Raw genomic sequence first — 57,671 nt, 5'->3', positions numbered from 1 at the left:
AAAGTTTCCTGTGTTACTAATCCATAATATCTGTCCTTTATAGTTTTCAATTCCCCCTGCAGCACGAATCTGTGCATACACCACTTCTTTACAAGGATTAAAAACATCGATGAACTCTACATTCTCTTGTGCAACCCTAATAGCCTTACCCTTACGAGTTTTCTTTCCTGTCCAATCTGGATGAACCGCAATCTTTGCAGTATATCCGGTTTCATCTTCCTCTAATAAACGGCAATTCTCAAAGGGGACATGCTGTATCTCTACTATATCAGCAAACATATTATAGTTTACATGTATTGCTATCCCATCATAATCTGCAACATCCCTACATACAAAAGCATGGATATCATCTGCTGTATCACCACGACGATTAACTACATATTTAGAAAAAGTGACCTCACGAAAACCATTCCCTTCTATAAAATTGGCATAACGTTCCGTACATTCACTACCCGTTGAACTCGCAGCGATGATATTCCTTAAATGTTGAGGATATAGATTATCATCACCATAGCTTTGGATGCCAAGATTACGTAAATATCCCGTATCAACACGCCTATTACTTTTCTTCTTTAAATCATTTACATTCATCGTTTCGTGAGGTCATTTATTATTCTGCCGTTTCTTGTTTTAATTCAAAAAGGGATTGAGCCTTTTTTATATGGGCATCCAATAATTTAGAAGTCACCTTCTTTCCATCTATTTGATAGGTTTTAAATGTATCTTTTACAATTTTGACAGTCGCACCTTCCACTTGGAAAGCTTTCACCAATTCTGAAACTAAAATCTCATCCAAAACCGTAACAGGATTCTTGCGTTTTTCAACCCTTTCCTCCCAATCAGAAGGCGTTAAAGCAAAAAACACTATCCCTTTAGGATTTCCCGCAAGAAATCTTTCTGCCGCTTCATCAGTTAGATTATCATTGGTATACATTTCACCACTCCCAAAGCCAGCCTGGAGTAAAACACCATTTTTCAATGCATAATTTGATTTTTCTTTCATCTTTCTGTATTTTTTTAAATATGAATACATCTCAATCACAGCATCACGATAGCAATCACCACATGAAGTTCTAATAAAAGTTCGTCCGAAGACTTCATGATACATTACTTCAATGTCTGATTTATCAGAAGAAGAGAGGGGGAGTTTATCCCCCAACTCTTTCAATTTATCAACCACTTCTAAAACTGTCATACCTCTACTCTGCCGGTTCGGCCGTTAAAGTATTAATAGCAGCTTTAGTAGCTTCATAACTTGTTTTATACAAGAATAAAGCTGACTTTGGAGCTTTCTGTTCTTCAAGTGTTACGGTCCATCCGCCTTCTGTATCTTCACTATACTTATTGTTTTCAATAGTAGTAGCTGTAAGACCTTGATAATATCCAAAAACCTGAAAAGCGGCATCGCCCGGATTTGCTTCTTTTTGTAACCCCTTATATTTATTTTCCAACACTACAACGTAAGAACCGTTAGCCAAGCCGTCAATAATATCTGCACAAACATCCGGATCATTAGCTAGAATCACAAGTACAAGAGTGTTTGTGAATGAATTACGATATGTACCAGTAGCCAAAGCTGTGGTAGTTCCTGTAAATGGAGCCTTTCCTGGTACAATAACTTTATATGCTTTCTTCCCCGTCTTCATGGCTAGTGTCTCAATCACATTCTTACGGGTAGAATTGAATAGTGTTGCAGCAAAGTCTACATCTGCACGATTCATTATCACACCTTCCTGCTCCAAACCTTGTACAACCGGGTCATCACAAGACGGAGAAATATCTTTCTTCAAAATATCATCGCATACTCCCATAAATACCTCCTTTCCTAATATGCAACTTGTACCAGATTATCCTCGCCAATCATAGAACCAAGTTTACCTGTAGAATAGATATAATTCTTACGGGATTTTCTTTCAAACCAGATATCAAGGTCTGACATAGGGTTATCACCTTCACAGCCGTACATCAGATTGTCCGGAGAACACAGAACAGCACGATGGGGAAGATTCAATTTGGTTTTATCATTCTGATATGCTTGGATAAATCGATCCCAAATTGAACATTTTACAACTGTAACACCGTCATACTCCCCTACTTCAAGTCCGTCAAAAATAACTTCCCAAGGCATAATAACCTTATATTTTTCTCTCACGTCACGAGATAAAGAATCACACAATGATTTCGTAGCAAAAATTGCATGTCCAGACTTTTGGAAAATACGACTATCCGCATCTTCAAGCATTGCATCAAATATAGAAGTTGCAGCACCCAATTCTTTCATCTTGGATTTTTGCAAAGCATAAGATGCTTCAGCATTGGATGATATGACAGTATGCTGGCTAGCATTAGCTGTACATATAGCAAACAGACGTTTAAAGAAACCGTCACATGTTTTAAACAATTCAACATTCAAACCATCTGTAATTTGCCCTGAACCTTCAACATTGGCAGCATCCTTATCTCCAAACCAAGTAAAGCGCCACAACATTTTCATCATTGCTTCCGTTAGCTTCGGAAGGACGATTCCATCCATATACTCAGTAGAAGTAAGGTCCGCAATATTAGTACCGGTTTTTAGGCAATATTTAGCAATAGTGTTTTCCAAATCCTCATAACACATTTCCAATGGAACTTGCCAATCACCAATTTCCCAAACCTTTTGGGCTGCAGCAATAGCCACCTTTTGATATGTAGGATCACATCCAGAGCCTGCGATACCCACATCCTCCATTTCACCAATAAAACCAACTTTCTTGCCATTGGTCACTTTAGGCATGAACGTCATAAAACGCTCCATATCCTCATTCTGAAAGACTGTCAATTCAATCAAGTCTTTCAAATCTTTCACCGCCTGATTGTCCGGTGTCAATTTTGAAAAATCCAAAATAGGCATACTCAAATCTCCTTTCTTTACTTTTTAGCTCGCTTTTCTCTTTCTTCTCTCAACTTCCTCTGAATAGGTGTTTCCTCTGCACTGGCCTGAGGATCAACAGTTGTCTTAAAAGTCTGGGCACGTAAAGAAACCCTGTAGGTTGAGCAATGCTTCGCCAACCAATTTTCCCCACCTGCCATCTTTACAGCATTCAGAATCTTATTGTCCTCAACTGTACGGGCGTTAACTTTCAAAGCCGTATTTTCCGCTTCAAGTTCTTCAATGCGGGCCTTCAAAGCCTCAATCTCCTCATCACCATTTTCTTCCTCCTGATCTTTAATCTCCGTAATTACTCCATCGGTTACGATGATAGTCTTCCCATCAGGCATAACATGTTCACCGTCAGGAGACGCGGCATCCCCGACTTGCGGTTCTCCCTCTTCACGTTCCACCGTCAGTATATTACCTTCGGCGTCTGTCAACTCCATAGATATTACTGGAATATCCTCAATCTTTTGATAGCCACATTTGGCAAGCAACTTATCAATGATAGATTGCTTCACTGTCACTTGTTTTTCTTTGTTCATTTTTTTACTATTAAGTTTATAATCGATTCCTTTTGCTGTAGTTGGGACAAGAACAGCAGATATAAATCCTAATTGTTTTGCAACCTCTCCACCAAACCATGTTTCTTTATTCATTTGAGTTTCCAATACGTTTGGCTCTGTCCCTGTCCTTTCAACATAGACAGCTAACATCTTAGCTTTTTCCGTTTCCAAACTTGATTTAAGGGTTTCTATCGTTTCAAGGTCTAAGACATCGTCATACTTTGCCAAATATGGTTTGTGAATGAGAAACTTTGCATGGGGATAAGCCTTTCTGCGTTCCAGCGGTGCAGACAGTAGAATAATTGTCGCCATAGAAGCACATCTTCCAACAACAGTACAAGAAATTTCCTTACCCGATGCACGTAATGCATCATAAATTGCATACCCCTCAACAGTATCACCACCACATGAATGTATTTCAATGTCGATTGTAGGGTCAGCCGGGTCAAGCCATGAAAGAAAATATTGAATATCTGGAAACGAAAGCCCTTCATCGCCGGTCAAATACCAACTCTCCAGTTTATCTCTATCAGCTACAATGTCCTTATTAATGTATAATTTTGCCATACTACATAATTGTTTGTAACAAAGGTAGAAAACAGAATACGGCTTGAAGAATATAAGAAGTTTATTCCACTGACACGCTATGTCAGTAACTTTTAGCAATAACAAGAAAAGTTCTGATAAAATTAAAAGACATGCATTTATAGATTAAAATATGAAAATTCCCCCATTCTTACCTTGCATTTCCAAAATCAAGGCAAAAATAGGGGAATACCTCTGTTTCAGCTTACAAATATCAATAAGACTAATTCACCTTTCTATTTTCAAATAGTCTTTTGTTTCTATATTACTTTATTTCCCAAAATCGATACCCAGAAGCTTCATTATAAAAGGAGCTATATCCGTTTGTTTCATAACTGGTAATTCCTTTTTCTCAATCCCGCATCCAAATGCTACTAATGTCGTAGGGTCAATGCCTGATAGATAGCCATGCTTACCTCCAAACTTCTCTATAACATCCGCTCCGGTACGAGCAGTAGCAACAGCTACTCCTTTTACGGGCTCCAACGCAAACGCCACTTCTGGGTCACACCCAACCTTGCCTAATTCTTCTTTTTCTACTATACGGAATAATGCTTGGGTCGTATCTGGTAATGAAGTCAGTTTTTTGCGAATTTTATTCAAAGTAGTTTGATCATTCTTGTCTTTTAGATAAAGAAACATCATAGCTCCTGCTCCATGAAAGCAAGCTTTCCACTCTCCTCCAGGTTTTTCACTCAACAAACCTTCTTGCACTAACCATACGTTCGGAACAATACTTTTACTATAGTTCACAAAGCCGTGATCGCCGCATACAATTACGGTAGTATTGTATAATAATTTATTCCGTTCCAGATTTTCCAGAATCAACCCTACAGCATGGTCGGCACTTCCTACTGTTGCACTCACTCTGTCAGACCTCAATCCTGTAGCATGTTGGGCATAGTCAGTAGTAATCAGATGTATTGTCATTAGATTGGGTTTATAAGTATTCATAATATAATTGGCCATTGCGGCAGTACGAGCATCTCTATCCATAGAACCGGCACTAAAATTTTTATGGTTCAATTTTCCAGTGGCTTCCCGTTCCAATTCATCTAAAAAGCCTTTCGGAGTACAGTAGGGCTTGATGTATTCCAATTGATTAGCAACGGGCTTTACCGACCAATATTCAGGTACATTATAATGAATAGATTTTGCTCCTACAGATACAGGCCAAAAGAGAGAGGCTACGATCAACCCGTTTTGGTTTGCAGAATCCCAGATTGTAGTTGCTTTGATAGAGTCTGCATACCAATAGCTTACGTTTCCTGGTTTGTTCTCTGTAAAAGGAGAGTTATAGTAGATACGATGTTGAACAGGTTCTACTCCTGTCACAATAGTTATGTGTGAAGGGTATGTAGCTGTCGGAGTAATTCCTTTGATACGTTCCACAAACAATCCATCCCGCTTCATTCTTTTTAAGTTGGGTGAAGGCATTGTACTATCTGTTACCATTTCGGTTCTCATTCCATCAATGGTAATAAGAATGACGTGTTTAGAACGATCGGCAGCAGTCGCGGTGCCTATTAAACAACTACATAAAAACATTAAAATATTTCTTTTCAATTTCATCGTTTGATTAGTTAAAGAAAGGAGCCACATATTCTGAAGATTTATTTTGTACGATAACGCGATTCATATTGTATTTAATAACTACTGTTTTAGTATCCTTATTCATTTCGAAGGCATCCATCTCCTGATTTAAAGGAATAAAGGGAGGTATTTGAGCGGTTGTATAATTGGCAGCTGATGGAGTGTTTGCTGCTTCTGTTTCACATATCGGCAGCCGGATTCCTAAATCAGCTACCCGCCGTCCTTCTGCTATGAATATCTCCTGACGCATGAGATAGAGTATTTCCAGTAAATTATCCACTGTGGTTGGATTATCTATCATCGCTTCTGTGACAGAAGTTCCTGAAATGTAAGGAATAGAAATTAAATTGGGCATTTGACGATCAAGTACTAACCCACTTCTTAGTTCATCTTCAGCCGAAGCAGCTACTTTGTATTCGGAACTGTTGGGATATTCTTTGTATCCTCCGTTATAACGTCCTTCTAATTGGTCGTTAATATCGGTTTCTACCGGACGTTTTTTTACAAGTGCCAACAATTCCTTCAAAATACTTTTTGCTCCATTAAGATCATTATCAGCTAAAGCTGCTTCGGCCAGAATCAGATAAGCTTCTTCCGCTTTAGCTATACAGATAGGACGTGCTTCAGTTGCGCTGTTCTTCTGAAAATATTTCGGATCAAGAAAATCAAGTCGAGGTAACGGCTGAAAGTTTGTTCCGTAGATATATCCTTGTATAGAACTTTCTACACCGTTATCTCCATCATATTCAATCTGCTCTACAAAGTCCTTGGACAAGGCTAACGCATTATTTGAATATTGCACAGCATTTGTTTTGTCTCCTAACCTATAATAAGAGCGGGCTATCACTATATTTATGAATGCTTTTTTACCAGCATCATTAGTATAGTTCAAAGCCTCTGTAAAGGTGGAAATCGCTAGATTCAAATTTTCCTGCCAACTTTTTACCTCTCCTCCGTTTTCAACAGGAAGCGCAAGAAAATACTCTCCTGCCAGTAAATAAGAAAAACCTTTTATATAATAAAGGTTGAAACGCTGAGCATCTGTAGTAGTCGCATCGGCTGCAGCCACCACTTCTAACCCCTGAATAGCGGTTTCACGTAATGTACCAATATGGCGTTGCAAGTTTGTGACATCTACATCTGTGTATAAGATTGTAGGGAAATCAAAAACTTTGCTGCTTTGACTGTAATTATTGAAGTAATTATCAGATAGTATTTCTATGAGTTCCACATACGTACCTATAATGGTGGCAAATGAACGGTTGGCTCCATTTACCCAAGTACTCATTGCATTTGGGGTCTGCAAGAACGTCTTTTCGTCCACGTTAGGATTGATAATGTCATTGGGCTGCAACAGCTCGCATGATGCGCATGATAAGGCTAAAGCCCCTAACAGAATACAGTTTTTTATCTTCATTTTTATTATTTCATTAAGAGTTGGACATTTTTAGAAAGAGATACGAATAGAACCTACATATTGCCGAGGAGTGGAGTATGAAGAATAATTTAGTCCACCTACGGCTACTGCACCTTGAGAACGAGCTCCTGCCAAAGCTGCTTCAGGATCTACAGAAGAAGCCGTAAAAGCAAACGGGTTATAGACATTAAAACCAAAATTGATGTTCTTCAAATACTTTTCAGGCTTATAGTCATAGGAAATCCCAATATTCCTAATTTTCACAAAATCCGACTTTTCTACGAAAAAGTTTGTGAAATTTAACCAATTGGCACCTTGATCTAATCCTTCCAAAGCTTTTTCCGGTATTGCACTGTCTTTTAATCCTTTGGAGAAACGGAATTGACGGTCGAACGAATGTACGTATGCTCCGTATTGATAATCACCGTTAATCATCAAAGACAGATTTTTATAGCTTGCAGAAAGAGAAAAGTTTCCATATACAGTAGGGAGTGTGGACCCTAAATTCTGTAAAGGAAGAATTTCTTTTAATGAGTTATCCGAATTCAGTACAGCTTTGTAACCGCGGATGAAACCTACCGGCTGTCCTTCAGCTACTACAGTTTGCACTGTTCTTGACGAGAAGCCACCAATAGCAAATGGTACTGCATTACCGATACTCAGAACCTTGTTATGGTTGGTGTTGTATGATGCATTCAAGCGAACATTCCAGTCTTTAGTATCTACCAGTTGTAATCCTACACTCAATTCAATACCTTTGTTCTCAATTTCCCCTACATTAGACAGATAGTTGGCCGACTGTCCTGATGAGGGAAGAGACGGAATACTGAAAAGGGCATCTTTAGTTAAAGCATAATAATAAGTAAAACCAAGATTTAAAATACGATTAAAAAGAACCGCATTAAAACCCGCTTCATAAGAATGTTTCTTTTCTGGAGCCAAATCCGGGTTTCCATATTTACCGAAAGAAGCGGCTTGTTGTCCTTGAAATGAATTGAAAGCTACTGTGCGTTGATATTCAAAGGCTGGCGGATAGCTACCTGCCACACCATAGTTTGCCAAAATACGTACATTGTTAATAAAATTACTTTCTTTAAAACTTTGCATGAAAGGTTCTTCGGAAAGTACATAGGAAATTCCCACTTTCGGATAATACTGCCAACCTACATTGTCACCAAAAGCTGTGTTGTAATCCGAACGTAGTCCCAGATCTATGTAATAACGATCCAAAAAGCCGATATTCTCCTGAATAAAATAACCATAGTTATATAGATAACTCAGCCATTCATTGGAAGTCAATGTTCCTGCCCCTGCTACTATTTGCGCACCATCTCGCACATTGGTACCATTATAAACAGATTGGTGGTCGTATGTGCTAAAAAATTGGAAACCAGCTGTAGAAATCAGACTGAAGATGTCCTTATAACGATATTTGTGTTGTCCATTTATATCGATAGTCAAACCGAAATAATTACGGTCAAAATTAAAAATACTTCCCGCGTCTGACGTACCTTCCGGCTTTTGCTGGGTGTGTATCAGATATTCATTGGTAATGATGTTCTTATTATTATTCAGACGGTAGTCCACTCCTAGTATGCCTTTAAAGGTGAGATTGGTTAACGGGGCATAACTTAAAGACTGTGAAGTTTGGAAACGTTTCACAGATTCCCGGTTATTCTGTAATGCTTCAGCTGTGTTTACAAAAGATTTCATTTGGGCAAAAGCATAATCATCCAAGGCATCCAAATCGGCTCCATAGTTTACTTGCTTACCTTCAGTATTTGTATATTTAAAATTAGTTGCGGCTGCACCTTCCGTAAACCACAATCCTGTATATCCACCTTGGTTGCCGTTACGGCTACGAGCAAAGTCCTGTATCACCATACCAAATGAATTCTGATACTCAAGAACTTTGTTGAATTTCACTCTTGAGCCGAAACGTAGGTCATACTTACGGTCTTCGTTCCCATCCTTTATCAGAGTACCGGTACTATTGCTCATGTTCGCTCCAAAACTATAGCCATATTTTTCAGCTCCACCATCAAAGCCGATACGGTATTTTTGAGTAAATCCTATTTGATGCAATAATTCTTTTGTACGTTTAAAATGATAAAATTGTGAAGAAGCCACATCCGCCTCTAACTGGGTTTCAGCAAAAAAAGAAATCTTTTGCTCTGTTCCCTTTTTAGTAAAAATCTGGATGACCCCGTTGGCAGCATCTGAACCGTAAAGTGTAGTAGCTGCACCGCCTGTTACATATTCTATGTGGTCAATGTTTTCCATAGGAATATCACCTATAGAGCCAGTCACGGCACTATTACCGCTTAAAGAGTTATTTAAGGTGGCTCCCGTATTCATATTATCCACACGTACGCCATCTACATAAATTACCGGAGTAGAATTAGAATAGGCAGATGACAGCCCCCTTGATTTAACTAATGAAGTGGTACCAGCTTGACCACTGGCCATCGTAATTTGCACATTAGGTAGGGAGTTCTGCAATATCTGATCGATTCGCCCTTGCTTCATACGTTCCAGTTCTTTACTATTGACTGTCGTTACATTCGATGATAAACGCCGTTTCTGTACTTCTGCACCTTGCCCAGTTACTACAACCTCATCCAGTTTGAAATTGTCTTGGTCAAGCTCTACCTTAATGTTGTCAGCAGGGTTTACAGCTAGCAGTTGAGTTTCATATCCTATATAGGACACTTTCAATTTAGATCCTCGGACAGCCGTTATCTGAAATTCGCCATCCATATTAGTAACCGTTCCAATCGAAGGATTATCGCTTAGTACCAATGTTACCCCCGGCAATCTTTCCTGTGTTTTCTTGTCAAAAATAACACCTTTCATTTTAACCGTAGCCACTTTCTTTGAGACCTCCTCATCGGATGTCAAGACGTAGCCCTTTTCTACTTTTTTACGCTCTAACATTGTTTTCTGAGCAGCCATCATATAAGATGTGCTCAGTAAAACAGTTAAAACAATCAAAATACCTTTTCTCATTTTAGTACGTTAAGTAATTAATAAATTTGATTCAATAATATCTTTTACGTACTATTGACACAAAGCATGTTCAAAAGTGTATAACGGCTGCATTTCTTTTGTATGTCAATTTCATTTCAGCCATACTCACGTTATTTCTTTGTGGAATAAGGGAATATTGACAACCCTGCCTCTATTCAACATGATTTCTAAGATAATATTTCAGTAACTTCAAAGATTGTGTATAGTAACATTTGACTGTGTTTATCGGTATATTCAATTCATCCGCTATTTCTTGATTGTTTAATCCCCTATATATTTTCAACAGGCAAATCTCCCGTTTGAAACTTGGCAGTTGCTTTACAGCCCAACGTAAATAGCTGAACTTCCTTTCTTCTTCAAGTTTTTCTTGTAAGCCATCATCAATAATATTATTCTGTTCAGTTCTTTCCATATCCTCTCTTGCGATTATATCATTCGTATCCCGAATCATATTTAACAAATAATTTTTCGTCATAGTATAAAGATAATTTCTCAAGTGTACTTTAATATGGCAAGTGGAGTGTACTTCCCACAGGTGCAAGAAAACCTGCTGAACGACATCTTCTGCGAGATTTCTCTCTTGCAAATACCTGTACGACAGACTATAAAGCATCGAATAATACTTATTATAAAGCTGTGTAAAAGCATCTTGATTACCTTGTTTTAGTAGTGAGAACAAATATTCATCCTCATAAGTAACCTTTGTCATTATCATAACCTGGGTGTATTAAAATAGATTGCAAATCTATAGAGCAATTAAAATATACCTAATTACAAGAAAATTACATTTTAGTTACAAACCATATATACAAATTTGTTTTCAACATTTTTCCTAAAGTAAAACTCTATTTTTAGCAAGAAAAAATATCTGGCACCTATATCCTAATTAGGTTTGAACACAGAATTAAAAAAATAATTCACAATGAAACCTTAGATATTAACTGTACTTGAAAATTTATCAATGATTCGATAAATTGTCCTTTCTGCAATATTATACTCATCAGATAAATATTGCATGATATAGGTCTTTTTATGCCCTTCCCGTAACAAGCGCATATATTCCTGATATACTGGGATGTATTTCACATCCCCAACATCAAGAGAAACACCATCCATTACTTGGAGGATGTTCCTATTCAGAATTAATAACTCATACGCATTCATACACTACCAAGATTCTCGACATACTTTACTCTATCTGCAACAGAAGTAAATTCCTCTACGGACAATACCGGCGGCGGAGCCATCATCATACCCTTTGCAACAGCTTTGGAAAGCATATCTTCACCCAACGCCTGATTGGATGAAGTAGTGACGTTGATAGGAATGCCACCACCCATTTGGTTAAAAGCTGATAATAACGGAGCAAACATAGAAGTCGCGGCAGCCGTCATTACACTTTCACCATTAGATAACATCGCCGGTATAGAGTCACTTGTACCCGAGCCCGGACCTACTACTGAACCACCCTGTGCAAATTTAGCACTTTTTACCGTAGAAATAGCAGCCGCAATGTTAGAAAGTATAGTAGCTATACCACTTGCCATTGTACCAAGTCCAATGATACCCTTTCCTGCTTCCGCTGAAACCATTTTAGAAATAGCCTTACCTGTATTGATTGCAATTTCAGCAAGAGCCAAAGCCTTACTTGCAATGGCAAAGTTACGGTCTTGATTACCTATCTCATCTGTCAAGGCAATAAGTCCATTTGTAACAGTAGCCATAGCATCATATTTGGATTGTTCAATAGCTATCTCCTTATCTGCAACAGCTTTCTTTGCATCATTATAGTCATTTTGAGCTTGAAGTTTACGCAAATTAAAAGCTTCTATACTTTCCCCCTCAAGTTGCTGTATAGTATTCAACTCTGCAAGCTTCTGCTCCATCTTAATACGGAGAATTTCTTGTTCGTCACCGTATGTCTGGGCTATTTCTGTTTCAAAACGTATCCTTAATGCATCCTCTTGTTTCTTGATAATGGAGTTATTATGCTGCTTGGTCAAATCATCAACCTTCTTGTTGTACTTCTCTATGATAGTAAGTTTCATCTGCTCGGTTAGCTCTTTCTGCTGAAGCTCCGCATCACGTTGGGCTACAAGTTGCTGCATCTTTAATTGATACTCCTGCTCGCTTCCGGCTTTTACAGATTCAAGTTGTAGGGCAATAAGTTTCTGCCGATTTTCAATCTCCTTTTTCAGTTCTTCATCAGAGAGCTTTTGCAAAGCAACTGTTTTCTGCTGCTCAAGAGAAAGAATCTGTTTCCCGATTTCCTCCTTAGCACGAGGTGTCAAGTCCTTTTCGATTTTCAAACGGCTTTTCAAATCTTCAATCTGACGGCTATATTCATATTCTATTTCTTGCGTCTGCTTCTCCCGGCTATCCTTAATGAGTTTCAGCATTTCATTCTCAGCCTTACGTATCTCTTCTAACTCCTTCTTTTTGATTTTAAGAGCTTCGGCCACAGCCTTAGGGTCAGTAATCGGCGTCTTCTTTTTATCAGTATCCCCGGTATATGAAGACACTAAATTAATAGTCTCTTTCCTGGATTCCACAGCCGATAACTGTGCTATATAATCATTCCATGAAGAAGCGATATCCTTGTTTATGGCTGAATTAGAACGATCTTTGCCTATTCCCTGACGCCAGAATGAAACATCATCTAGCTCTTTATTATATTTCTCATTGATAGCAATAGTTTCCTGCAAGTATTCTTCTTCCTGTTTCAGAGATAAATTTAGCATCTGCAGCCTTTCTTCTTTGGCCTTTTTTAAAGCTTCTTCCCCAGAAATCCCCACTTTCACATATCGAATTCGTGCCGCCTCTATCTTGGCATATTCATCTCCGACATTAGCCTCTGCAACATTCTTTCCAAGCTCAACAGCCGCTTTAGTTTCCCGTTCTGATATGTCTTCTACCGATTCAAACAAAGTTCGTACATCTTTAATCAAAGAGGATAAAGCATCATTGACGAAAGTCTCAACCTTAGCCGTCATTTTCTCAAATGAACCACCTGTAGCGTCAAAAAGCAAAGCGACCTCTTTGGTTAGTTCCGTTTGAGAAGCGAGCAAGTCATCTTCCACTTTACCCAGTTCCCCGGTCTTACCTTTGACTTCATTTAGATTAACAGAAATATCTTTCAAGGTACGGATATATTGCAAGCCGGCATCTTCTCCCGGACCGCCAAAGATATCTGCAATGGCAGTTCCAACCACCGCACTGCTTTCCGGTAGTTCATTCAATTTGGCAGATACTTCCTGCATGATTTGAAAAGTAGTCTTTGCTCCTGTCTGCAAATCTTTCTGGACTTGTTTAGAGCTGATACCGATACCATCCAATGCACCAGCCGTTGATGTAGTCATTTCCCGAAGCCGGGTATTCGCCTCTTTGATAGTATCAATTCCCTTATCAGAGAAGACACCCTGCTTATTGGTTTCTGCAATAATAGCAACGAACTGATCCGCAGAGATACCAGCCTCTTTGAAGTATGCCGGATATTCTTTCAAAGCAGATAGGAACTCACCATTCGCATCTGCTCCGGCAATGAAACCATCTTTGATTACTTTCAACGCTTCATCAGAAGATATGCCAAACTGTTTTTCTACGGAATTAATAGCAGTCAACATATCCCGGAAGTCTTTACTGTAGTAATCAGCCAAAGCTTGTACTTCACTCCGATAGATTTTCAAATCATCGCCAGACTTATCCGTAAATTGCTTTGTCAATTTGGTAGCCTCTTTTACCCCCTTATTGTAGTCATACCACCATTTGAAAGCAAAACCGACTCCGGCAACACCTGCTATACTCATAAATACCGGATTTTTCAATAATGCCTTTAGCGTTGAACCTAAAGCAGATGCTTCTGTCTTCATATTGGAGAAAAAGCCTTTCACTCCATTTGAGTTCTGGGCGATATTCAACAAAGAATTTGCAAAGTCATTATTGATACCTACAAAATCTTTCAAAGCTTCCTCGTAATTACCGACATTACGATAGAAACGCTGTGTACCCTCTTCCGCTTCCTTCAATTCATCGGTAATGGCATTTATCTTATCTTGAATCTCTTTGCCCTTGGCACTGTTACGTTCCGCACGACTTAACCTATCATAAGAAGCAGTCAAATTAGAAAGTTCCGCACGTAATCTAACTAAGCTACCTTCAAGCTCCGTCTGTTCCTTACGCTCATTCTGTATTTGCTTACTCAGAATTCGAACAGCCTCGTTCACTTCACGAGTAGCAATCTTGGTTTCTGATAACTGTAAGTTATACTCTTTGCGACTCATACGTCCTGCTTTCAAATCCTCTTTTAAAGTTTGTTCTCTTTTTCGAAGTACATCCAGCTGAGTACGATATTCTGCGATTTTTCGGATAGCATCATCGTATCGTACCCGAATATCCAGCACTCTTTCTTCTACATTTTCCATAACTATACCTCCAACTGTAATAATTTACACTCACATATCCCCGTATCTTCTGCCTTTACAGATATAATAGCATAGTATCTACCGTATTGGCCCAGATATACCGGAACCGTTACATCCAACTCTTTTAGCTCAATATCGTTAATTTCAATTTTTTCCGTAATGACAACCGGATTATGTACCACCTTTTGGTATGATTGATAATTTTTAGACAACAAGGCATGCCATGACAACCCGTTGAATGTTGCCCTTGACTTACCATTGTTACTAATCTCCAACAATATACGAGGTTCAACTTTCCCTATCTTTCCAATCTCCTCGTTATCTTCATATTCATAAATTGGAATATATGCTTTACCGGTTCTCGTATCGGTTGCGGCAAAAGGAAGCGTAACGCTATCTTTACTTAGTTCAATAGTCTCATCATCAACATTGATGCATCCTTCATAATCTCCAGATACTGTTTTGTCTTCTTTCCACTTGTAGACATTCTTTTGAGCGAATCCATCAAGAGAAAACGAGATAGTTTTAGGTTTATTATCCTGATACGACGCAACCACCTTCGTAGTCCAATCTATAGCCCTAGACTTGTTAGTTATAACTTCATCCATTGAAACAAACCTAACCGTAACATCATCTTTGACTACAGCAAATGTACCAGACATAACAGATAAAGACTTAATGAAATCAATCTGCTTTATGTTTGGCAAATTGGATATAATAGGATAATATCCATCGCTTATTCCATCTTCAAAAACATTGGTTTCTTCAGTGAATGCCAATAACCCGACTACAAAGGTTGTACTCCCCCAACTGTTTGTAAAGAATCCAGTATCAGCAAAGGCGAAATAGATCACATCTCCCGCAGCCAATACAGATGTATAATCATCATATTCAAAAGATACAAACCAATTTTGACTCCCTTGCTTTTCTAAATCTATATAACCAACGGAGAAGACTTCCTCCGCAACCCCATTCACTACTTTGTAAGCTACAAATCTCGGATTAGAAACCTCTGTTCTCACAAAATTAAAAAACATTCTTCCCATGATCCGGATTTTGGTATTGTTCTTCAAAATCTTCATGCCTTCATACTTGGATGAACTAAGGTCTACCGTTTCCAGATAATCTGTTTTTTTATAAGTAGACGTACTACCTCTCAAAACATATCCATAATCATGATTGGGTCGCGTTCCGTTCACATACTCATAAGTGATTCCGAATTGATTATTATAATCCTCTCCCTTTCCTTTCTTGGTTAACATCGGGATAAGGAGTTTGTTAATCAGATTATCTGTGACATTGGTAGGAAATAAGAATTTGATACCGCTATCCTGGGATATACGTTCTAAAATCCAACCTGCCCGGACACATGGATGGATATAGTTCTTGTTATCATAATTCCGTACCCCCATATTCATATCGGACATGATAAAACTTGCACCATCTTGATAATTACTAATCTCTCTTTTCCAAATAGTATAATACTCAGGATAACTATCTTTCAAATCATTCAATGTTTTGTCACCCTCAATAATGTTAGATAACAAGCTAATATTCCCCCACGTCAAAGCTATTTCAAAAGAATCCGCCCCAGTCATTAATACAGCTTTCCCGTTAGAAATAATTTCAACCCCGTTACGGATATACCTTGTATCATGAAACGTTCTCGGATAGTCAGTCTGGCATGCCGGAAGGTCAGCATGTTGGATAATACGTTGATTCCTGACTGTCTTAGGCAACTTGATCGTATAACTGTTATTGCTTACGATCTTACTCAAATCGGTAAACAGGTTACTTTTATAGTTCAAAGTAATCTTAGTACTGTCATCCAAATCCACCAATTCACCGTCAATAAACAATAAATCATTTCTCATAAGCTTTGCACCCTTATCTCTGGTAAAATAATCGTTGCTACAAAATCTTGAAGAACAGCACGAGTTTTGTTAAAAGTTTCAACCGCAATGTTCACCCCTTGCCACCGTTCCTTTTTATCAACATCTTTTCCCATGTACATATCTACTACTGGAGACATGGTAAGTTGAAAAAGGAAATCGTATGTATCACTATCCACCAATGGAGCACATACAGGAAGTGTATTTTCTTCTGTCTTACGCTGTTTACGTCCGGTGCCGCCATGATAACCATTTACATAGCTATAATCACGCATATTATTACGAATGAATTCCCCGTTATTCACCACTTGCTTCTTTTCATCACCAGCCTTAAACAACCAATAGCAATAAAATCCATGCCGGCTAATCCAACGAAGATATACCCCGCTTGTACAGTCATCAATAAGCAACCGGACACTAGAGGAAGCTCCCGCCACTATATGAAAAGTGTAGTCAAATGTCATATCGAATACGCTTCCAACAGTTCCAGTTCCAGACAAATCAAATTTCACTTCTTTTTGAGCATCGATTCCCGTCAAGAATAGATTGTAAATATTACGTTTGGGTAACCTGACAGCAGGTAAGGACTTACCATCAGCAGTAACATTGACGCTGCTTTCCCCGGCTGAGTACATACCTATTGTAAATGGGAAGTTCTTGAACCATGTTAACACTCTGTCGCCATTATATCGCTCTCCGATTTTCATCGCTCCCCAAACGACATAAGTCTCAAATTGAAAGCTCTCTCCTAACTGCCCATTCTCGGAATACATGTTCAGATCAAATGAGAATAACCGCCCCAACTGTGTATCTTCCGCACCTGACAAAGAATAATCTATCCTTCCAAATTGAATTGTATCAAAGTACGATTGGGTATAAAAGGATAAGTCGAAGAAGCATGTACTTTGAAACAACGCCCTTTTTTCGGAGTGTTCAATCCCCGTTGCTACATCACGTACAACAGCTTCTATCCATGCCCATGGATGGCCCAAAACGTTTACAACCATCGGATTAAAGCAGAAAGCTATCTCATCCGGATATTCAATCGTTGTATTATCTATCTTATGAGTTCGCATTGCTATTCAGATTTATATGTTTCACATCCTTTGAGAAAATACCAAATACACGATTCATTATATTTTGTATTGCTATTTCAATATCTTTTGAATATATGTCTTCATGTTTCCCTGTACGATAAAGCCTGGTACCTTTTTCTGCTATTTTCCGGGCTACGAGATAAGCAAATGACTTAGGCTTTTCTACTTGAATACCTTTATCTATCATCCACTGCCGAATAATCTTATAAAAACCCTTAGGTACTTTCCCCGGTCCACGTCCTGTTTCCAATACACCGAAAGCCTTCCTACCAAACAGAATTCCATGATCATCATCCACTACGACATGCAAGCTCTTGATAGTCCTTCCACTTGCACGCTGCCCAGCCTGTATATGGTTCTCAACAATACGCTGCCGAAGACTTTCCAATTCTTCATTCAGGATACCCTTTATCTCTTTTCTCCTATCTTCCATAACTAACACATTGAGACTCCTTGAACCTCTTTAAGTTTCAATTCTATTACAATTCCGGTAACATTCACATCCAATTTATCGTAAAAGATAGAATAAGGAACTTCATCACTCACCCACTCAAATAATCCACTTTTATTAAGCTCACGAATAAAGTTCACTGCATGTTCTTTACAACGTTCTATGATAGTATCATTCTCCTTACCGTCAAAATCAAATTCAGTCTTATCGGCAAATGCTATCATGCAATTAGGGCAATCCCTCAACTGCGTTCTGGATATAATAAACTTACCGGATACAGGTAGTAGATTAATGATAGCCGGTAATGGCATTTTATCCAACCGGACATTAGCCGTCGCCCAGTTATCAAACAAATAGGTTATGTCTTTCAGCTTTTCTGCAACAGACGCTATTTTCCTCTCTACACTTGTGTTCATTTGTTATTATCTTGATAAATTTTACGTAATCTTCGTTCATATCTTATCTTCTCTGCATCCATATCAAGACATTTATACACTCTTACCCATGGAACACTTTCTACCTGCTCATGGTCAGTTATTCCCATACGGGTTGCATAATAGTCCACCAACCCAAACAAGCCAAATGATAACTGATCCACACCCGCACGTTTTTCCTCAGGAGTAGGCGCCACACTTGTTGTTTCAAACAGCTTGGTTATCCGTTCCACCTCTTTAGTAACCCATGAGGAAAAGCCCAAAACATCCTCTACCTCACATACTTCTATTTGTTCAACAGAGAATCCTAAAAGGACATGACATGGTATCATTATACAATCAACATCGCTTGATATAGATTGTAGTCCCATAAGTTGCCCAATAGTGGTATCATTCAGATTATCCGGCAAACGAACTCCCGAAATGAAATCCGGCTTTGGGAGTTTCTTTATCTGTTCCAATAAGTCAGTAACATTACTTGCCACCTCACTTAATATCAAAAATTCTTTTACTGTCATATCTGTCCTAATTTTGCTTTTGGTCGTTTGGGAATTGGTTTGATACGGAAGAACATTGCCATTATCAGCATATCAAGATAATCCGGAGAATGACCAAGTATCTCTTTCATTTTCTCTTTACTGATTATTCCTTTCTTTCGGGTATCAGCATCTATATGGTCTTGCTTTAAAACTCCTAATTCTTCGATTATACGCTCTCTTTGGGCTTCCGTACATATAATCCTTATCTGTCGGTTATTTATTAGTTCTGCGAGCTTAAAAGCGCACTCTGATTTCAGATTGTCAAACTCCGGATTAATAGGGCGGTTACCACCATGAAACTCTTTGATGCCATTCAGATAACTTTCAAGATAACTCCCCAGCCCATCACTATCAACTACCATCATGCTACGTGGAATCTTCCACTGTATCATCATGTTTTTAAGATCCGTTTCAATGGATTTACCCGTACTGTATTCCTGGTCTAACCTGATGTTACATACATTACCTATCCAATGCCCACAGACAAAACGGTCTCGGCCTTTCATGGCAAGGTCAGAAGAACCAGTCGATAAGCCTATCGGTTGTACATGCTCGTTTGTAAACAAGTCACAAATAGCATCATAATCACAAAGTACTGCCGGATCATTATCATATTCCCAATTGCCGAAATACAAACGCTCTTTCGTTACTTTATCATTAGTATTTTTCAAAGTGTTTATATAGTCTTCTGTTGCAAATGGATTGTCTTGTACCAACGCCTGTACAAAAGCATAACCATCTTTTAACTTATGCTCTTTCCATGGTTTATAAAATTTATCGTATAACCAGTTCTTTTTGGGATTACAAGTAATAAGAATTTTCCCTGGAACATTATAGACATCATTCAAGTGCCGTCCTATACGAGTCTGTAACACTTCAAAGGCCAATCTATTCACTTGACCCGCCTCTTCGATCCATCCACCCGTAAATTCCAAGGAGCCGAAACGTTCATACATCGGGTCTTTATAAGGGTAATATGTCAAATCCAAAAAGATAATCTCACTCCCATTATCGAACTTGATGCCGTCATTTGTCAAGTGATAATATGGATAGCCATGAGAGTTAGCCACTTTAACAAATGTCACCGCTATAGATGCTCGACTGTCTTTGAGATTATTTCGCCCCGCAAACCAACGAGTTCCGGGAAGATAATGGCAACATTGCATCAGCCATTCACAACCGAGCCATGACTTACCACCTCCACCGGCACCACCATAACATAAGAACTTCGTAACATCGTCACGAAGATAGTTATAGGCTAAACGCTGTTTTATGTTGACTCTCTCTCCCATCACTTCACACTCTCCGCTTCTTTGGTATATGGAAGAAATGAAAATGACTTAAACTCTTTCCCCGCATTCGTATGGTCCACTTCCTGCTTATCCGCAAGCCCAAGTTTACGAGCAATGATATTCGCATTAAAAGCACCGACACATGCACCTTCAAACTGTTGCGTTTCGATTGTTTCTTCCACGCGTGCGATGACCTCTAAAAAATCTTCGTCATTCTTATTTTTACATTCCGTACGAAAGGTGCTCCACCATTTGGATGAAGCGCCTACGTAAATACAAAACCCGGTAAGAGAGTACGGGCGGGAAGTCGGGGAAACTTCCTGTTGCACTTGCTGTTCATTAACAGTTTCCACTTTCTTCCCTTTCTTTCTTTTCACAGGAACCGTCTTTTGAATAGCTTTTTTGGAGAGCCAGGGATTTTCATCACACCACTGGAAATACTCACAGGCAGCTTCCCATAAAAGTTCCGGCGTGGAAAAGAGTTTATCTCTCCCATGCTTACTCCTTAACATCCAAAATTTATTTCCCGCAGGTGCTACCATATCACTTCTTCATCCTGATTATTTCTCCACAATAGGGACATGCCATTTCAATATATTCGGTCTTTTCTTGCTCTAAGTTCCCCTCAATACGCTCCGTTTTCTTTTTGAAAGCCTCATTCTCTTGACGTTCCATTTCCTGACTGAACTCCCGCTGTACTTCCTCTGCTTGCATATCTTCTGTTGCATAATCATTTGCCGGAGTAAAGTTTACATCAAATCCGAGCAGCTGCTCTATTGGCTCAAAAAAGAAATCTTGCATATCTGCAGGGACATTCATAGTCCTAAGTTCACGTATCAGTTTATCTTCATCCCATGATGCAAACTCCGATGTCTTATTATCAGCAATACGATACTGGCGTGCCTTTTCTTCATCCAAATCAGCGACTATACAAGGTACTTCCTTATATCCAAGATTTAATAGGGCAAAGTATCGTGTATGGCCGACAATGATTTCAAGATTCTTATCTACTACAAGCGGTTGGTTAAAGCCAAACTTCTTGATTGATTCCTCTACCGGTTTGATAGCCTTGCTATTGTTCCGGGCATTATTCCAATATGGAATGATTTTATCTATTGCAATATTCTGTATATCCATAATCATAACTCTGCTGAATCTGTGTGATGAATAATTTCTTTAATGGCTTTGCTGTATTCATAGTTCTTGAACATCTTAGCAAAGCCGGTGATGTGCTTAAGTTTTACAAGCTCTAATGGTTCCATACCAAGCTTCTTACAAATGACTGCATCCGACTCTCCATTTTTAATCATGTTATAAATGATATTCGTCATGCCGTCAACAGAATGTTTACCACGTGCCCGGTTATGCCGGACCGTAGATGCCATACGGTCATTGATATCCTTATCAATAACCACAATGGGGAGACGACCACTATTCCGTCGGGCAATATCCTTGTACATACGTGCAATGAGATTACGGTGAAACCCGTCTACAATGATGTACTTTTGCTCTTCCTCACTCCAAATCGTAACAATAGGTTGTGTATATCCGTCTTCCCGAATGGAAGTATAAAGTAACTGCATTTCCTGCTTTGCCACAGCATTAGGATTATAGTTGTTTGCCTTTACCATTTCCATTGGAACCCAAAGAACACGATCCACCGGGTTCACTTTCTCCGGGGACAAAGAAAATAGAAGTTGCCTCACTTCATTGAAGAAGTTTATTTTGTCTGGCGCTTCATCAAGCATCCGGGTGATTATTTCTTTTAGTTTTTCCATATTTATACTTTGATTTATGAACCAATAATCTGTTATTCAATTTTGTCTGTTCAAAGTCTTCGGTAATAATCCCACGAGCAAAAGCGCGGTAAATATCAAGACGGTCTACATCAGACCAATTTGTAACTTTAGTAATCACTGTCTTCAGGTTATTGGAGAAAATAATTTTATTCTTATCCTCGGCTACTATGTTATCAATGAGATACTGCAAATATTCCGGCCAATCCTTAAAACAGTTCGGATAATTACGTATCTCTTCAAAGGCATCCAACAGAAGATGATTTGTCGTACCAATATTGGGGATGCGGGTGTACATGGCATTATATGCCTTCGGGTCAATTTCCTGCAAGTAAGGGATATTCTGATTACTGTTCTCATGAATCAGAGAGGACACCCTGGCCGAACGTAGCGGCTCTTTTGAGAAAATGTAATTGTAGGCTTTATTATATCTTAACCGATTGGAGAAGATATAATACCAGATATCGCGGTAAGACCAATCATACAAAGGGTACATAACTACTCCATGACTGCAACGCTTTCCGTATGTCATACCAGGAAGAGTTTCTTTGCCTGTTAATCCTGCACGACGGGCCGGTGATTCCTCAATACGGACACCACCCAAAGAGACATAATCTTCTCCCAAATGATGAAATGCAATGGCATTGAACATGTCTTTAAATCTGTCAGCGCCATATACATTCTCTTTGAAAGCAATATCCTCTTTTTCACGCATCCACTCTTTCCCTGGCTCCCAAGGAATAAACCAATCACCACTGTTAGCATTCCATAATCTGAATGGTACTTGTACCCAAATAGGCTCTACTTCCGGCAAAGACATAACATAACGCATATACTCGACTGTATATGTATACTCACATTCCTGGTCAAGAAACATAACCGGTATCTTTTGAATACCAAGTTCACGTGCCACTTCTAAAGTGATATGCAGTAAAGCGGTACTATCTTTGCCACCGGAAAAGCAAACACCCAGACGACCACCTATAGAAAACAGTTGCCTTATGCGTTCCTTCGCCGCCTCATACACATTTTGTTCCGAATATAATATCATATGTTAGTCACGATATAATAGTTACCAAATTCTTTTACTTCACAGTGAGGAAAGCTTTCTTCCAGCTCATCCCTCGAATGTTCATAATATTCCAATTCGCAACCGCTACGTTCATAAGTTACCGGATGATATGTTTCTTTATAGAACATAAGGAACAAGATCTTCCCCTTGGGGACATCCGTTAACGCTTCGATTTCAATGTAACTGGCCGAACCAAACAAAGCGACAATAGTATTAAATACCACAAACTTCAGGTTTAACATCTCAAATGGGATACACAAGTTATGGTATCCGGGATGTTTTTTCCTGAAAATTTCAAGCATCTTATTACTCGGATCGATACCGAAATATTCATCCGAAGATACTTTCAGAATATCAAGGAACAGTCCGGTACCACATCCCACATCAAGAATAATTCCGGAAATATCCAAAAGCATCGAGGCTATCTTACTGTTCTCCTCAATACTGGCGTTGTCTTTAAACAGAGAATCGTAATTCTCTGCAATTGCGTCATACTGATTTACTGCGTACATACTTTATTATTTTGATTTACAAAATAAAGATACCGAATAATCCATGAACGGACTATCCGGTATCAAAGAAGTTACTGACACGATTTGGCAGTAAAAAACTGAGAATCCATTATTTTTTCATTGCATAGCCTTTTGGCATCATTTTTGTTTTATCATTTACATAAAGGCTTATTAATATGAATGGATTTAATTCTTATAAAAGTGATTTAGGTTTTGATATAGGTTCTGGACTTTCCGGGCAATCAACTTATATAAAAAAGAAAGACGAACAAAATAACCGTATTCTCATGGAGGAACAATATAAACTACTCCAAATGCAAAAAGCAGAAATTCTTGCTCAACAGAAATTCAGGAAAGAATATGACAAATCATCAAAGATTATGTTATACATGTCAATTGCAACACTTTTCATTACTTTTCTATCACTTATAACTTCATTCTTTAGGTAGTTAGAGAAAAAATCATAATCTCTTCAGGTTATTTTTATTTTATTACATTATAAAAAAGATCGCATTTACTATAAATGCGATCAAAAATCTGAAAACAGGTTTTATGAGTTTTATTTATCCCTATTTATTGTTAACTTCTATAACAGGCCTATTTATTCCACATACAGGACATGGGTATTGTTTTTTATCAAAATCTCTATAATAAATGCACCTACAAGGAGTTTGGCATCTTAAAACTTTAGAATTAATAAATTCATCAAGATTCATATTTTTACAAGCATACCTTGCCATTCTTACATCACTAAAAGCATATTCATTTACAGCTTTTTTATTTTTCCTTTTTACAATTCCTATTTTGGTTAATAGTCCCATAGTTGTCCATGGTAGTATTATATTCCTAATAGCAGGTACATCTGATGCAACTTTTTTACCGACTAGTTCTTCAATAGTAAAAGAAACCGAATGAATTTTAGACAAATGCATTTGATTACTTCTATTTGTAATCAGTTCATTAATCTTTTCATCTGTAAATTTATCTATCGCCATATCAACAATGAATGACGAAAAAACCTTATTGTGAGAACCATATTTAAATTGTTCTGACAATATTCTATTGCATATCCTAATACAATCTCGTGGAGAACCTTCAGAAAACAAAATCGTTCTTCCTAAACTTTTAGCTGGATAGAAAAGCTCCAACGCGTTATTAATATGTCCTTTGCTATATGTTTGCATTCGCTTATTTAGCATCTCTTGGAGCTTATTAAACTCCCAACTCAAATTATACGAAAATATCCTATCGGGACGAGCATCCTTTGTACAATATGATCTTAAAGCATCCCATAAAAAAAACTTAAATGCTACACCTGGCATTTCTAATAGTTCAAGATCTTTAATTAGACTAGATATAAATTTATAACTCGCTTTAGGATCATTGCCTGTTAAATGCTGTTCATCAACCTTATCTATCAAAATATAGATAGTATTTATATCTATTTTCTTAAATAATTGAATCAGATTAAAAAAATTATCCTTATGCGATAATTGCAATTTAGGCTCAACATCTACTTTTGATATATCTATTTCTAATCCTTTTTTCTTGGAAATTTCTTTTATCACACTAGAAATTGGTTCTTTAAAGTGTTTCCATAGACCCAATAATCTATCCTCGAAAGTTTTTAATGACGACATTGCTTGCTTAGGAAATGAAGCAGGAGTATCATATAAATATATCTTAGACAGTTTATATATATATTGTCTCACAGAGAATGAAAAAGCAGATTGGCATGCATAACTATCCATAGAGTCTAGTTCACTAAAAAATGCAAGCAACAATAATCTATTTAACGTTATTAAATGATATTCATAAGTAACTTCATCTATAGACTTAAATTGAGATAAATCATGATTGGTATATGTTATACAAATCATATTAGGATTCTTAGCAGCCCTCTTCTCAATCATTATCCTCTGTGCTGTTTTCCCTGCACCTCTTGGAGCATAAACAATATTTGAGCAAGGATTATCAGGATCCCCCCAAACATCCTCAAAATAATCAGGAGCTATAAAATAGTCCTCAATATAATTGACTTCATTATCAGCATTTGTATTTTGAAAAGGATTCATAAAAAATCCTATTTCCTCAAGATATTGTTGCATTATCATAAATTTAATCTTATTAATCTACAAATATATAAGACTACATTTAAATAAACAACTCATTTCTATTTAATTTCGGACATAACATTCTGATTAGTTATGTACTTTTTGTCTCATAAGTAAAGTATATCACATCATAGGGGTACTCAGCATACAACTGCTTTCTCTCAGTCTCGATGTCGTTTGTTTCAATGATTACTTTCTCACACCGACGATTATCGCCGGTGATGTATTCTATTTTTCGGATGATATGTTTCATGCTGATAATTTATTACGGATTAGACCAATATTCTTTTTAACAAGCCCAATGATACGCTCATGGTATTCTGTATTCTGGTTACATGCACCACGCGATTGAACTATTTCAAGAGTTTTTAAGGACAGTTCTATTGTCTCGATACGTTTTTCCCCGATGCGGGCCGAAAGGATAAGGCAATCATTACGCTTGTAATACCCATTTGTATATACGCAATGGTGCATTGCTTTCCCCTCTTGGTAGAACTGGGTTATACTTTCCAATGGACGGATAGTTATACTTCCGTCCGTTATCTCCAAACCGAAGAACTTCTCCATTCTCTTGTAGAACTGAATAATACTTTCCCTACGTTCTTTTTCAAGACGGATTGCCGCCATCCTTTCCCTATCTCTGCGAAGCTTTGCTTCAATGCTCCTTTTCTTATTCATCAGCAAATCATGCTCGACTTTCAGATTCTTAGGACATATATATTTGGCGTTACGTACGTCTTTCTTGAAATAGAGCAGCAGGTCGATGTAATCATTCCACATACTGGCATCCTTGATGATGTAGTGATTACGGTTACAGATATTAAAAGATGGCTTGTACCGAAGCTGATAATACCCTTCCTTAGCCATGTGTTTAAGCATTGCCATCTGCTTTGTTTTCAAGCAGAGTTCGGCATCATTGTTACCGGTTAAGAGCGATCGTATAAGCCTCGACGGATTGACATCAGGAAAATTCCGGCCTATACCACGTTTCTTCAACTCCGGTAGAACCTCTATCTTACGATATAACCATCCATGTATAGAATACACATCACCATAACTGTAATAACCACTACCGTATTCGTTCTTTATACTCAAAGGCCTACCATACAACCATCCATTGCCACCCATATTCATAGGTCTGGCGATAATGGTACGTTTGCCATTAACTGTAATCCATTCCTGAACAGTCTCAAAAAAACTGTAATAAGGATTTGATGTCAGATGCTCACGAAAACCACTTTTGCAAGAATACTTGCAGCACAGGATATGGCGTATCACTTGGAAGTTACCTACAACCTGTAGTATATCCATGTAGATTTCCTCTTCATTCTGGCATTTCCGACTTACCTTTACGTCCAGCTTGTGGTGACAATAAGGGCATTCGGTCTTATCACCCAAAAGGATAATGCTCAATTCGCTATTATCGGTGTTTATCCATATTTTCCCACATTCCGAACACCAAAGTTCATCCTTGCATTTATGTGCCGTATGAGCAAACAGATGTTCTTTGGCCCACTCTTTGGGAGAATCAGATATTTCACCCAATTTTGCACTCAGCTCGGCAACTTCCTTTTGTAATTTAGTACGCGGTCTCATGGCTTAGAACAATGACATCTGTTGAACTTCCATTGCCTCTTTCTTTCCTCGTAACGGCTTTTTCTTGAGCAAAACATATTGCTCTTCGGTAAGACGTTTAATCGCTTCCTCACGAGCTTTCTTTTTATCTTCCTCGGTCAGCTTAACCGATTGGGATGAAGCGGAAGCTACAGCTCTTGCGGCGGCAGGTAGTTTGTTGACTTTGATGTCGTCCTCATCGTAATAGTGTACGGCCAGACCAAATACTTCAGTGTCGGACATAGCGACGGCATTTCCGCGCTTTCTGGCTTCACCCATGATGTAAGAACAACACTCGTCCAGATTCTTGTTTTCTTTTGCGTAGGACTTAGCGAACAGTTCGTCAGTCCCGGCACGTTCATCAAGATAACTCTTGATAGCTTCTTTGAAAGTTTTGTTTTCCATAATTGCGTTACAAATAAGTTCTTAAACAATAGTCCGCTATCCAGTAGCAGACAAAATAAAAAGCGGCATACGCTGTCAGAATTGACAGAATAGTCGCTATCAGTTTTATGTCTTTCATCTTAATTTGAGTTTTGCCCGTAAGTCGTCGGGTGGTTGGTGATTCCGTTCCACAGGTACTTGCCGCTGCTCCTGCGCCTGGTTATTACGTTTCCGGATGATTATATCCAACTCATCTGACCGCTCTTTGAGGAACTTACGGAAAGCCTCGCCAATGGTTATCGTGTCGAAATAGCCGTAGAATTTACCGTATCTGCCCAACTTGAATCGGGCGACAAATAAAATGAATTCGGTCAACTTGATGTAGTGATACTGCCTTACAAACAGGTTTGAGAACTCGTTCAAAGCATTTTCATCGGCACTCTCTTTCGTGGCAGAGGCAAAATCAATAGTCAGTAGCTGCGTCTTTGCCCACAAAACCGAGGAGCCGTCACCGTACATCTGTTCAAGGTCTGACAACGTGGGAGACTTCTCGCTGTATGCTTTATCAAGGTCGGCAAGAAGTATCGGCTGGAGCGATGTCGAATATGCTGCAGAGGCTTGGCTAAAGGTCGGGTATCTCTGCTTGATGGCCGACAACGTCACATCCCTGCTCGATGGCCGCGTACTCCGCAATGAGGTTTCTTGCCTTTGCTGCCTTATCAGCATCCCGACCGTTTTGTCCTTGGGTTTCTGTTTTTCCATTGCCTTGCTGTTTTTTTTCGATTATCCAAAGATTGGCCCGGCTGTCCCAACGTTCAACCTTGGCACCTGTAGCCGTTTTCCAACCAAGCCCGGAGAAATGATTGTAGAAAATATCCGCTTGCAATTCCCAGTCAGGAAGTTTGCCCCGAAAATACTCTTTCACTTCTTCGACGGTCGGTGGTATAAACTCTACTTTGGTTTTAAGCAGCTTCTTTTTCGGTGGTGGCTCCGGTGGGAATAACTCGCCAGAGTTATTTTCCCCCATAGGTTTCTGTTTATGTTTATGTTTATATAAAGGGTTACCATTTACGTTACCGTTTATGTTACCATTTACGTTACCACTTTCGTTACCATTTTTGTTACCGTCAGAAACATAAAGTATCTGATAAAAAGCTCCGTTTGCCCGTTTATTCCCTTCTTTGAAAGAAATCAATCCTTTTTGCTGGAGTTTGTTGCGCAGGTCACAAATTGTTTTGCGAGAGATGCCGAGTTCAAGCTCCACATTCCTCGACGGCAATTCGAACGGATTAGTCCAGTTTCTCGAGTTACATTCTTTCAGCAAATAGAAATAAAAATCTGCCTCGTAACTTGTCATCGGTCTAATACGCCTCACAGTCCAAAAGTTATTGACTAATTCAATATAATTCATCGTAGATAGGAATTAACCTCGTTCATAAAATCTTGAAGAGAACGGCAGATAACGTATTTATTTCGATACTTTTCCGCTTCTCTCTGCCATTCAATTTGTTCCTCTCTCTGTTTCCCCATCGGAGTTTTCATTTCTATACAGAGAGACGCAAAACCTTTCTTAGGGACAAGAAGTATCAAATCGGCAACGCCGCGTAAAACACCTTCGTATTTCATTTGCGCACCGGTACGGGAATCGCGTTTCCCACCGTTAGGAACAGCGAACAGCATGCGACTCAAAAACGGATATTGATGCCGGAACCAAGTCAGGCAGCTATGCTGTATCTGGCTTTCTGATTGCGGTGTAGTTTGTTTCTTTCTCATAATCTACTTTTGAATAAGTCCATAGCCATATCTACTACATTCTCCTTTACTACATCATCAGTTCCGGTAACTCCGTTAGCTATACCCTTCTTCCGCTGAATGACATCATACATATATTCATCAATGGTATTTTTACCAAGGAAGTAGTAACAGTTAACGTTATTTTTCTGTCCGTTACGATGTGCCCGGTCTTCAGCCTGTTCGCAATCGCTGAACGTCCATGGGAACTCAATAAAGGCCACACGACTGGAAGCGGTCAAAGTAAGCCCCGTACCACCCGATTTGTAGTTCAGAATGATAAGTGTACAATCCGGATTGTTTTGAAAAGCATCTACAGCCATCTGTTTCCGGGTAGCATTATCTTCACCAGTAACCGTTACTGCTTTGGGAAACATCTTTTTCAGTTCCATTACTACCTCTTTCAGATAAGCAAATACTATCAGTTTCTCTCCCCCATCGATAACGTCATGGATAAATTCGGCAGCCGCCTTGATTTTTCCACGAGCGGAAATAGCTTTCAATATACCCATCCTTACCATTACCTCGCCGCGCATGGACTTGGCAATCTTCTCGTCGTCCGCATTCTTATAAACACGCAGATATTGAATAAGGTCGCTTTCTGCTTTCTCATATTCCAACCGCGTAGTGATATCCATCTCGATATACTGGCGTGTCTTATCCGGAAGTTGGGTCAACACCTTTGCCTTCTCCCGTCGGAAAAAGCAGGTATTCCAAAGACGCCAGTTTAATTCTTTCAGATTGGATGCTTTCTTCGGTCCGTTACAAAAGCGCTCGGTAAATGTCTTATACCCACCGAAATCTTCCAAACGTCCCATTATCTTAAGTTGTTGTATAAGGTCAGTATTATCATTCACTACCGGAGTTCCTGTCAACTCAAGAATGAAATCCTTACCTTTGCAGATGCCCTCAACAAACTTACTTTGCTGGGTCTTAGTAGACTTACATTTATGAGACTCATCAATAATGACCGATTTGAAAAGCGTTATGCGAGGATCAAAAGTGATTGACTTCAGCGTAAACCGCGTATCATTCTTCACATCTAATACGAAGAACTTTTTCAGCGACTCATAATTAGTAATGAAAATATCACAGCACTTGGTTTCAATGAAGCGTTGCCACGTATTTTTGTTCTTATCATCAAGTATAAGAGCCTGTTTTCCGGCAAACTTCTTAAACTCACGTTGCCAGTTTATTTTCAATGCAGCCGGACATACTACAAGACATGGATAAGATTGCGCTATTGTTACCGTACCTATCGCCTGTAATGTCTTACCAAGTCCCGGCTGGTCACCGAAGATGCACCGTTTATGTTCTAATGCATAAGCGATACCCTCTTTCTGATAATCGTATGGTTCAAGAAGTAGCCCATGAGGTACGGCCAATTGCGGCATTGGAGCAATCTCAAAACTTATATCAGCTTTTCTTTGCTCCAACCGCTGTACTGATCCGCAATAACCATATTGCACCGCCCAATTCGCCATGGTGTTGACATACCATTCATCGGCAAGATCAACCCACCAGGCTTTTTCATTAAAGAGGTAAGCTCTCTTTGCATTGGCCTTGACTGACGGAATGTTCTTCACACATTTTATCAGCATCGGATGATACATGAATTTAAGTTTGAAGCCGTCTGGATATTTGGTGATACAAAAAGGTGCTGCCATAATTAAGCTGCCGTTTCTTTGACTTTCTTAGTACGTGAATGACGCGGTTTCACTTTCTTACCGTCCACAATCAAAGTAGTACCGGTCTGTTCCGCCACTTGTTTGAGGAACTCGTTAGCTTCCTCCTCAAAAGTAGCGTCCCCCACTGGGTCAGCCCCTATATCAGTCGGGGTACTTTCATCAAATGGAAGTTCCTGCTGAACTACTGCCCATTTCTTTGCGGTCAGATACTGTTCTACTTCATAATTACAAGCATCAATGGCTTGCTGCAACTCAAAGGCGTGTTCGTATTCCTCGTTCTCATTGTTGAACATGGTAAACGGTGCAATGAGATTGAGCACCTTTTTACTTTTTAAGAAACGTTTACCGACTAAAGTAATCCCGATATTATCATCGGAACCACCAATTGTATAACCGGTAACCTCAAATGTTGAAAAGATTTCTTCCGGCAATTCATCTATGGAATCTTTGCCGTCAGCTTCCTTTTGTTCGCAGAGGAAAGTAAGGTGAGGAATCAGCTCGTCAAACGCTGCCCGCAAATCCTTATGGATAAGGTTCTTTCCCTCAACGGTTACATTATCCTCATTCTCGTTCTTAAAAGTGGCAACAAGCGTGTTGTCCTTTGTTATTTTTGCTTTTGTGATATTCATTTCTATCTCCTGTCTTGATATTCGTTGATAAATTCGTTATAGTAACGGTCTTCCGGAAGAGGGAGAGTTATTCCCAGTTCGGCAGCAGCATCAGCCTGTACTTTATTCAGAAAGTCAGTCATCTGCACTGTATTGAGTTTCGAGGTGCTTCCGGCGATAACCGTTTCTTTACCTTTAATATAGGAAGCTCTTCTAAGAAAAAGGTTACAGTAATAGTCGTGTACATCCTGTTTATCCGTCCCCGTTTCCTGCTCAATACAAGTGAACCACAGCCACATGAGGGCGTTTTGCGATAATGTCCGCGGCTCTGTGAACCGTTCAATTTTCACACGGTACCGACCATTACGAAGTTGGGAACACATGAAGTCAAAAGATTTGCTTATGTGTACCTCACCCTTAACCTTTTCTAAAATTGCTTCTTGCGCCATTACTCTAATCCAAAGATTTTTTTGTCCGTAATAAGTTCCTTGTTAGCTTCCAAAAACTCTATGAAATGCTCACAGTGAGCGGTCAACTGTTTAACCGTCTGTTCATGGTTATAGGTGTAGTATTCCGGATATTGCGTTCCGCTGATTAGCGGTGTACGACTCGTACCGCCCTTCAACTGATAAGCAGTGTACTCAAAAGCTTTCACACTCTCCATTTGACCGGAAGCAATCAGGCAGTAAGGATATACATGCCGCTGCCAGCCATGTTTATACTTGCCGAAATCATATTTGGATGTTGATTTGATGTCATAGACAGTATCTCGGAGAAGTTCGTCTATAAACCCGTAAAGTTCCACATCACCGTAACGGGTGGAGATAATGGCAGAGACAAAGACCTGAGACAATGCACCGGCAAAATATCTCGACTGCTCGATACACCATGCTCGGTCAAACAAGAAATGACGGGCAGGCGCTATATCCGTAGCCGGAAAATCAACTTGGATAATGTTGGTTTCTTCATCACCGATAATGGTATATGGTTCTCGTTCATTTGGAATATGCTTTTTCCTATGGATATAACAGTCTATAATAGCATTGAATGCCGTTCCTTTATCAGCCGCTTCACTCTCAAATGGAACGCGGTTTATCGCATCAAGCAGAGTTTGCTTGAGCTCCGCCTCAATCTCTTCGGGGCTTTTCTTGTATTCCCCCGTTTCATTGTCGACATTCCAAAAACTTTCAACCTGTTCATCCGCCCGCAGATACTGCTCGAACTTATCAAGCAGCGACGGGTAAAGTCTGTACTTAGGCGGCTGGTTCATACTTCTTGCTGAGTTTATTAAATTTCAACCCGAGTTGCTTACATTTCTCATTAAGCATCATACCAGCCCGTACCTTGCTGTCAAAGATATGGTTCATACCCGCAATCGCTTCCCGTACCTCATTAGCCGACTGCATATCAGTCACCTGCTCCATCATATCACGAATAACTTCAAGAAGCTTATCATATTCGGAAGACAACTCAGTTTGCTTTGTTTGATATTCCTTGTAAGTATTAATGATGTTCGTCATAAAATCATTCTTTCCCGTAACAGTACCAGACGCATCAATGATAACAGGTATCTTTATACGTGAAGAGAGATTACAAGTATTCTTACCATAGAACTTCTCACATGGGTCAAAGGAAATTGTTCTATCCTTGCCAATGGCTTCCATATAGCCGACCAAATCCAGCTCCTTAATCAAGTCACCGGCAGATGAACCGCCAATCTCCGGGCGTATCTGTTTTTCATCACCGACTTTCTCTTCCCGTTCATGAGCTACGAAGATAACAGACTTACCCATGAGGGTAACTTGATTTACAAAGCTGATGAACATATTTTTTCGTACCCCATAGCCCTGCAAGGAAAGAGTACCGTCAGCCTTCTTCATTTTCGGATTGGCTGCCATGATAGCCTTATCCATGAAAGAGAGCATCTTTCCGGCAGTGTCAATCACAATTGTGTCGAACTCCTGGATCTCCTCGGAAGCAAGTACTTGGTTCGTTTCATCCCAGCTTGTAATTTGGACAGTGGGTACGCGATGAGCAGCATTGACGCGATGAATACCACCGTCATAATCAAACAGCACAGGGTTCGGGGCTGATAATGCCAATGTCGTTTTTCCCATACCCGGTTGTCCGTAAATCAGTGCTGACAATGTAGTCTTAACAGTCAGCTCGTTAGGTTTCTTGATCAAACTCATAATGATAAAATTTATGTGGTTAATAAAAAATGTCGTGGAAGTTGACGGACTCGAACCGTCAGTCTCCTCGAATGAGGCGTGTTAGCCATTACACCGAACTCCCGAATAAAAAAGGTGTACTATCTTCACAGACAGAACACCTCAGCACAACCAAATAAAAATACTAAACTATATCTGCCCTCGCTTGGGCATTGCTCCCGGATAGGCGGCCAAGCCACACCGGGAAGGGTAGTTAACAAGATAGTTTAAAGTATAAAACTCAAATAGGGGCATTCTCCCTACGACGTCCTTTTCGTCGGCATTATTGGTTAAACATAAAAAAGCAGTGTGGGTAATACGGGACTTGAACGCCGTGACCTGTACATGAATGAAACCTTTAAATAATACCATGACAAATTACCAACATTAAATAATCATGTACCGCTCTACCTGACTGAGCTAATTACCCGTTTCTGCCTGCTATATCTTCACAGACCATGCAGACAGCAATCTAACTAAATAAGTTTTGTGTAATGCACTTCCTCCGCTGAGGTTCATATCTTTATTATCTTCTTTAATACTTTGTGATAGAACCAAACAGAATACACTATACCAAAAAGATTAACAGTATAGTTCCAGTCCCCTGTTACCGGATCAACATCATTGAACATTGCCAAACAAGGCAAAGCCAATATATTAAGCAATAGCACGTTGAGAATTATTCTTTTCATGGTTTCTTCCTTTTCTTACTTTTGCAAAACTCAATACATCTGAAGCATTGTAATAACTTCTCCCATTAGGTTTGTACTCAACTCTCACTCTTCGAGAACTTACCAAAGTTTTCAATCTCCCCGGGCCACCTACTATTCTTTCTGATTCCCTCTTAGGAAATGTACGCTTATCCATGATGGTAAGTATATCTGCCAACCTTGCCTCCGCTGTCCCATCAATCAACATAGAACTGCGTAAATCACCGTTTACCTCATATATCATGCTGCCAAAAAATTAAAATTATTATTACTCCGTCCCCCTACTCTTATATAGCGCATTGTAGTCCGCACTCGTGAGGGCGTTTTCATTCTCCGCATATCAATATCATTACAAGTTATTTGCATTACTATGAAAAGAATGGAGAATAAAAACTCAAGTCCATGCTTCCGTAACTCATTCAAATCGAAATTGCGTTTCAGCCTGTCGCAAATCATATACAGAAGCAATTCAGTATCTTTGGATATGCCTAACTTTCGATAGATAGTCCGCTTCTGTGTCTTGATAGTCCAAACAGACTTGCTCAGATTGTCGGCCACTTCTTTGTCGGCAAGTCCCTTACAATACTCATTTGCAACAAGCATTTCCGCTGGAGAAAGGGAAACCATCACGCAACCCTTTCTACATCAAAAAGACCTTTTTTCTTATCAATGTCTCCTACTTTCCAATCTGCATCTTCTACGCAAAGTTCCAATCTCAATCGGGGAATCAATGTACCTTTGATAGAATTGTAAGCTTTCACCGGGAAAGTAAGAATATCTCCTACTTCCATATCTCTCAAAGCCGGCGTGTAGTTTTCTGTAATTATTTTCTTTTTCATTGCTATAAAATTTTAATGATTAATATTTGAGTTCTCCCGAACCAATTCGATTGGCAGCATCACGCTTTATTCGGGAGATTTACTTAACTTTGAAGTGTCAAATCAAAAAATTAAGTAAGTATGAGTTGGGAAAGAAATCTAATTAGGTTATATATGCGTTCTCTGGATGAACAAACCGAATGGGTATTCAAAATACAAACAACGCTTTTAATGGTAGCCTCAACCACCTTTGCGGTAATCATTTCTTTAAGCAGTCCTTCAGAGGACAGTCTTTGCAACAAGGTTCTCCTTGTGACTGCAATATGCGTAAATGCACTCTGTATCCTTTTCTCTGGAATATCTCTATACGAGAATAGAGTGTTGAGCAATCAAGCTGTGCGCACCTATCGGGAATACCTAAGAAAATATCATAACGGGGAATTACCGCACGGTCAAGCTTACGTATATGAAAGCATACCAAGAAGAAGGATTTTCGTATTTTGCGAAAAAGGCTCGTATGTTTCATTCCTGCTGTTTATCATCGCATTGGTTGCATATACTATTGTAAGGAGTTTCTGTTAATGAAGTAAGACTTATCCATTTTGAGGCATTCACCTCTTTTCTGTATATCGGAATTGAAAACAACCTGATAGTTAATACATAAGGAGCTACATTGATATCGCTCTTGCTGACAAATCCGCTATTTGCAGGAAGTATGCTTACTTGCTTTTCTATAATTGCTTTCATAAATTCGTCTTTTTATTCACTTTTATCACACTATCCACTTTCTGTTCTATAAGTTTTTGATACTCATTTAGAAGAAATTCAGCTTCGTCCTTTTCCAACTTCACCGTTATTATTGTCGGTTCCGAAGCATCATATATAGACGCTCCATAACCTGCATTCGGAATTGTAGCAATCATCTCTATTTGAGAGGAATGTTCCAATAAGGATTCTATCTTACTTATTTTACCTGTTAAATTGTTTATTTCCTTATAGTCCATATTCTTATATTTTTAATATTCGTGCCCCGATAAGCTCTCTCTGCTCTTCTCAACGGAGTTATCAGCTACTATACTTCACTGCATAACCGTTCGGGGCATGTCGGCTTCTTATTTCGCACCGTTGCAAATCTTTCGCTCGTTCTGAACTCCCATTCAGACATCTTGGCAAATTCTTGCTACTCCGGGTATCTCTCGCGTCCTCTATGCTGGGTTTGAGGGTAAGCGCCAGTATCGCTTTCTGGAACGGACCGCTTAGGGCAATCACTCCATCTTGTTCTCCGTCTCCCATCAAAGGGTAGGCTCAACGACCGGACGAAGATTATTTCTACTTTTTCAGAATATCCAAAAGCAACTCTTTATCCGCTTCCCAAAGATTATAGCCTTTAGTAATCTTTCTTCTGAGGTATTCACGCTCACCAATCATGGTTATTGCTTTTTCTCTAAGGTCTGACGCTGACCATTTTTCGGCTTGGTCTATCAAGAAGTTAGAAAGGCATTTACGTTCCTCGTAAAGTTCACGAGTCAACACCGTTTTCTTTTCAATCTCTTTCAACGCAGAGGGGTTTTCCATCCATAGTTTACAAAACATGTCTTTATCAAGGTCTGTATTCATGTAGCATTCCTCAACCTCGGCATAACCGTCAGCCGATAACTTTAATCCTGTTCTCTCTTCAAATTCTTGTTGTAACATATCTGTTTTCATTTTAAGTTTAGCATTTGGGAAAGCTGCCCGGTGAAGGGTAAAGTGTTCGTTTGCCATTACGAACACTCGCGGCTTTTGTCACCGGTATAGCACTGACCTTTTCTGCAGCTTTGTTTATATTATCTCCAAGAGCTATCGTAGCTTCTTAGAGTAGGATTCAAATCAATCATAGCCTGTCTGAAATTATTAGCCGATTTCGGGTAATCTTGATACTTAGGAGCAATCTGTACTTTATATTCATCCATTTTCAGATGAGCATCACACCAAGCCGTTTTTAAGGCGCTTGAAAGAGAGTAATTGTAATTACGCATATATACATAAGCTCTCTGCATAATTGCTCTTCTGTTATACTTGCCATTCTTTACCAATTCATAATCTCTTTTTTTCATTGTCTTACTCCTTTTTAGGTATGTAAATAATTTGGTAATCTCACTCAAACTTCGCATCTTTGCTGTTGAAGTCGTTGTTGATGTTGCAAAGATACGCACTTTTGCGAATAATGCGAATTTTAAAAGAAAAACATTTGCAGTATTGACAATTATTAACAATTTTGCGAATTTAAAGAGCATTTTTGCGAATATGGAAGTTTTTGAACGAATAAAAGAGATACGAAAAACATTCTTCAATGATAGCAATCTCGAATTTGCGAATTTCATGGGAGAAAAAACCTCTACTACTAGTGGTTGGGTTAGTGGAAAAAGAGGAATTGGTAGAAGTGTTATTGACAAAATTACATCTAAACTACCCAATGTTAATCCTTCATGGCTACTAACTGGTGAGGGGAATATGCTTACCGATACCCAATCCCAAACATTCCACTCTAATGCCCGTCAAGTAGATGACCTAAGCTACATGAATGTGCCCGTTATACACATCAAAGCACAATGCGGTTATCTCGCCGGCTACGGAGATGCTGAATACATAGATACCCTGCCAACAATGCCGGTGATCGTAGACCAGACTTATCACGGAAAGTACCGCATATTTGAAACAGAAGGTGACAGCATGGACGATGGCAGCCGTAATTCTATCTGCGACGGGGACAAGCTACTTTGCAGGGAAGTAAGACGTGATTTATGGCTCCCTAAACTTCATATCAACGACTGGTATTTCGTCATCGTACATCGAACAAAAGGAATATCCATTAAGCAAATCACAGCGCAGGACGATAGCGGAAATATCACTTGTCATTCACTAAATGAACTATTCAATGATTATACCGTCAATCTTGACGATGTAGTAGAGATATATAATGTAATTAAGGTTGTTGAACGTAGCATGAGATTATAATATCAATCTAAAAATAAATACTATGGATTTTAAAGACACTATTAAACAGCTCGCAGATAGAATCGAAAAGCTGAAAGATAACATTCAGACAGAAGAAGCAACTAAAAATGCTTTCATCATGCCTTTTATTAATGCTCTCGGATATGATGTATTCAATCCTTTAGAAGTACTCCCCGAAATGACATGTGATATTGGAACCAAGAAAGGAGAAAAGATTGATTATGCCATCATGAAGGACGACCAGCCTATATTGCTGATTGAATGTAAGCATTGGAAACAAGACTTAAACCTGCACGACAACCAATTGCTACGCTATTTCAACGTATCAAAGGCTAAATTCGGACTTTTAACCAATGGAATTATCTACCGCTTCTATACAGATTTAAAAGAACCCAATATAATGGATGATAAACCATTTTTAGAAGTGGATATTACAGACTTGAGGGATAATCAAATCGAAGAATTGAAAAAATTCCATAAGTCATACTTTGATGTGGACAATATTCTGAACTCAGCCAGTGAATTAAAATATATGGGAGAACTAAAAGCTATCATACAAGAAGAATTCTCCTCTCCTAGCACTGATTTCGTAAAAATGTTTGCTACAAAAGTTTATGAAGGTAGAATGCTTCAAAACATAATAGATCAGTTCACACCTTTAGTCAAACGTGCCATCTCTTCACACATCAACGATATTATTAACGAACGGTTGAAAGGGGCTTTAACTGTCAACGACTCCAATCCCGAACCTGTACAGTCCAAACAGACAGACACTTCATCCGAAGACAATCAGGAGGAAAATCATTCTGAATCAAAAATTGTAACCACAGAGGATGAACTTGACGCTTATCGCATCGTCAAGGCTATTTGCCGGAAGAAAGTGGATATATCTCGTATAGTATATCGTGATGCACAGACTTACTTCAGTATATTACTTGACAACAATAACCGAAAACCTATTTGTCGCATGTATTTCAATACAGCTACTAAATATGTAGCTACTATTGATGAAAATAAGAAAGATGTGAAGCATACAATTGAAAGCTTAGATGACATCTTTAATTATGAAGATGATTTCTTTAAAGCAATTGATATGTATGAACACAAAGATTGATGTTGTTTTATAATGGTGATTTAGAAATTATGGCAAAACCAAGATTATTTATAGGCTCTTCAGTTGAAGGCCTTCCAGTAGCAAGAGCCATTAAGGCCGAATTAGACTTTGATATGGACGTTACAGTGTGGAGTCAAGGAGTATTCAAACTATCTCATTCGCCATTAGAAGACTTGAGCACAGTACTTGAGAACTCAGACTTTGCATCCTTCGTTTTTCTTCCAGAGGATAAACTGGAGATCAGAGGTGAAGAAAAAACTACAGTACGTGATAATGTGGTTTTTGAGTTGGGGTTATTCTATGGAAAATTAGGAAGAGATAGAGTTTCATACATAATGCCCCGTGGATATGATTTACACCTTCCATCAGATTTAACAGGAGTTACAGGAGGGACTTTTGAATCTCCCAACACAAACATGCAAGCAAGTGTAGGAAGTTATTGCGAACAAATTAGAATGCAGGTGAGAATGCATAAAATTAATTTCCCAGCAACCGGCAGGTTTGGTCCGAATATTTTTGCTGATGGAGTATCTATGCTTAAAGAAAAATGTAGTTTTAAAGCCAATGTCCCTCAAGGTAATGAACTAATCATTAGAATAAGTAACATAGACAAAAAAACTTCGTATGGATATGATGTTTCTTCATTTGGAGACTGGGTGGTCGAACCATATGATGAAAGTAAAAACGAACAATTAGCAAAACTAATTGGACCATCAAACTCTGATATGTGCTTGCGTATACATGCAGAAGGAAATATAAATATTCAAGCCTATGAGAAAGATACCCCTACTCCAATACTATCTAAAAATGTACTCCTGATCCCATAACATGAAACAAATAATAAATCATTGCTCATGTCAGTGGAAAAGTTCAAACCATTGTTCCCTCACCCCCACCTGCAAAGGCTGGGGGTGTCGGTTCCTCGGCACCCCCATAGAGCAACTACCGACCACTGACAGAGAGAAAGCAAAATTATTTTCCAAAGTGTATAGGGAAGCAAAAAGTAAGGGCGTTCTTGAATGCCCACATTACCGCTCTTTATTCATTGATGAAGTGCTCGAAAATATAAATCGAAGTAACGTAACATTACAAAATATGAACTAATTTTTCTCATTTATTGTCGGACATCTATTTCAGCCAACTTGCAAAGAAGTGATGCACAGATTACAACTGCATTTCCAATACTATAAGTCTAGTTTAGTTTTTGTGTAAAGCACTTCCTCCGTTGGCGAACGTTGGAAGTGCTTTTACATTATGGTATATAGAGCATTTCCCGTAGCCGGGCCGCTACGTTTTTTTATATGAGTTATTATTCCAATCTATTTTTATTTCCTTATCTTTGAAACTCATAAAATAAACACCAATAATAATTTAAACAAATAAACAATGATACGCAAAATACTGACATATTATACCGAGCGTTTGGACGAGTACTTGTCTGGCTTCCATCACTGTCCTGAAGGAATGGCAACAGTGGAGCAGATAGGTGGCAACACAGAGGAATGCCCCAATAAAATGGTGATGAGCTTGCTGAACGTGGAACGTGAGACTTCCGGTGGTATTTCCGCTCCTGTACAACGATGCGCCGGTGAAAGCTATGTGCGGTTGCAGCCGCCTTTGCTGCTCAACTTGAACGTGATACTGGCGGCAGTGTTCGATAAACGACAGTATGCCGTATCACTCTCTGTACTTACTGACACGTTGCGTTTCATCCAGTCCATGCCGAGATTCACGGTGGAAGGGATGGACTACACGATAGAAATCGTAAGCCTGTCGCCCCAAGACCTGAACAACGTGTGGACGTTGTTGGGCGGACAATACTATCCGTCCGTCGTATGCAAGATCCGCCGCTTAACCCTCGATGCAGGAGAAATCTGTACGACAGGAAAAACGTCAGACAGACCAACTGTGGAAATGTAAATAAAGAAACAGGGATCAATATGAAGTATATGATCGAAAACTTCCTGCGTAGCGTATGGAAACGTAGTGGCTTGGCCGGAACCACTCCTGAAAAATGAAAATTTTACTTATCAGATATTCTTTCAACCTACATTAGTTGGATTTTCCAAATATATTCAGTTATAATATAAAAATCCCGTCCTACTTGTCACAAGCGGGGCGGGACAACGACAAAATTAAATAGGCATTTTGTAGCCTCAGTATATTAAAAATGGGTTAACGAAAAAAAGCACTACGAACAGAACGAAAAAGCCCCCAGCCTGTTAATATGATACCACTCAGTACTAACACAAACGTGCGCCACAACGCACAGCCGAGGGCTTAATGCCTTCCGCTGCGTTGTGGCGCATTTATATCGTACATGAGTGGTACCGCAAAAGTAATAATATAAACTTAATTAGTAAAATGAAAACACTAATTTCTTATTGTGATAATAAATAAACTATCCCTGAAGTATAATATTTATCAGAACTCTATCCCCTTCTTCATTGTTATAGATGAAAAAAATTATACGAAGTATGAAATCTCAAATCTCTGATATCCGAAAAGAATATACGCGTGGGAAACTCACTAAAAACAACATTCCCAACGATCCTTTCGAACAATTTGCATATTGGCTGGACGATGCCATCCATAGTAGCGAAGACGAACCTACCGCCATGATTATAGCCACTGTATCAACTGACGGACATCCTTCTACACGAACCGTATTACTGAAAGGGGTGGAAAATGAGAAGTTCCTATTTTTCACAAATTACGAAAGCCGTAAAGGACAACAATTAACAGGTAACCCATATATATCCTTGTCCTTTGTGTGGCATAAATTGGAGAGACAGGTACATATCGAGGGGAAAGCTGAAAAATGTACTCCCGAAGAATCAGAGGCTTATTTTGCAACTCGTCCTTACAAAAGTAGAATCGGAGCCAGAGTTTCCCCGCAAAGCCATGTCATCGGCAGCCGGATGGAAATTATACGTGCATTTGCTTATGAGGCAACAAAGTTGGCGGGACAAGTAGTGAAACGTCCTGATAATTGGGGAGGATTTGTAGTCACTCCTACCCGTTTTGAGTTTTGGCAAGGACGTGAAAACAGACTACACGATCGTTTTCAATATACACTATTAGAGAATGGAAACTGGGAAATATCTCGATTAGCCCCCTGATTTAACTTTGTAAACTCTATATGCTATAAATAAAACTTAAAAAGAAAAACAAAGCCAGAATGTCACTGTTAGAAAGTAAAAACTCTAAATAAGCTAATTATGAATTACGGAATTAGTATTCTTTTCCGAGCCATACCCTTACTGATGGCTTTGTTTTGTTTTAGCTACGGAACTTTCGTGCTTTATATGGGAGTGGACCCGGCAAAGTATGTCGCCGGTCCGGTATTGTTATCCTTAGGGATGATTTGTATCGCACTATTTGCTACGGCAGCCACAATCATCCGGCAAATTATCCATACATATAGCCCGATAGTAAAATATGCCCTACCTATCATCGGTTACATGGCAGCCATTATCACTTTTATCTATGGATGGGAATACATAAATGGAGCTGCTAGTGCCAGCCATTTCGTAGCCGGACATGTAGTTTGCGGAGTAGCCTTCATCACAGCATGCGTCGCAACCACAGCAACATCCTCTACACGTTTCACTCTCATCCCTGAAAACTCCGATACAACCGGACACGAGGTACCCCGTAAAGCATTTAACTCCATAGAAGGCAATATTTTGATAATCATCGCCATTATCCTGGCAACTGTTACATGGATATGGACCTTCTGGCTTCTTACGAAAAGCGACACACACAATGCTTACTATGTAGCCGGACACGTCATGGCAGGAATTGCCTGTATCTGTACCAGCTTGGTAGCATTGGTAGCAACAATCGTACGCCAAATACGTAATACATACACACATCCTGAAAAAAGATGGTGGCCTGCATTAGTATTATCCATGGGAACACTCAGTATCGTTTGGGGACTCTTGATTTTAGGTAATCCCAACATTATCAAATCCTCTATCGGATTTATCATGATAGGATTGGGACTGGTGTGTTACAGTATTTCCAGCAAAGTCATCCTGCTTGCTGCTATCTGGCGAAACACATTCAAACTAGCCAACCGTATCCCGTTAATTCCAATATTTACAGCCCTAACCTGCCTGTTCCTCTCCGTCTTCATTTTCGAGATGGCAACAATACACGATGCCTACTTTGTACCGGCGCGCGTATTAGCCGGCTTAGGAGGTATATGTTTCACACTATTCTCAATAGTAAGCATTCTGGAAAGCGGTACTTCTAAATAGTATCCGCTTCCTTTCCAGCTGCCTGAGCATCAGCAAAGACATCAACATCTAAAGCATGATGCGCCACAAAGGCGGCAGGACCGGTATCACCCGAGTTCAAGATATCACGGACTACATCTGCCTTACTTTTTCCAGTTACAAGAAAGACTATCTTCTTAGCACTGAATATCAGGCATCCTGTCATGGCTATCCGCTGCTGCCCGTTATAAGGATTGAAGCTGACTTCATAAGGACGAAAAGAAGACAGAAGATGTTCTTGTCCCGGAAAGATAGAAGATGTATGCCCGTCGTCACCTGCACCAAGCAACACAACATCAAAAACCGGAAAGCCACGCCACAAAGGTAATGTACGATATACTTGTTCCGAATAACGTTTGGCTTCATCTTCGGGAGAATGGAATGCGTAGACAGGAAAAACAAATTCATCCGGCATCCTGACCTCATTCAAAAGTAACCTGCTCATTGTACCATAATTACTTTCCGAGTCTTCGAAAGGAACGCACCGTTCATCTACCCAATAGATACGCATCCGTTCCCATGGAGTTTGTTCTTTATACTCATTCGCCCAAATATCAAACATAATTGAAGGAGTAGTTCCTCCGCTGAAAGCAAAATAAAAAATTCGTTTCGGCTCTTGTTTCATCATATCAATGAGATATTTAATGAGCGCATGCGCCGTTTCTGTCGCAGTAGTATAAATGTAACTTTTCATAACTCACAGTATTCGTCTGTATTTGTAAGATTTTTACACGGATTGGTCCATTCAGCATCATGTTCGTGCATCATTACTTCACTCTCCAAAGGCCCCCAAGTACCGATTGGATAACCGTAGAGCGGAACCTCAGGATGTTTCTTCCAATAATTTAAAACAGGATCAAAAAATTTCCAGGAAGCTTCAACGGCATCACTACGAGTAAATAGTGTCTGGTCACCTTGTATACAGTCTTCTATTAACCGAGCATAAGCATCACCGGTAGGCAGCCTCCCTAATTCGGAATAGCTGAAGTCCATCATAACCTGCTTCACGTCAAATCCGGGACCCGGAACTTTCATTCCGAACTTCAAGACAATACCTTCGTTGGGTTGCAATCGTAAAATAAGTTTGTTGGCACGGGGGCAATGGCCACCTTCACAATGAAACATCTGATGTGGTGTTTCACGGAAATGTATTACAATCTCCGTTACCTTTGTAGGCATTTGTTTTCCGGTACGGATATAGAAAGGAACACCACTCCATCGCCAATTGTTGATACCGATTTTCATGGCAATATAAGTTTCGGTACGTGAGTCAGGCGATACATTATTCTCTTCTCTATAACCTTTTTTCGTTCCGAAACCAGTGTACTGTCCACGAACAATATGTTCATTCAGGTCTTCCTCCGTCAATGGTGCAAGAGATTCGTAAACTTTTACCACTTCATTTCGGAAATTATCAGCATTGAAGATAGCAGGAGGTTCCATAGCTGTCAATGCCACCAGTTGTATAAGGTGGTTCTGCACCATATCACGCAAGGCACCTGCGCCTTCATAAAATCCGCCACGTTGCTCTATACCTAGATTCTCTACCGCAGTGATTTCTACATAATCCACATAATTACGGTTCCATAATGGTTCAAAAATACCATTGGCAAAACGAAAAGCCAAAATATTCTGAGCAGTCTCTTTACCCAGAAAATGATCAATACGATAAATCTGATGCTCCTCAAATACAGAAGAATAAATCCGGTTTAAATCACGGGCTGACTCTAAATCATACCCAAAAGGTTTTTCTACGATGATACGTGAATGGGGAGTGTTCAGATGTGCTGTCTGCAAATGAAGTGGAATAACGCCATAAAGCGAAGGTGGGGTAGCCAGATAAAACAGAAGATTATCCGGTTCTTTTTCACCTGTCAATTCCTGCAAACGGTCATTCAAACGGCCATATTCCTCTACATCAGCAGGATTCATTGTCAGATAGTTCAGATGCCTACAAAAATCTGCCATCTTTTCTTCAACTTGCTCTTTCGAAGCGATAAACTGTTCAAGTTCTTTCAATATATATGTACGGTAATTATCATCCTCATATTCTGTACGCCCAATACCCAGAATAGCAAAACCATCCGGTAAACGTCCATCCTTATATAAAGTATATAATGCCGGCATCAATTTACGCTTCGTCAAATCGCCTGAAGCTCCAAAAATAATCATTACAAATTTATTCATAGTAGTTCCTCTTTACACATTGTAAGTTCCTGATTTGGTATTACCTCCATGTCCGGTCCAATTCTCATGAAAAAATTGTCCACGAAGCTCATCTACACGCTCAAAGGTATGTGCTCCGAAATAATCACGTTGTGCCTGAATCATATTTGCCGGCAACTTGGCCGATACCAATGAATAAAAATAATTCAACGCCGATGAGAATGCAGGTACCGGAAGTTCTTCTTTCATAGCTTGTACCACCAAATGTTTCCACCCAGAGAGCAACTGCTTGATTTCTTCTTTAAAGTAAGGCGCCAACAAAAGGTGTCTCGGTTTATCCTTTACCTCAAAAGCCGCTGCAATATCATTCAGGAAGATACTACGGATAATGCATCCCCCACGCCACATACGCGCAATAGAAGCCAAATCCAATTTCCATCCAAAAGTATCGGACGCACGTTGCAACACAGCAAATCCCTGCGCATACGACACTAGCTTAGAAGCATACAACGCAGCATAAATATCTTTCACCATTTCAGGTTTATTGTAAACAACTTCCGTACGTTGGCACACAAATTGCTTGGAAGACTCTTCACGTAAACTCTTCTGGGCAGATAAACTGCGTTCAAAAACTGCTGTAGCAATAAGTCCAAGCGGCATACCCAACTCCATGGCATTGATTACCGACCATTTTCCCGTACCTTTCTGTCCTGCCGTATCCAAGATTTTATCTATCAAATAACCGCCCGTCTTATCTTTATGTCTCAAAATATTGGCAGTAATCTCTATCAGATAGCTACGTAACTTACCTTCATTCCAATGAGAAAAGATGGTACCCATTTCCTCATTAGTCAATTTCAACAAGTTTTTCATCACCCAATAACTTTCGGAAATAAGTTGCATATCACCATATTCAATTCCATTATGTATCATCTTGACAAAATGTCCCGATCCTGCCGGACCAATCCATTGGCAACATGGTGTACCATCCGACGCTTTAGCAGCAATACTTTGCAGAATAGGTTTCACTTCTTCCCACGCACTCTCCGACCCTCCAGGCATAATGGAAGCACCGTTGAGCGCACCTTCTTCTCCCCCCGATACTCCGGCACCTACAAAACGAAAGCCTTCCTTTTCGGTTAACGCAACACGACGGTTGGTATCTTTGTAATTCGAGTTACCACCGTCAATCAGAATATCTCCCGGTGATAAATACGGGAAAAGTTGTTCCATCAGTTCATCTACCGCACTACCGGCACGAACCATCATCATTATTTTGCGGGGGGTAGCAATAGAAGCTACAAAATCTGATATATCTGTAAATCCCTCGATACTTTTTCCTTTGGCGCGTCCATTAATGAAACGCTCAACCACTCCTTCTTCCACCCTCGGGACAGTACGATTATAAACAGATACCATCCAACCTTTATCTGCCATATTCAAAGCTAGATTTTCGCCCATCACGGCAAGACCTATAAGTCCGATATCCGTTTTAGTTAATTTCTCCATATACTTGTAAATTTTGTCTTTATAGTTGAAACAAAAAGCTAGTACTATTTGTTCGTATAGTTTCAGAAATAAATACATATTTCTTTAATGAACAGATATAACATCCATTTCTTTAATAAATAAGCATATATTTCTAAATAAACTATTTTAATCAAACATACATGTAGTTTGTAGCGATAACAAAAAAGGATGTGTCTCACGACACATCCTCTCCACTATTAATTTGGTATTATGTTAAAAAGGACTGTTCTCTTACCAAGCCCAGTCATTTTCGTTATAGGTACTCTCCACTTCCTCCTCTATCACATCAGGCAGATTACAGAAGAAGTCAAGCCCTGTTTTTTCTTCAAGTTCGTCAATACTTACAGCACATTTCTTTAGTTCATTGACTGACGGGCTACCAGATAAATACTCTTGATGTTCCATCCAAAAACCAATCGCATGCCAAATATCACCTTTTTGTGATAGAATAGCCATAAAATAATATTTTGGACAAGGCAATCCATGAATGGTAAGTCCATTCTCATCTGTAGAAGGCAGTTTACCATCTCCACCTTTCTTGGTAGCTGTAAAATCTTTCAATAATTCATTCAACGTACCACCCTTAGCCACATATACCTTATCATACGTAGTAGGAATAGCGCGTCCCCATTTACGTATCTGGTTCTCCAAAGCTCCCCAGTATTGCCCATTGAATGAAGGAATCATAGGCGATATATTACTGAAATAGAAAGTTTGGTCATTGGCTTCCTGAGTATAGAGACGGTCGGCAGAGCCACAAAGGTGTCCACGATCAAATCCATCATTCTTATGTTGGTCATTGGTTACTTGCATTTCAACAGGCAATTCCGGATCAACAAAAAAGTTCTTCCCACGTTCTGCACCTTCTTTACAAGTAATTTCATCAAAATTGAAAGCGACCCAGGTAGAATGTTTCATTGTCGGATTCCATTCAAGACCATAATTCAACACTTTTACATTGCTCACTGTCACATAGTGATCTACATAATAATTGGCAGCATTCAATCGAGGCATCTCATAGTTGGTTACCGATACTCTATCCGTAGCAACATTAGCATTAACATTTTCACTTAAGTCGCGATCCTTTGTACCGGCTGCAATGTATTCTATACCTACATTATTACCTTCAATATAAGCTATACGTACTTTTAAGAAACTATATTTCGTAGCACTTTTACAACGTGCCCAATAGTTCTTTCCACTCACAACCTCAATAGTTTCTTGCCAAACTTGATCAGCAGGAACTTCAGTCATTGCAGAAAGTTTGCCATCGACTCCCGGAACAAAACGCCAAGCATTCCCCACAAACTTCTTTTCTTTCAAATAGAAAGGTTTGTCAAATCCGTCGGCCTTGAAAACGCTAAATCCATCGGCGTAGTTTTCATAACCTTTCATTACCATTGTAGATGTCCCTTCCTGGGTAGTCTCAATGTAGCCATAAGGTAAAGCATCGGAGGAATCTTCACACCCTCCGAGCCATACACTTATAAGCAAAAGCAATATATAAGATAATTTCTTCATTCTAAGCTTTTGTTTTTTCTATCCATCATTATTCTTGAATAGAAAGATTTTTGATTTCAACAGTAGCGGCAGCTTTTTCATCGCTCTTATATTGGAAAGCAATACGGATCTTTTGATTACTATAATCACCCAATTCACAAGGATCTACTGTAACAAAACTCCATGAATCCTCCACAGGCCATCCTGTTATTGTCAAATCAACCCAAGTGGCTTTTGTAACATCATCCACATAATCAGTAGATAGTTTTACCACAAAGTAATCTGAAACTTTATTACCTTTTAAATGATTTATAGCAGCATCAAATCTCAGGACAGGTACAGCCGCTTTTTCCAAACTAATCTCAGGTGACACAATCCAACTTTCTGCTTTCTGGTTTTCGCCATTATAGCCTGTAGCTTTCCAACCATAAGACCTTTCAATGGACCATACCTTTGACAATCCTCCCAATTCAATATCCTGAATAGTAAAACCACCATCATTACCACCAAGCAAAGTATTTTCATAATATACTTTTGCTTCTATCCACTTATCATTACTTTTCACAAACAACATACGGGCAGGCATATCTGTAGCTGTTTCAAGCCAAGCAGCACCATCATAAGTAAACTCGGTAGCAGCAACAGTAGTTTTCTTTGCAGAGGAATCATAGTAATAATATACAGCTACCTTCTTGTCATCTGCCTTAACATAGGGATAAGCCTTGGTTAAGAAAATAGGCAATGTAACAGAAGGATTACTGATTGAGTTGTATCCCATCGGTTCATAATCTGCCGGTTGCAATACTACAAGATCTGTATTTTTATCAGTCGGTTCATAAGCAGTCCAAGTCGCAGTTGTAGCATCATAACGATAAACAGCAGAAGTATTAGCTTTTACAGCAGCACGGGTAGAAGCAAAAGTAGCAAGAGCCAATTCGTCTTCTGAGATTTCTTTATAAAGATGTACATCTGCATAATAACCTTCCACCTCATCAGTTAAAGTCAAATTCTTCACTTCAAATGTAGGTCCACAATCTGAAGTACTCTTATATACAAATGCTATACGTATTTTTTTGCCTTTATATGCAGACAAATCAATATTACCAGATTCCACAAAATTCCAGTTTTTCCCTTCCGGCCAAACAGGTACATTCAATGTCTCCCACGTGGCAGTAGCTACATTATCTTTATAATCAGAAGAAATCTTCAAATCCATGAAATCTACACGGTTATTACCATTTAAAAAATTAAGCGCATGTTCAAATGCCAAAACCGGTGTATTTGCTTTATCTAAATCCACTTCAGGAGATACCAACCAACTTTCTGATGGATAAGAAACCTTATTTATCGTAGCAGATACTTTCCAGCCATAATCAGCCGTATTACTCCATACTCTATTCAAAGGTTCATTCATGGTTACATTTTGCACTGTGAACCGACCAGTATTACCCATGAAAGACTCATTCAAATAAGAACCGGATTTTGAGCCCGAATATGCCCCATACGAATAAGAATTTCCATCTACATAAAAATTCAATTTTATGGTTTTATTTTTTTCTACATTGATAACAGATTTCAAATTATCCGTTGCTTTATCAGTAAATACCCAATCACCTCCTTTTTCCTGCATAGAGGCAGACAAATTGAAAGTATTATAATCCCCGGACATATAAATATATTTCCCGTCCTGACGCTTCAGAGAATAACCTTTATCTGTAGGGGTAATCGTCAACACATAATCAGTAACATCACTTGTGATGAGTCCGTCGGCAACAGTCACTGCTTCGCCTACCATATAACCATAATTTTTTGTTTCATCCTTAAGCTTTCCAAAAGGAATGAGATTGGCATTTTTATCCGGAGAAAGAATTACATAATTACCACCTGCTTCATCTACTTCTTTTACCAACTGATATACTTTTTTCGGTTCTGGTTCCGGCTCCGATCCACCGCCCGTACTCGGTTCCGTTTCAGAATAAGCGTAGTTGACCAAAAGCATATCTCCATTTTTAGCATTTGGATTAGCCGCAGCAAGAACTTCCGGTATCATCTTCACTTTAGCAGGAGAAATGTATAGTGCATTCACCTTATCGCCCCACACTGATTTATAATCCTCAGAAGTAAGATCATAATCTTTGATTCCATTAAAATCAGCCATATATTCAGGCAAATTTTCTGCATTTTGATAATTCACCAATACTTTTGACTTATTACTTAAATAAGGGAAAACAGAATCAATATAGGCAGGCAAATACCATGCAGCGGGAGCTTCTTCGGTAAAGAAACCGTTGCTGGTCAACTGATCCAAAGCTTTTAGAAAAGTTTGCCCTTCAGGATCTTTAGAAAGAGCAAGTTCTCTATTTGCTTTCAGTGTAGCAATCTTTTTATAATTGGCTTTCACTAAAGTAATCGTATCGTTTCGGATATCCTTAGCATGGGTATACTCATCGTATCCCGGAAAATTGTCTTCATTATAATCGCAACCTGCCAACAACAGCAAAGATGCAAATAGCGTTCCTAATAAAATATTTTTTTTCATAATCTGTCTTGGTTTAGAAATTAAACTTCAGTCTTACAGAATAAGTACGTCCAAAGCCATAAAGTACACGTGTCGCCGTCTCCCAATCGTGGTTCTTGCCATCGTAAGCATCAGCAATATATTCTTGATCAAGAACATTATTAACATTACCACTCAAAGTAGCACGTATCTTACCAAAATCGAATGTATAGCTAGCTCCTAGGTCAAAAGTATTATAAGACGGTATCTGCCATGGAGCACTAATCAAATAGGGCTCTTCTTGTTTAGCTTCCCCTGCATCAATTTCATAATCGGCAAAGTTACGTGCATAGAAATTCCAGTCTGCACTTACACGCAGATTTTTCATAGGACGTATATTCAATCCTAAAGCAGCTGTTGTTTGTGCAGAACCACCTACAGATACGTTGTCCATCTTAATTTTATATTTATATTGTTCAGCAGTAGACATATCAGTAACCACTCCTCCACGGGTATCTTTCATTATCTGTCCTTGCGCATTGAACAAATAGCCCGAAGCATCACCATTCCAACGCCAATCACCCCAAGAGAACATACCTGTCACTTCCAGCCAACGCAATGGTTTAGCAGAAAAATCAAGTTCAATACCCATATGATTTGCATTAGCACCTAACATATTCATAGTCCAACGCTCTTTAGTATCAGTAGAAGTTCCGGAGTCATACAGTGCTTTATCAATCCATTTTGTATAATAGGCATTCAAATTCGCGCTGAAAATACTACTACGGAAACCATAACCGACTTCAAACGACATGATTTTTTCATTCTTGGCATCCGGATTACGTTCATGTGAAGATTGCGAATTAATAAAAGTATTCTGGAACATCGGAGCACGACTAATATAACCGGCATTGAAGAATACATTATTATTGTCATCAAGATTATAATTTATACCACCCTTAACATTTCCTGCCAAATAATTCTTTGCGGAAGATTTCGCTTTATCTTTACTATAATACATACGATCATAACGCCAATAACCCGTATTAGAAATACCACCAGAAACAAATGCGCTTAATTTATCTTGGTTATATTCCAACTGTCCAAAAACACCTTCGTACATCACAAAACCATCATAATCACGATATACGACATCACCTACACCCAACTTCTCATTAATGTATTCGGGTGTACCACCTACCGGATTATTAGCAGCCAATACATTTTTACGATTATATGAGTCCACAAAATATGAGCCACCGAAAAGGTCGGTTATCACATTTTGATGTAGTCCTTTATAATAACGTACATCAATACCACCATAAAAATCGAAATATTCACCAAATTTGGTTGTATAAGTAGAAAGCAAACCATACCACATGTGATCATTCATCATCTTGCTCATAATCATCTTAGAACCGGTAGTACTTTCTGCGTTCAATGCTTCTACGGCATCATAATCGAATGTACCATCAGGACGACGAAAATCATTATTCACCAATCCATTACTTGCCCCATACCATTTATTTCTATATTCGCTATCACCAGTACCGCTATAGCCATTACCTCGTCCAATAGATACATAAAGAGCTGTACTCAAACTTGATCTATGATCGATCTGCCATAAATGATTCAACGAAATTTGAGGTTTATGATAAGAATTACGAGAAGAATTATAAGCCTTTCCATTACGATAACCAAATGTAGGATTATATTTATAAGGACTATCATCACCCATATATTGTTTTACACGTTGCCATTCCTTAATAGTAAGGCCATTTTGGTTATTACGTTGATTGTGCCACTGTGGAGCGCCAAAAGCTGTTAAAGACAACTGATGATTATCATTGATACGCTTGGCAATACTAGCAAACCAAGTATAACCTTCCGATTCAGTACCCTGAATATATCCGTCACGCCAATCTTTACCACCCAATAAAGTGAAAGCCCATCCATCTTTTGACAAACCAGAAGAAACGCTAAACAATATTTTGTTATAACCATCATTACCCATAGCATAAGAAACAAAACCACCTTTTTTAGCATCTGTAGTCTTTGTTATAACATTCTGCGAACCTCCTACAGAAGGTGAAGCTATTTTACTGGCACCCAATCCACGTTGTACTTGTATGCTGGAAGCAACATCAGACAAACCAGACCAGTTACTAAAATAAACTTTCTGATTTTCCATACCGTTCATTGGCACGCCATTAACCATCATTGCCACATTCTCACTCTTGAAACCACGGATATTTATTTTAGAGTCACCAAAACCTCCGCCATCTTTAGTCACATAAACACCCGGAGTCGACTTTAATATTTCAGGAAATTCTTGCGAACCCAACCTTTCTTCAATAAATACAGGATCAACAGTAGAGACCGCAACTGGAGTTTTACGTGCAACAGCTATGGACGAAGTGATAGTTACGTCTTTCAACATCACCGCATCCGGTTGCATCTGTATAACTCCTAAATCTACAGAAGCTCCCTTCTGTGTAATCTTCTTCTTCAAGTCCTTGTAACCAATATACTTGAAAAGTAATGTGGCATTCGAAGCAACGCTTTGCTTGAAATAACCATCAATGTCAGTCACCGATCCTTGTGTAGTTCCCTCTACCATTACGGCAGCGCCCACTAACGGCTCGCCCGTTTCAGCATCAACAAGCTGACCTTTCACTGTAGTCTGAGCCCATGCAGCGGCACTGAATACCGACAGCACTGCAACCAACAGAAATTGAATTAGATGTTTTCTCATAATTCTGCTTTTAGTTAATAGATAGTGTTAATTAATAATTAAAAACGTTCTTAAGTCGCAAATATAGTATATTAAAATCAGATAATTATTACAAAAGTGCTACATTTTTTCAAGTTACTAAAGCATTATTGAGACTTTTTTAAACAAAGAAGCCCCGCTTTTTTTTTGCGGGGCTTTCTTTTTGTCACAAAAGCGACTATTTCTCTTTCAAACAAGAACTAACCACTAGTCATTCATCAACTTTCTATAACGAACTCGGGTAGGTTCTTCTCGTCCCAAACGTTTCAATTTATTTTCCTCATATTCCGAATAAGAACCTTCGAAAAAGAAGACGTTAGAGTCACCTTCGAAAGCAAGAATATGGGTACAAATACGATCAAGGAACCAACGGTCATGACTGATAACGACAGCACATCCGGCAAAATCTTCAAGACCTTCTTCCAAAGCGCGCAAAGTATTCACATCGATATCATTGGTCGGTTCGTCGAGAAGAAGGACATTTCCCTCTTCCTTCAAGCAAAGAGCCAAGTGAAGACGGTTACGCTCACCACCGGAAAGTACACCACAAAGTTTCTCCTGATCGGCACCGGAAAAGTTAAAACGCGACAGATAAGCACGTGCATTAATATCACGTCCTCCCATACGGATTAGGTCATTACCACCGGAAATCACCTGATAAACACTCTTATTAGGATCAATATCCTTATGTTGTTGGTCCACATAAGCCACTTTTACAGTCTCACCTACTTCAAACTCCCCGCTATCCGCAGTTTCCAGTCCCATAATAAGGCGGAAAAGAGTAGTTTTACCAGCACCGTTAGGGCCAATGATTCCGACAATACCGTTAGGTGGTAACATAAAATTAAGATCATCGAAAAGAAGCTTATCACCAAATGCCTTAGCCACATGCTTAGCTTCAATCACCTTATTACCCAAACGAGGTCCATTAGGAATAAAGATTTCCAGTTTCTCCTCTTTCTCTTTAACATCTTCATTCAACAATTTATCATAAGAATTCAGACGCGCTTTTCCTTTTGCCTGACGAGCCTTAGGAGCCATACGTACCCACTCTAACTCACGTTCCAAAGTTTTGCGACGCTTGCTGGCAGTTTTCTCTTCCATTTCCATACGCTTGGTTTTCTGTTCAAGCCAGCTGGAGTAATTACCTTTCCAAGGAATACCCTCACCACGGTCCAACTCAAGAATCCATCCCGCCACATGATCAAGGAAGTAACGATCATGAGTAACAGCAATAACTGTACCTTCATATTGTTGCAGGTGTTGTTCTAACCAATCGATAGACTCGGCATCAAGATGATTGGTAGGCTCATCAAGCAACAATACATCAGGTTTTTGAAGGAGTAACCGACAAAGGGCTACACGACGACGTTCACCGCCGGAAAGATATTCCACAGGCTGGTCTTCGGGAGGACAACGTAAGGCATCCATAGCACGTTCCAGCTTGCTGTCAAGATTCCAGGCATCAGTAGCATCAATGATATCCTGCAACTCTGCCTGACGAGTGAACAGTTTGTCCATCTTGTCCTGATCTTCATAGTATTCAGGCAAACCAAATTTCTGATTGATTTCTTCATATTCCGTCAACGCATCCACAATAGGCTGGACACCCTCCATCACTACTTCCTTCACAGTTTTAGTCGGATCAAGATATGGTTCCTGAGCCAAATAGCCCACTGAATAACCGGGTGAGAACACCACTTCTCCCTGATAGGATTTATCCAATCCGGCAATAATCTTCAGCAAAGTTGATTTACCGGAACCATTTAAACCAATGATACCGATCTTTGCTCCATAGAAAAACGAAAGATAGATATTCTTCAACACCTGCTTATTGTTCTGCTGAATGGTTTTGTTTAAGCCCACCATAGAGAAAATAATTTTCTTATCGTCTACTGTTGCCATGTATTCTAAATGATTAATATTAATGATTAATAATTTTATTGAGGGCAAAGATAAGAAAAAAAGCGAAAATCCTTTGCATCTTACAAAAAAGTATCTATATTTGCACCCGCTTAACAGCAACAAGGTTTGATTCGCTAGCTCAGCAGGTAGAGCACAACACTTTTAATGTTGGGGTCTTGGGTTCGATCCCCAAGCGGATCACCAAAGGATCAGAGAGTTACACTTATAGTAACTCTCTTTTTTTATGCTTAAATTACAATAGTTCACATGGTTCAGTCAAACCGATAGTTAAACAAAGAATAAAAACAACTGTTAATGTAACGTGCTACAAATCAAAAGTTTTAAAGAATGAAAAATTACCGCTTATGGTGAGAAGCTGTAAGAACGGAAAGAAGAAGTACATAAGTTTAGAAATTTCTGTCAATCCTGCACATTGGGACTTCAAGAAGAACCAGCCTAAATCCAAGTGTCCACTCAAACCTCGAACAATTGACAACTTCAAAAGTTGTATGGAAATGTATTTAGTTACACAGATTACATACCGGAAGATTAGAACAGTTCATACGAGTATCTTATTTTTCTTTCTAAACAGGTTGTATGCTTAAATATTCCATATACAAAAATGAATGTACAACTGAAACAACACAAGTAATCAAGAATTACCCATTTATCAACATATAAGCGAACAAATGACATACGGAACATGCAGATTTGTACAAAAATACAACTTTTATATACTACATAAAACTACAATGGTGAATAAAACACATAATTTTGACATCACGATTTATTCATTATTTAAAATATTGGTTATGATGAAAAAAAACTATTTATTAGTACTAGTATTATTACTATCTGGAATATTATCTACTGCTTGTAAATCTCCGGAAAATACTATCAAATTCGCTATTATTTCTGATTTGCATGGTCCTGATGTTCCCGATGGGCAAAAACGTTTAGAAACTTTTGTTAAGGTAGCTCAAAAAGAGAAAGTTGATTTTATAATCAACTTAGGCGATTTCTGCCGCCTAGATAGTACCAGTATGACTTTTTTAACTATTTGGAACTCCTTTAAAGGTAATAAATACCACGTAATGGGGAACCATGATGTAGACAAATATACGGTTACCGAATATATATCAGGAATCGGAATGCCAGAACGTTACTATTCCTTTGATGAAGGAGAATTTCATTTTATCGTATTAGATGGAAATAATTTATTCGATGGCCAAAAATATACGCACTATGCAAAAGGTAATAATTATAAAGCGAACGAAAACATGCATGATTATATAGATGCCCAACAACTAAAATGGTTGGAAACGGATTTACGAAGAACAGATAAAAAATGTGTATTG

General features: G+C 39.0%; 57 protein-coding genes and 3 tRNA genes (2 of these 60 cut by a window edge). 10 read left to right on the top strand and 50 right to left on the bottom strand.

The window, feature by feature from the left end; translation table 11 throughout:
* The 21 genes from DXC10_RS12970 to DXC10_RS12865 form a co-directional block, all read right to left on the bottom strand.
* Positions 1-591, bottom strand: the beginning of a protein-coding gene (locus DXC10_RS12970) for a hypothetical protein (protein ID WP_117738021.1). 606 nt of this gene lie to the left of the window's left edge; only the first 591 of its 1,197 coding nucleotides appear in the window; it begins with the start codon at positions 589-591; its stop codon lies beyond the left edge, outside the window.
* Positions 592-610: 19 nt separating this feature from the next.
* The gene (locus DXC10_RS12965) at positions 611-1,195 is read right to left on the bottom strand and encodes a hypothetical protein (protein WP_117738020.1); all 585 of its coding nucleotides are present in this window, start codon (positions 1,193-1,195) and stop codon (positions 611-613) included.
* Positions 1,196-1,199: 4 nt separating this feature from the next.
* Complete coding sequence (locus DXC10_RS12960; protein ID WP_117738019.1) at positions 1,200-1,811, bottom strand: hypothetical protein; 612 nt, start codon at positions 1,809-1,811, stop codon at positions 1,200-1,202.
* A gap of 14 nt (positions 1,812-1,825) precedes the next feature.
* On the bottom strand, positions 1,826-2,899 hold the full coding sequence (locus tag DXC10_RS12955) for a hypothetical protein (RefSeq protein WP_147331312.1): 1,074 nt from the start codon (positions 2,897-2,899) through the stop codon (positions 1,826-1,828).
* A gap of 11 nt (positions 2,900-2,910) precedes the next feature.
* Entirely contained in the window at positions 2,911-4,047 is a 1,137-nt protein-coding gene (locus tag DXC10_RS12950; RefSeq protein ID WP_117738017.1) for an ATP-dependent Clp protease proteolytic subunit, read from the bottom strand.
* A 288-nt stretch (positions 4,048-4,335) separates the two neighbouring features.
* Positions 4,336-5,613: an alkaline phosphatase family protein gene (locus tag DXC10_RS12945; RefSeq protein ID WP_233519959.1), complete on the bottom strand. Its 1,278-nt coding sequence runs from the start codon at positions 5,611-5,613 to the stop codon at positions 4,336-4,338.
* Positions 5,614-5,644: 31 nt separating this feature from the next.
* Complete coding sequence (locus tag DXC10_RS12940; RefSeq protein WP_117738015.1) at positions 5,645-7,075, bottom strand: hypothetical protein; 1,431 nt, start codon at positions 7,073-7,075, stop codon at positions 5,645-5,647.
* Between the two features lie 30 nt (positions 7,076-7,105).
* Positions 7,106-10,084, bottom strand: coding sequence for a TonB-dependent receptor domain-containing protein (locus tag DXC10_RS12935; protein ID WP_117738014.1), 2,979 nt, complete (start codon positions 10,082-10,084; stop codon positions 7,106-7,108).
* 172 nt (positions 10,085-10,256) lie between these two features.
* Positions 10,257-10,820 carry an RNA polymerase sigma factor gene (locus DXC10_RS12930; RefSeq protein WP_117738013.1) on the bottom strand — a complete coding sequence of 188 codons (564 nt, stop codon included), beginning with the start codon at positions 10,818-10,820 and terminating at the stop codon, positions 10,257-10,259.
* Between the two features lie 445 nt (positions 10,821-11,265).
* Positions 11,266-14,526, bottom strand: a complete 3,261-nt coding sequence (locus DXC10_RS12920) for a phage tail tape measure protein (protein WP_117738011.1) — start codon at positions 14,524-14,526, stop codon at positions 11,266-11,268.
* Between the two features lie 2 nt (positions 14,527-14,528).
* A complete protein-coding gene (locus tag DXC10_RS12915) occupies positions 14,529-16,400 on the bottom strand; it encodes a hypothetical protein (protein ID WP_117738010.1) in 1,872 nt (623 codons plus the stop codon).
* Positions 16,397-17,494, bottom strand: a complete 1,098-nt coding sequence (locus tag DXC10_RS12910; RefSeq protein ID WP_117738009.1) for a hypothetical protein — start codon at positions 17,492-17,494, stop codon at positions 16,397-16,399. Before DXC10_RS12910 ends, DXC10_RS12915 begins: the two co-directional genes overlap by 4 nt.
* Positions 17,481-17,948, bottom strand: coding sequence for a hypothetical protein (locus DXC10_RS12905; RefSeq protein ID WP_117738008.1), 468 nt, complete (start codon positions 17,946-17,948; stop codon positions 17,481-17,483). The genes DXC10_RS12910 and DXC10_RS12905 overlap by 14 nt, the downstream gene beginning before the upstream one ends.
* A gap of 2 nt (positions 17,949-17,950) precedes the next feature.
* The gene (locus DXC10_RS12900; RefSeq protein ID WP_117738007.1) at positions 17,951-18,382 is read right to left on the bottom strand and encodes a hypothetical protein; all 432 of its coding nucleotides are present in this window, start codon (positions 18,380-18,382) and stop codon (positions 17,951-17,953) included.
* Positions 18,379-18,918: a hypothetical protein gene (locus tag DXC10_RS12895; RefSeq protein ID WP_117738006.1), complete on the bottom strand. Its 540-nt coding sequence runs from the start codon at positions 18,916-18,918 to the stop codon at positions 18,379-18,381. Before DXC10_RS12895 ends, DXC10_RS12900 begins: the two co-directional genes overlap by 4 nt.
* Positions 18,915-20,231 carry a phage terminase large subunit gene (locus DXC10_RS12890; RefSeq protein ID WP_117738005.1) on the bottom strand — a complete coding sequence of 439 codons (1,317 nt, stop codon included), beginning with the start codon at positions 20,229-20,231 and terminating at the stop codon, positions 18,915-18,917. The genes DXC10_RS12895 and DXC10_RS12890 overlap by 4 nt, the downstream gene beginning before the upstream one ends.
* Positions 20,231-20,743, bottom strand: coding sequence for a DNA-packaging protein (locus DXC10_RS12885; protein WP_233519957.1), 513 nt, complete (start codon positions 20,741-20,743; stop codon positions 20,231-20,233). Before DXC10_RS12885 ends, DXC10_RS12890 begins: the two co-directional genes overlap by 1 nt.
* A 31-nt stretch (positions 20,744-20,774) precedes the next feature.
* Positions 20,775-21,368, bottom strand: a complete 594-nt coding sequence (locus DXC10_RS12880) for a ParB N-terminal domain-containing protein (RefSeq protein WP_158557860.1) — start codon at positions 21,366-21,368, stop codon at positions 20,775-20,777.
* A 2-nt stretch (positions 21,369-21,370) separates the two neighbouring features.
* Positions 21,371-21,868, bottom strand: coding sequence for an IbrB-like domain-containing protein (locus DXC10_RS12875; RefSeq protein WP_370448217.1), 498 nt, complete (start codon positions 21,866-21,868; stop codon positions 21,371-21,373).
* A 103-nt stretch (positions 21,869-21,971) separates the two neighbouring features.
* Entirely contained in the window at positions 21,972-23,078 is a 1,107-nt protein-coding gene (locus tag DXC10_RS12870; protein ID WP_117738002.1) for a phosphoadenosine phosphosulfate reductase family protein, read from the bottom strand.
* Positions 23,075-23,611 carry a class I SAM-dependent methyltransferase gene (locus DXC10_RS12865; protein ID WP_117738001.1) on the bottom strand — a complete coding sequence of 179 codons (537 nt, stop codon included), beginning with the start codon at positions 23,609-23,611 and terminating at the stop codon, positions 23,075-23,077. The genes DXC10_RS12870 and DXC10_RS12865 overlap by 4 nt, the downstream gene beginning before the upstream one ends.
* Positions 23,612-23,787: 176 nt before the next feature.
* Between DXC10_RS12865 and DXC10_RS12860 the strand changes: the two genes are divergently transcribed.
* Entirely contained in the window at positions 23,788-24,060 is a 273-nt protein-coding gene (locus tag DXC10_RS12860; RefSeq protein WP_117738000.1) for a hypothetical protein, read from the top strand.
* Between the two features lie 120 nt (positions 24,061-24,180).
* Here DXC10_RS12860 and DXC10_RS12855 read toward each other — a convergent pair whose 3' ends face one another.
* The 22 genes from DXC10_RS12855 to DXC10_RS12760 form a co-directional block, all read right to left on the bottom strand.
* Positions 24,181-25,725 (bottom strand): P-loop ATPase, Sll1717 family, encoded by a 1,545-nt coding sequence (locus DXC10_RS12855; protein ID WP_117737999.1) that lies wholly within the window; start codon positions 25,723-25,725, stop codon positions 24,181-24,183.
* A gap of 91 nt (positions 25,726-25,816) precedes the next feature.
* Entirely contained in the window at positions 25,817-25,978 is a 162-nt protein-coding gene (locus DXC10_RS16365; RefSeq protein WP_158557858.1) for a hypothetical protein, read from the bottom strand.
* The gene (locus DXC10_RS12850; protein WP_117737998.1) at positions 25,975-27,321 is read right to left on the bottom strand and encodes a PcfJ domain-containing protein; all 1,347 of its coding nucleotides are present in this window, start codon (positions 27,319-27,321) and stop codon (positions 25,975-25,977) included. Before DXC10_RS12850 ends, DXC10_RS16365 begins: the two co-directional genes overlap by 4 nt.
* Before the next feature lie 3 nt (positions 27,322-27,324).
* Positions 27,325-27,744 carry a Cas9 inhibitor AcrIIA9 family protein gene (locus tag DXC10_RS12845; RefSeq protein ID WP_117737997.1) on the bottom strand — a complete coding sequence of 140 codons (420 nt, stop codon included), beginning with the start codon at positions 27,742-27,744 and terminating at the stop codon, positions 27,325-27,327.
* A gap of 114 nt (positions 27,745-27,858) precedes the next feature.
* Positions 27,859-28,260: a DUF6633 family protein gene (locus tag DXC10_RS12840; protein WP_147331311.1), complete on the bottom strand. Its 402-nt coding sequence runs from the start codon at positions 28,258-28,260 to the stop codon at positions 27,859-27,861.
* A gap of 85 nt (positions 28,261-28,345) precedes the next feature.
* On the bottom strand, positions 28,346-29,134 hold the full coding sequence (locus DXC10_RS12835) for a hypothetical protein (RefSeq protein ID WP_117737995.1): 789 nt from the start codon (positions 29,132-29,134) through the stop codon (positions 28,346-28,348).
* Positions 29,131-29,496 (bottom strand): VRR-NUC domain-containing protein, encoded by a 366-nt coding sequence (locus DXC10_RS12830; protein WP_117737994.1) that lies wholly within the window; start codon positions 29,494-29,496, stop codon positions 29,131-29,133. The genes DXC10_RS12835 and DXC10_RS12830 overlap by 4 nt, the downstream gene beginning before the upstream one ends.
* Positions 29,493-31,181, bottom strand: coding sequence for a DEAD/DEAH box helicase (locus DXC10_RS12825; protein WP_117737993.1), 1,689 nt, complete (start codon positions 31,179-31,181; stop codon positions 29,493-29,495). The genes DXC10_RS12830 and DXC10_RS12825 overlap by 4 nt, the downstream gene beginning before the upstream one ends.
* A gap of 2 nt (positions 31,182-31,183) precedes the next feature.
* Positions 31,184-31,831: a hypothetical protein gene (locus tag DXC10_RS12820; RefSeq protein WP_117737992.1), complete on the bottom strand. Its 648-nt coding sequence runs from the start codon at positions 31,829-31,831 to the stop codon at positions 31,184-31,186.
* Positions 31,832-31,833: 2 nt separating this feature from the next.
* Entirely contained in the window at positions 31,834-32,259 is a 426-nt protein-coding gene (locus DXC10_RS12815) for a hypothetical protein (RefSeq protein WP_117737991.1), read from the bottom strand.
* The gene (locus DXC10_RS12810; RefSeq protein WP_117737990.1) at positions 32,259-33,080 is read right to left on the bottom strand and encodes an HNH endonuclease; all 822 of its coding nucleotides are present in this window, start codon (positions 33,078-33,080) and stop codon (positions 32,259-32,261) included. The genes DXC10_RS12815 and DXC10_RS12810 overlap by 1 nt, the downstream gene beginning before the upstream one ends.
* Positions 33,064-34,002 carry an ATP-binding protein gene (locus DXC10_RS12805; protein WP_117737989.1) on the bottom strand — a complete coding sequence of 313 codons (939 nt, stop codon included), beginning with the start codon at positions 34,000-34,002 and terminating at the stop codon, positions 33,064-33,066. Before DXC10_RS12805 ends, DXC10_RS12810 begins: the two co-directional genes overlap by 17 nt.
* 35 nt (positions 34,003-34,037) lie before the next feature.
* A tRNA-OTHER gene (locus tag DXC10_RS12800) sits at positions 34,038-34,105 on the bottom strand.
* A 225-nt stretch (positions 34,106-34,330) separates the two neighbouring features.
* Positions 34,331-34,450: transfer RNA gene (locus tag DXC10_RS16360), tRNA-OTHER, on the bottom strand.
* A 227-nt stretch (positions 34,451-34,677) separates the two neighbouring features.
* Positions 34,678-34,974 carry a hypothetical protein gene (locus DXC10_RS16355; protein WP_117737987.1) on the bottom strand — a complete coding sequence of 99 codons (297 nt, stop codon included), beginning with the start codon at positions 34,972-34,974 and terminating at the stop codon, positions 34,678-34,680.
* Positions 34,971-35,357, bottom strand: coding sequence for a LuxR C-terminal-related transcriptional regulator (locus DXC10_RS12785; protein ID WP_117737986.1), 387 nt, complete (start codon positions 35,355-35,357; stop codon positions 34,971-34,973). The genes DXC10_RS16355 and DXC10_RS12785 overlap by 4 nt, the downstream gene beginning before the upstream one ends.
* On the bottom strand, positions 35,357-35,569 hold the full coding sequence (locus tag DXC10_RS12780) for a hypothetical protein (protein WP_117737985.1): 213 nt from the start codon (positions 35,567-35,569) through the stop codon (positions 35,357-35,359). The genes DXC10_RS12785 and DXC10_RS12780 overlap by 1 nt, the downstream gene beginning before the upstream one ends.
* Positions 35,570-36,070: 501 nt before the next feature.
* Complete coding sequence (locus tag DXC10_RS16250) at positions 36,071-36,295, bottom strand: hypothetical protein (protein ID WP_147331310.1); 225 nt, start codon at positions 36,293-36,295, stop codon at positions 36,071-36,073.
* Positions 36,292-36,552: a hypothetical protein gene (locus DXC10_RS12775; RefSeq protein WP_117737984.1), complete on the bottom strand. Its 261-nt coding sequence runs from the start codon at positions 36,550-36,552 to the stop codon at positions 36,292-36,294. The genes DXC10_RS16250 and DXC10_RS12775 overlap by 4 nt, the downstream gene beginning before the upstream one ends.
* Before the next feature lie 61 nt (positions 36,553-36,613).
* Entirely contained in the window at positions 36,614-36,841 is a 228-nt protein-coding gene (locus DXC10_RS12770; protein WP_117737983.1) for a hypothetical protein, read from the bottom strand.
* A 36-nt stretch (positions 36,842-36,877) separates the two neighbouring features.
* The gene (locus DXC10_RS12765; RefSeq protein ID WP_117738081.1) at positions 36,878-37,243 is read right to left on the bottom strand and encodes a hypothetical protein; all 366 of its coding nucleotides are present in this window, start codon (positions 37,241-37,243) and stop codon (positions 36,878-36,880) included.
* A gap of 131 nt (positions 37,244-37,374) precedes the next feature.
* Complete coding sequence (locus tag DXC10_RS12760) at positions 37,375-37,587, bottom strand: hypothetical protein (protein ID WP_222705377.1); 213 nt, start codon at positions 37,585-37,587, stop codon at positions 37,375-37,377.
* A gap of 247 nt (positions 37,588-37,834) precedes the next feature.
* Between DXC10_RS12760 and DXC10_RS12755 the strand changes: the two genes are divergently transcribed.
* The 6 genes from DXC10_RS12755 (at position 37,835) to DXC10_RS12725 (ending at position 43,924) form a co-directional block, all read left to right on the top strand.
* Positions 37,835-38,545 carry an XRE family transcriptional regulator gene (locus DXC10_RS12755; protein ID WP_117738080.1) on the top strand — a complete coding sequence of 237 codons (711 nt, stop codon included), beginning with the start codon at positions 37,835-37,837 and terminating at the stop codon, positions 38,543-38,545.
* Positions 38,546-38,567: 22 nt separating this feature from the next.
* Positions 38,568-39,659: a type I restriction endonuclease gene (locus DXC10_RS12750; RefSeq protein ID WP_117737981.1), complete on the top strand. Its 1,092-nt coding sequence runs from the start codon at positions 38,568-38,570 to the stop codon at positions 39,657-39,659.
* A 29-nt stretch (positions 39,660-39,688) separates the two neighbouring features.
* Entirely contained in the window at positions 39,689-40,486 is a 798-nt protein-coding gene (locus tag DXC10_RS12745; RefSeq protein WP_158557856.1) for a nucleotide-binding protein, read from the top strand.
* A gap of 559 nt (positions 40,487-41,045) precedes the next feature.
* Complete coding sequence (locus DXC10_RS12740) at positions 41,046-41,579, top strand: Pvc16 family protein (RefSeq protein ID WP_117737979.1); 534 nt, start codon at positions 41,046-41,048, stop codon at positions 41,577-41,579.
* A 557-nt stretch (positions 41,580-42,136) separates the two neighbouring features.
* A complete protein-coding gene (gene pdxH, locus DXC10_RS12730; RefSeq protein ID WP_117737977.1) occupies positions 42,137-42,781 on the top strand; it encodes a pyridoxamine 5'-phosphate oxidase in 645 nt (214 codons plus the stop codon).
* A 99-nt stretch (positions 42,782-42,880) separates the two neighbouring features.
* Positions 42,881-43,924, top strand: a complete 1,044-nt coding sequence (locus DXC10_RS12725) for a DUF2776 family protein (protein ID WP_117737976.1) — start codon at positions 42,881-42,883, stop codon at positions 43,922-43,924.
* Here DXC10_RS12725 and pgl read toward each other — a convergent pair.
* The 7 genes from pgl to ettA form a co-directional block, all read right to left on the bottom strand.
* Complete coding sequence (gene pgl, locus DXC10_RS12720) at positions 43,917-44,636, bottom strand: 6-phosphogluconolactonase (RefSeq protein ID WP_117737975.1); 720 nt, start codon at positions 44,634-44,636, stop codon at positions 43,917-43,919. The two genes, DXC10_RS12725 and pgl, sit on opposite strands and share 8 nt — an antisense overlap.
* Positions 44,633-46,129 carry a glucose-6-phosphate dehydrogenase gene (gene zwf, locus DXC10_RS12715; protein ID WP_117737974.1) on the bottom strand — a complete coding sequence of 499 codons (1,497 nt, stop codon included), beginning with the start codon at positions 46,127-46,129 and terminating at the stop codon, positions 44,633-44,635. Before zwf ends, pgl begins: the two co-directional genes overlap by 4 nt.
* A 12-nt stretch (positions 46,130-46,141) precedes the next feature.
* Positions 46,142-47,617: a decarboxylating NADP(+)-dependent phosphogluconate dehydrogenase gene (gnd, locus tag DXC10_RS12710; RefSeq protein WP_117738079.1), complete on the bottom strand. Its 1,476-nt coding sequence runs from the start codon at positions 47,615-47,617 to the stop codon at positions 46,142-46,144.
* A gap of 252 nt (positions 47,618-47,869) precedes the next feature.
* Positions 47,870-49,159 (bottom strand): DNA/RNA non-specific endonuclease, encoded by a 1,290-nt coding sequence (locus DXC10_RS12705; protein WP_101542476.1) that lies wholly within the window; start codon positions 49,157-49,159, stop codon positions 47,870-47,872.
* A gap of 28 nt (positions 49,160-49,187) precedes the next feature.
* On the bottom strand, positions 49,188-51,677 hold the full coding sequence (locus tag DXC10_RS12700) for a choice-of-anchor J domain-containing protein (RefSeq protein WP_117737973.1): 2,490 nt from the start codon (positions 51,675-51,677) through the stop codon (positions 49,188-49,190).
* A 13-nt stretch (positions 51,678-51,690) separates the two neighbouring features.
* Complete coding sequence (locus DXC10_RS12695; protein ID WP_117737972.1) at positions 51,691-54,390, bottom strand: TonB-dependent receptor; 2,700 nt, start codon at positions 54,388-54,390, stop codon at positions 51,691-51,693.
* Positions 54,391-54,615: 225 nt separating this feature from the next.
* On the bottom strand, positions 54,616-56,313 hold the full coding sequence (gene ettA / locus DXC10_RS12690) for an energy-dependent translational throttle protein EttA (protein ID WP_101542473.1): 1,698 nt from the start codon (positions 56,311-56,313) through the stop codon (positions 54,616-54,618).
* A gap of 128 nt (positions 56,314-56,441) precedes the next feature.
* Here ettA and DXC10_RS12685 point away from each other — a divergent pair.
* The 3 genes from DXC10_RS12685 to DXC10_RS12675 all read left to right on the top strand — a co-directional run.
* A tRNA-Lys gene (locus tag DXC10_RS12685) sits at positions 56,442-56,517 on the top strand.
* Positions 56,490-56,918 (top strand): Arm DNA-binding domain-containing protein, encoded by a 429-nt coding sequence (locus DXC10_RS16650; RefSeq protein ID WP_255419819.1) that lies wholly within the window; start codon positions 56,490-56,492, stop codon positions 56,916-56,918. Before DXC10_RS12685 ends, DXC10_RS16650 begins: the two co-directional genes overlap by 28 nt.
* A 207-nt stretch (positions 56,919-57,125) precedes the next feature.
* Positions 57,126-57,671, top strand: partial view of a metallophosphoesterase gene (locus DXC10_RS12675; protein WP_233519952.1) — the 5' portion only. Its footprint extends 441 nt past the window's final position; only the first 546 of its 987 coding nucleotides appear in the window; the start codon lies at positions 57,126-57,128; its stop codon lies off the right edge, out of view.

This window comes from Bacteroides sp. OM08-11 (genome assembly GCF_003438665.1).
GTDB lineage: Bacteria > Bacteroidota > Bacteroidia > Bacteroidales > Bacteroidaceae > Bacteroides > Bacteroides cutis.
The sequence above is the reverse complement of the archived record's forward strand: the minus strand, read 5'-3'. Positions and strand labels throughout refer to the sequence as shown.

Bases quoted from the DNA above. Each gene is read 5' to 3' on its own strand.
- DXC10_RS12965 (WP_117738020.1), bottom strand. From the start codon at position 1,195: ATGACAGTTTTAGAAGTGGTTGATAAATTGAAAGAGTTGGGGGATAAA.
- DXC10_RS12960 (WP_117738019.1), bottom strand. From the start codon at position 1,811: ATGGGAGTATGCGATGATATTTTGAAGAAAGATATTTCTCCGTCTTGT.
- DXC10_RS12950 (WP_117738017.1), bottom strand. From the start codon at position 4,047: ATGGCAAAATTATACATTAATAAGGACATTGTAGCTGATAGAGATAAA.
- DXC10_RS12945 (WP_233519959.1), bottom strand. From the start codon at position 5,613: ATGTTTTTATGTAGTTGTTTAATAGGCACCGCGACTGCTGCCGATCGT.
- DXC10_RS12940 (WP_117738015.1), bottom strand. From the start codon at position 7,075: ATGAAGATAAAAAACTGTATTCTGTTAGGGGCTTTAGCCTTATCATGC.
- DXC10_RS12935 (WP_117738014.1), bottom strand. From the start codon at position 10,084: ATGAGAAAAGGTATTTTGATTGTTTTAACTGTTTTACTGAGCACATCT.
- DXC10_RS12930 (WP_117738013.1), bottom strand. From the start codon at position 10,820: ATGATAATGACAAAGGTTACTTATGAGGATGAATATTTGTTCTCACTA.
- DXC10_RS12920 (WP_117738011.1), bottom strand. From the start codon at position 14,526: ATGGAAAATGTAGAAGAAAGAGTGCTGGATATTCGGGTACGATACGAT.
- DXC10_RS12915 (WP_117738010.1), bottom strand. From the start codon at position 16,400: ATGAGAAATGATTTATTGTTTATTGACGGTGAATTGGTGGATTTGGAT.
- DXC10_RS12910 (WP_117738009.1), bottom strand. From the start codon at position 17,494: ATGCGAACTCATAAGATAGATAATACAACGATTGAATATCCGGATGAG.
- DXC10_RS12905 (WP_117738008.1), bottom strand. From the start codon at position 17,948: ATGGAAGATAGGAGAAAAGAGATAAAGGGTATCCTGAATGAAGAATTG.
- DXC10_RS12900 (WP_117738007.1), bottom strand. From the start codon at position 18,382: ATGAACACAAGTGTAGAGAGGAAAATAGCGTCTGTTGCAGAAAAGCTG.
- DXC10_RS12895 (WP_117738006.1), bottom strand. From the start codon at position 18,918: ATGACAGTAAAAGAATTTTTGATATTAAGTGAGGTGGCAAGTAATGTT.
- DXC10_RS12890 (WP_117738005.1), bottom strand. From the start codon at position 20,231: ATGGGAGAGAGAGTCAACATAAAACAGCGTTTAGCCTATAACTATCTT.
- DXC10_RS12885 (WP_233519957.1), bottom strand. From the start codon at position 20,743: ATGTTAAGGAGTAAGCATGGGAGAGATAAACTCTTTTCCACGCCGGAA.
- DXC10_RS12880 (WP_158557860.1), bottom strand. From the start codon at position 21,368: ATGGATATACAGAATATTGCAATAGATAAAATCATTCCATATTGGAAT.
- DXC10_RS12875 (WP_370448217.1), bottom strand. From the start codon at position 21,868: ATGGAAATGGTAAAGGCAAACAACTATAATCCTAATGCTGTGGCAAAG.
- DXC10_RS12870 (WP_117738002.1), bottom strand. From the start codon at position 23,078: ATGATATTATATTCGGAACAAAATGTGTATGAGGCGGCGAAGGAACGC.
- DXC10_RS12865 (WP_117738001.1), bottom strand. From the start codon at position 23,611: ATGTACGCAGTAAATCAGTATGACGCAATTGCAGAGAATTACGATTCT.
- DXC10_RS12860 (WP_117738000.1), top strand. From the start codon at position 23,788: ATGAATGGATTTAATTCTTATAAAAGTGATTTAGGTTTTGATATAGGT.
- DXC10_RS12855 (WP_117737999.1), bottom strand. From the start codon at position 25,725: ATGATAATGCAACAATATCTTGAGGAAATAGGATTTTTTATGAATCCT.
- DXC10_RS16365 (WP_158557858.1), bottom strand. From the start codon at position 25,978: ATGAAACATATCATCCGAAAAATAGAATACATCACCGGCGATAATCGT.
- DXC10_RS12850 (WP_117737998.1), bottom strand. From the start codon at position 27,321: ATGAGACCGCGTACTAAATTACAAAAGGAAGTTGCCGAGCTGAGTGCA.
- DXC10_RS12845 (WP_117737997.1), bottom strand. From the start codon at position 27,744: ATGGAAAACAAAACTTTCAAAGAAGCTATCAAGAGTTATCTTGATGAA.
- DXC10_RS12835 (WP_117737995.1), bottom strand. From the start codon at position 29,134: ATGAATTATATTGAATTAGTCAATAACTTTTGGACTGTGAGGCGTATT.
- DXC10_RS12830 (WP_117737994.1), bottom strand. From the start codon at position 29,496: ATGAGAAAGAAACAAACTACACCGCAATCAGAAAGCCAGATACAGCAT.
- DXC10_RS12825 (WP_117737993.1), bottom strand. From the start codon at position 31,181: ATGGCAGCACCTTTTTGTATCACCAAATATCCAGACGGCTTCAAACTT.
- DXC10_RS12820 (WP_117737992.1), bottom strand. From the start codon at position 31,831: ATGAATATCACAAAAGCAAAAATAACAAAGGACAACACGCTTGTTGCC.
- DXC10_RS12815 (WP_117737991.1), bottom strand. From the start codon at position 32,259: ATGGCGCAAGAAGCAATTTTAGAAAAGGTTAAGGGTGAGGTACACATA.
- DXC10_RS12810 (WP_117737990.1), bottom strand. From the start codon at position 33,080: ATGAACCAGCCGCCTAAGTACAGACTTTACCCGTCGCTGCTTGATAAG.
- DXC10_RS12805 (WP_117737989.1), bottom strand. From the start codon at position 34,002: ATGAGTTTGATCAAGAAACCTAACGAGCTGACTGTTAAGACTACATTG.
- DXC10_RS16355 (WP_117737987.1), bottom strand. From the start codon at position 34,974: ATGATATATGAGGTAAACGGTGATTTACGCAGTTCTATGTTGATTGAT.
- DXC10_RS12785 (WP_117737986.1), bottom strand. From the start codon at position 35,357: ATGGTTTCCCTTTCTCCAGCGGAAATGCTTGTTGCAAATGAGTATTGT.
- DXC10_RS12780 (WP_117737985.1), bottom strand. From the start codon at position 35,569: ATGAAAAAGAAAATAATTACAGAAAACTACACGCCGGCTTTGAGAGAT.
- DXC10_RS16250 (WP_147331310.1), bottom strand. From the start codon at position 36,295: ATGAAAGCAATTATAGAAAAGCAAGTAAGCATACTTCCTGCAAATAGC.
- DXC10_RS12775 (WP_117737984.1), bottom strand. From the start codon at position 36,552: ATGGACTATAAGGAAATAAACAATTTAACAGGTAAAATAAGTAAGATA.
- DXC10_RS12770 (WP_117737983.1), bottom strand. From the start codon at position 36,841: ATGGGAGACGGAGAACAAGATGGAGTGATTGCCCTAAGCGGTCCGTTC.
- DXC10_RS12765 (WP_117738081.1), bottom strand. From the start codon at position 37,243: ATGTTACAACAAGAATTTGAAGAGAGAACAGGATTAAAGTTATCGGCT.
- DXC10_RS12760 (WP_222705377.1), bottom strand. From the start codon at position 37,587: ATGCAGAGAGCTTATGTATATATGCGTAATTACAATTACTCTCTTTCA.
- DXC10_RS12755 (WP_117738080.1), top strand. From the start codon at position 37,835: ATGGAAGTTTTTGAACGAATAAAAGAGATACGAAAAACATTCTTCAAT.
- DXC10_RS12750 (WP_117737981.1), top strand. From the start codon at position 38,568: ATGGATTTTAAAGACACTATTAAACAGCTCGCAGATAGAATCGAAAAG.
- DXC10_RS12745 (WP_158557856.1), top strand. From the start codon at position 39,689: ATGGCAAAACCAAGATTATTTATAGGCTCTTCAGTTGAAGGCCTTCCA.
- DXC10_RS12740 (WP_117737979.1), top strand. From the start codon at position 41,046: ATGATACGCAAAATACTGACATATTATACCGAGCGTTTGGACGAGTAC.
- pdxH (WP_117737977.1), top strand. From the start codon at position 42,137: ATGAAATCTCAAATCTCTGATATCCGAAAAGAATATACGCGTGGGAAA.
- DXC10_RS12725 (WP_117737976.1), top strand. From the start codon at position 42,881: ATGAATTACGGAATTAGTATTCTTTTCCGAGCCATACCCTTACTGATG.
- pgl (WP_117737975.1), bottom strand. From the start codon at position 44,636: ATGAAAAGTTACATTTATACTACTGCGACAGAAACGGCGCATGCGCTC.
- zwf (WP_117737974.1), bottom strand. From the start codon at position 46,129: ATGAATAAATTTGTAATGATTATTTTTGGAGCTTCAGGCGATTTGACG.
- gnd (WP_117738079.1), bottom strand. From the start codon at position 47,617: ATGGAGAAATTAACTAAAACGGATATCGGACTTATAGGTCTTGCCGTG.
- DXC10_RS12705 (WP_101542476.1), bottom strand. From the start codon at position 49,159: ATGAAGAAATTATCTTATATATTGCTTTTGCTTATAAGTGTATGGCTC.
- DXC10_RS12700 (WP_117737973.1), bottom strand. From the start codon at position 51,677: ATGAAAAAAAATATTTTATTAGGAACGCTATTTGCATCTTTGCTGTTG.
- DXC10_RS12695 (WP_117737972.1), bottom strand. From the start codon at position 54,390: ATGAGAAAACATCTAATTCAATTTCTGTTGGTTGCAGTGCTGTCGGTA.
- ettA (WP_101542473.1), bottom strand. From the start codon at position 56,313: ATGGCAACAGTAGACGATAAGAAAATTATTTTCTCTATGGTGGGCTTA.